Annotated in this window: 60 protein-coding genes and 2 pseudogenes (1 of these 62 running past the window's edge); 23 read left to right on the forward strand and 39 right to left on the reverse strand. The window is 39.4% G+C overall.

The annotated features are described in order from the left end of the window. Positions 1 to 117 precede the first annotated feature (117 nt). Positions 118 to 345, forward strand: coding sequence for a four helix bundle protein (locus RI561_RS07590; RefSeq protein WP_395079690.1), 228 nt, complete (start codon positions 118 to 120; stop codon positions 343 to 345). A gap of 63 nt (positions 346 to 408) precedes the next feature. On the opposite strand, the gene RI561_RS07595 is transcribed toward RI561_RS07590, so the two are convergent. The 8 genes and pseudogenes from RI561_RS07595 to lysC form a co-directional block, all read right to left on the reverse strand. After that, positions 409 to 1,155: a 2,3,4,5-tetrahydropyridine-2,6-dicarboxylate N-succinyltransferase gene (locus RI561_RS07595; RefSeq protein ID WP_395079634.1), complete on the reverse strand. Its 747-nt coding sequence runs from the start codon at positions 1,153 to 1,155 to the stop codon at positions 409 to 411. Between the two features lie 34 nt (positions 1,156 to 1,189). Beyond that, the gene (dapA, locus tag RI561_RS07600) at positions 1,190 to 2,074 is read right to left on the reverse strand and encodes a 4-hydroxy-tetrahydrodipicolinate synthase (RefSeq protein WP_395079635.1); all 885 of its coding nucleotides are present in this window, start codon (positions 2,072 to 2,074) and stop codon (positions 1,190 to 1,192) included. Positions 2,075 to 2,076: 2 nt separating this feature from the next. Next, entirely contained in the window at positions 2,077 to 2,751 is a 675-nt protein-coding gene (locus tag RI561_RS07605; RefSeq protein ID WP_395079636.1) for a dihydrodipicolinate reductase C-terminal domain-containing protein, read from the reverse strand. A gap of 127 nt (positions 2,752 to 2,878) precedes the next feature. Then, complete coding sequence (locus RI561_RS07610) at positions 2,879 to 3,364, reverse strand: HlyD family efflux transporter periplasmic adaptor subunit (RefSeq protein ID WP_395079637.1); 486 nt, start codon at positions 3,362 to 3,364, stop codon at positions 2,879 to 2,881. Positions 3,365 to 3,379: 15 nt separating this feature from the next. Beyond that, positions 3,380 to 3,961 carry a hypothetical protein gene (locus RI561_RS07615; protein WP_395079638.1) on the reverse strand — a complete coding sequence of 194 codons (582 nt, stop codon included), beginning with the start codon at positions 3,959 to 3,961 and terminating at the stop codon, positions 3,380 to 3,382. Between the two features lies 1 nt (position 3,962). Next, positions 3,963 to 4,649, reverse strand: coding sequence for a DUF4956 domain-containing protein (locus tag RI561_RS07620; RefSeq protein ID WP_395079639.1), 687 nt, complete (start codon positions 4,647 to 4,649; stop codon positions 3,963 to 3,965). 1 nt (position 4,650) lies between these two features. Beyond that, a pseudogene (locus tag RI561_RS07625) lies at positions 4,651 to 5,397 on the reverse strand (VTC domain-containing protein). A gap of 135 nt (positions 5,398 to 5,532) precedes the next feature. Next, positions 5,533 to 6,867 (reverse strand): lysine-sensitive aspartokinase 3, encoded by a 1,335-nt coding sequence (lysC, locus tag RI561_RS07630; RefSeq protein ID WP_395079640.1) that lies wholly within the window; start codon positions 6,865 to 6,867, stop codon positions 5,533 to 5,535. Between the two features lie 182 nt (positions 6,868 to 7,049). Here lysC and RI561_RS07635 point away from each other — a divergent pair, with 182 nt between their 5' ends. The 5 genes from RI561_RS07635 to RI561_RS07655 all read left to right on the forward strand — a co-directional run bounded on the left by RI561_RS07635 (position 7,050) and on the right by RI561_RS07655 (position 14,345). Continuing rightward, entirely contained in the window at positions 7,050 to 8,297 is a 1,248-nt protein-coding gene (locus tag RI561_RS07635) for a DUF819 domain-containing protein (RefSeq protein WP_395079641.1), read from the forward strand. Between the two features lie 134 nt (positions 8,298 to 8,431). Then, positions 8,432 to 9,601 carry a serine hydrolase gene (locus tag RI561_RS07640; RefSeq protein ID WP_395079642.1) on the forward strand — a complete coding sequence of 390 codons (1,170 nt, stop codon included), beginning with the start codon at positions 8,432 to 8,434 and terminating at the stop codon, positions 9,599 to 9,601. After that, complete coding sequence (locus tag RI561_RS07645) at positions 9,594 to 10,079, forward strand: hypothetical protein (protein WP_395079643.1); 486 nt, start codon at positions 9,594 to 9,596, stop codon at positions 10,077 to 10,079. Before RI561_RS07640 ends, RI561_RS07645 begins: the two co-directional genes overlap by 8 nt. After that, positions 10,076 to 10,789 carry an SAM-dependent methyltransferase gene (locus RI561_RS07650; protein WP_395079644.1) on the forward strand — a complete coding sequence of 238 codons (714 nt, stop codon included), beginning with the start codon at positions 10,076 to 10,078 and terminating at the stop codon, positions 10,787 to 10,789. The genes RI561_RS07645 and RI561_RS07650 overlap by 4 nt, the downstream gene beginning before the upstream one ends. A gap of 355 nt (positions 10,790 to 11,144) precedes the next feature. Further along, entirely contained in the window at positions 11,145 to 14,345 is a 3,201-nt protein-coding gene (locus RI561_RS07655) for a glycosyl hydrolase (RefSeq protein ID WP_395079645.1), read from the forward strand. Positions 14,346 to 14,419: 74 nt separating this feature from the next. Here RI561_RS07655 and RI561_RS07660 read toward each other — a convergent pair whose 3' ends face one another. The 3 genes from RI561_RS07660 to RI561_RS07670 form a co-directional block, all read right to left on the reverse strand. Continuing rightward, positions 14,420 to 14,800 carry an ankyrin repeat domain-containing protein gene (locus RI561_RS07660; protein WP_395079646.1) on the reverse strand — a complete coding sequence of 127 codons (381 nt, stop codon included), beginning with the start codon at positions 14,798 to 14,800 and terminating at the stop codon, positions 14,420 to 14,422. Positions 14,801 to 15,071: 271 nt separating this feature from the next. Beyond that, positions 15,072 to 16,130 (reverse strand): PA0069 family radical SAM protein, encoded by a 1,059-nt coding sequence (locus RI561_RS07665; RefSeq protein WP_395079647.1) that lies wholly within the window; start codon positions 16,128 to 16,130, stop codon positions 15,072 to 15,074. Between the two features lie 118 nt (positions 16,131 to 16,248). Continuing rightward, a complete protein-coding gene (locus tag RI561_RS07670) occupies positions 16,249 to 17,904 on the reverse strand; it encodes an amidohydrolase (protein WP_395079648.1) in 1,656 nt (551 codons plus the stop codon). Between the two features lie 188 nt (positions 17,905 to 18,092). Here RI561_RS07670 and RI561_RS07675 point away from each other — a divergent pair, with 188 nt between their 5' ends. From RI561_RS07675 to RI561_RS07685, 3 genes are read left to right on the forward strand one after another with little or no spacing between them, the layout of a single operon-like run. Then, the gene (locus tag RI561_RS07675) at positions 18,093 to 18,959 is read left to right on the forward strand and encodes a tetratricopeptide repeat protein (RefSeq protein ID WP_395079649.1); all 867 of its coding nucleotides are present in this window, start codon (positions 18,093 to 18,095) and stop codon (positions 18,957 to 18,959) included. Positions 18,960 to 19,000: 41 nt separating this feature from the next. Then, complete coding sequence (locus tag RI561_RS07680) at positions 19,001 to 19,510, forward strand: hypothetical protein (RefSeq protein WP_395079650.1); 510 nt, start codon at positions 19,001 to 19,003, stop codon at positions 19,508 to 19,510. Beyond that, positions 19,507 to 20,133 carry a sensor histidine kinase gene (locus RI561_RS07685; protein WP_395079651.1) on the forward strand — a complete coding sequence of 209 codons (627 nt, stop codon included), beginning with the start codon at positions 19,507 to 19,509 and terminating at the stop codon, positions 20,131 to 20,133. Before RI561_RS07680 ends, RI561_RS07685 begins: the two co-directional genes overlap by 4 nt. 67 nt (positions 20,134 to 20,200) lie before the next feature. Here RI561_RS07685 and RI561_RS07690 read toward each other — a convergent pair whose 3' ends face one another. The 4 genes from RI561_RS07690 to RI561_RS07705 all read right to left on the reverse strand — a co-directional run bounded on the left by RI561_RS07690 (position 20,201) and on the right by RI561_RS07705 (position 23,589). Next, entirely contained in the window at positions 20,201 to 20,629 is a 429-nt protein-coding gene (locus RI561_RS07690; protein ID WP_395079652.1) for an NUDIX domain-containing protein, read from the reverse strand. Next, positions 20,629 to 22,284, reverse strand: coding sequence for a CTP synthase (locus RI561_RS07695; RefSeq protein ID WP_395079653.1), 1,656 nt, complete (start codon positions 22,282 to 22,284; stop codon positions 20,629 to 20,631). Before RI561_RS07695 ends, RI561_RS07690 begins: the two co-directional genes overlap by 1 nt. 75 nt (positions 22,285 to 22,359) lie before the next feature. Continuing rightward, positions 22,360 to 23,226, reverse strand: a complete 867-nt coding sequence (locus RI561_RS07700; protein WP_395079654.1) for a glycerophosphodiester phosphodiesterase — start codon at positions 23,224 to 23,226, stop codon at positions 22,360 to 22,362. A 12-nt stretch (positions 23,227 to 23,238) separates the two neighbouring features. Next, on the reverse strand, positions 23,239 to 23,589 hold the full coding sequence (locus RI561_RS07705) for a hypothetical protein (RefSeq protein WP_395079655.1): 351 nt from the start codon (positions 23,587 to 23,589) through the stop codon (positions 23,239 to 23,241). A 72-nt stretch (positions 23,590 to 23,661) separates the two neighbouring features. On the opposite strand from RI561_RS07705, the gene rlmB reads away from it, so the two are divergent. Further along, complete coding sequence (gene rlmB / locus RI561_RS07710; RefSeq protein WP_395079656.1) at positions 23,662 to 24,408, forward strand: 23S rRNA (guanosine(2251)-2'-O)-methyltransferase RlmB; 747 nt, start codon at positions 23,662 to 23,664, stop codon at positions 24,406 to 24,408. A gap of 52 nt (positions 24,409 to 24,460) precedes the next feature. On the opposite strand, the gene RI561_RS07715 is transcribed toward rlmB, so the two are convergent. Continuing rightward, positions 24,461 to 25,693, reverse strand: a complete 1,233-nt coding sequence (locus RI561_RS07715) for an exo-beta-N-acetylmuramidase NamZ domain-containing protein (RefSeq protein ID WP_395079657.1) — start codon at positions 25,691 to 25,693, stop codon at positions 24,461 to 24,463. Between the two features lie 79 nt (positions 25,694 to 25,772). Beyond that, positions 25,773 to 26,204: a nucleoside-diphosphate kinase gene (gene ndk / locus RI561_RS07720; protein WP_395079658.1), complete on the reverse strand. Its 432-nt coding sequence runs from the start codon at positions 26,202 to 26,204 to the stop codon at positions 25,773 to 25,775. Between the two features lie 141 nt (positions 26,205 to 26,345). On the opposite strand from ndk, the gene RI561_RS07725 reads away from it, so the two are divergent. The 6 genes from RI561_RS07725 (at position 26,346) to RI561_RS07750 (ending at position 32,356) form a co-directional block, all read left to right on the forward strand. Beyond that, entirely contained in the window at positions 26,346 to 27,902 is a 1,557-nt protein-coding gene (locus tag RI561_RS07725) for a DUF5939 domain-containing protein (protein WP_395079659.1), read from the forward strand. Next, complete coding sequence (locus tag RI561_RS07730) at positions 27,803 to 28,192, forward strand: adenylate/guanylate cyclase domain-containing protein (protein WP_395079660.1); 390 nt, start codon at positions 27,803 to 27,805, stop codon at positions 28,190 to 28,192. The genes RI561_RS07725 and RI561_RS07730 overlap by 100 nt, the downstream gene beginning before the upstream one ends. 156 nt (positions 28,193 to 28,348) lie before the next feature. Then, positions 28,349 to 28,792 (forward strand): methylglyoxal synthase, encoded by a 444-nt coding sequence (locus RI561_RS07735; protein ID WP_395079691.1) that lies wholly within the window; start codon positions 28,349 to 28,351, stop codon positions 28,790 to 28,792. After that, positions 28,782 to 30,818: a thioredoxin domain-containing protein gene (locus RI561_RS07740; RefSeq protein ID WP_395079661.1), complete on the forward strand. Its 2,037-nt coding sequence runs from the start codon at positions 28,782 to 28,784 to the stop codon at positions 30,816 to 30,818. The genes RI561_RS07735 and RI561_RS07740 overlap by 11 nt, the downstream gene beginning before the upstream one ends. Positions 30,819 to 30,944: 126 nt before the next feature. After that, complete coding sequence (locus tag RI561_RS07745) at positions 30,945 to 31,562, forward strand: sigma-70 family RNA polymerase sigma factor (RefSeq protein ID WP_395079662.1); 618 nt, start codon at positions 30,945 to 30,947, stop codon at positions 31,560 to 31,562. Beyond that, positions 31,559 to 32,356 (forward strand): anti-sigma factor domain-containing protein, encoded by a 798-nt coding sequence (locus RI561_RS07750; protein ID WP_395079663.1) that lies wholly within the window; start codon positions 31,559 to 31,561, stop codon positions 32,354 to 32,356. Before RI561_RS07745 ends, RI561_RS07750 begins: the two co-directional genes overlap by 4 nt. A 102-nt stretch (positions 32,357 to 32,458) precedes the next feature. On the opposite strand, the gene RI561_RS07755 is transcribed toward RI561_RS07750, so the two are convergent. After that, the gene (locus RI561_RS07755) at positions 32,459 to 33,220 is read right to left on the reverse strand and encodes a hypothetical protein (protein ID WP_395079664.1); all 762 of its coding nucleotides are present in this window, start codon (positions 33,218 to 33,220) and stop codon (positions 32,459 to 32,461) included. 77 nt (positions 33,221 to 33,297) lie between these two features. Next, on the reverse strand, positions 33,298 to 34,428 hold the full coding sequence (gene mnmA, locus RI561_RS07760) for a tRNA 2-thiouridine(34) synthase MnmA (RefSeq protein WP_395079665.1): 1,131 nt from the start codon (positions 34,426 to 34,428) through the stop codon (positions 33,298 to 33,300). A gap of 150 nt (positions 34,429 to 34,578) precedes the next feature. Here mnmA and RI561_RS07765 point away from each other — a divergent pair, with 150 nt between their 5' ends. Continuing rightward, entirely contained in the window at positions 34,579 to 35,121 is a 543-nt protein-coding gene (locus tag RI561_RS07765; protein WP_395079666.1) for a DsrE family protein, read from the forward strand. A gap of 3 nt (positions 35,122 to 35,124) precedes the next feature. Here the strand turns inward: RI561_RS07765 and RI561_RS07770 are convergent, their stop codons facing one another. Continuing rightward, on the reverse strand, positions 35,125 to 35,625 hold the full coding sequence (locus tag RI561_RS07770; RefSeq protein ID WP_395079667.1) for an HNH endonuclease: 501 nt from the start codon (positions 35,623 to 35,625) through the stop codon (positions 35,125 to 35,127). A gap of 132 nt (positions 35,626 to 35,757) precedes the next feature. Continuing rightward, positions 35,758 to 36,885 carry a hypothetical protein gene (locus tag RI561_RS07775; protein WP_395079668.1) on the reverse strand — a complete coding sequence of 376 codons (1,128 nt, stop codon included), beginning with the start codon at positions 36,883 to 36,885 and terminating at the stop codon, positions 35,758 to 35,760. 209 nt (positions 36,886 to 37,094) lie between these two features. Here RI561_RS07775 and RI561_RS07780 point away from each other — a divergent pair, with 209 nt between their 5' ends. The 3 genes from RI561_RS07780 to RI561_RS07790 all read left to right on the forward strand — a co-directional run bounded on the left by RI561_RS07780 (position 37,095) and on the right by RI561_RS07790 (position 39,930). Then, positions 37,095 to 38,093, forward strand: coding sequence for a hypothetical protein (locus RI561_RS07780; RefSeq protein WP_395079669.1), 999 nt, complete (start codon positions 37,095 to 37,097; stop codon positions 38,091 to 38,093). 121 nt (positions 38,094 to 38,214) lie between these two features. Then, positions 38,215 to 39,519 (forward strand): Glu/Leu/Phe/Val dehydrogenase, encoded by a 1,305-nt coding sequence (locus RI561_RS07785; protein ID WP_395079670.1) that lies wholly within the window; start codon positions 38,215 to 38,217, stop codon positions 39,517 to 39,519. Positions 39,520 to 39,522: 3 nt separating this feature from the next. Further along, a complete protein-coding gene (locus RI561_RS07790; protein ID WP_395079671.1) occupies positions 39,523 to 39,930 on the forward strand; it encodes an ATP-binding protein in 408 nt (135 codons plus the stop codon). 397 nt (positions 39,931 to 40,327) lie between these two features. Here the strand turns inward: RI561_RS07790 and RI561_RS07795 are convergent, their stop codons facing one another. Genes RI561_RS07795 through RI561_RS07805 form a run of 3 tightly spaced genes read right to left on the reverse strand, consistent with a single transcriptional unit; the run spans position 40,328 to position 45,857 of the window. After that, positions 40,328 to 41,665, reverse strand: coding sequence for a TolC family protein (locus tag RI561_RS07795; protein WP_395079672.1), 1,338 nt, complete (start codon positions 41,663 to 41,665; stop codon positions 40,328 to 40,330). An 11-nt stretch (positions 41,666 to 41,676) separates the two neighbouring features. Next, positions 41,677 to 44,781 (reverse strand): efflux RND transporter permease subunit, encoded by a 3,105-nt coding sequence (locus RI561_RS07800; protein WP_395079673.1) that lies wholly within the window; start codon positions 44,779 to 44,781, stop codon positions 41,677 to 41,679. Further along, positions 44,778 to 45,857: an efflux RND transporter periplasmic adaptor subunit gene (locus RI561_RS07805; protein ID WP_395079674.1), complete on the reverse strand. Its 1,080-nt coding sequence runs from the start codon at positions 45,855 to 45,857 to the stop codon at positions 44,778 to 44,780. The genes RI561_RS07800 and RI561_RS07805 overlap by 4 nt, the downstream gene beginning before the upstream one ends. A gap of 272 nt (positions 45,858 to 46,129) precedes the next feature. Here RI561_RS07805 and RI561_RS07810 point away from each other — a divergent pair, with 272 nt between their 5' ends. After that, entirely contained in the window at positions 46,130 to 46,702 is a 573-nt protein-coding gene (locus RI561_RS07810) for a YqiA/YcfP family alpha/beta fold hydrolase (protein WP_395079692.1), read from the forward strand. A gap of 90 nt (positions 46,703 to 46,792) precedes the next feature. Further along, positions 46,793 to 47,473, forward strand: coding sequence for a hypothetical protein (locus RI561_RS07815; RefSeq protein WP_395079675.1), 681 nt, complete (start codon positions 46,793 to 46,795; stop codon positions 47,471 to 47,473). A gap of 343 nt (positions 47,474 to 47,816) precedes the next feature. On the opposite strand, the gene RI561_RS07820 is transcribed toward RI561_RS07815, so the two are convergent. After that, positions 47,817 to 48,020: a hypothetical protein gene (locus RI561_RS07820; protein WP_395079676.1), complete on the reverse strand. Its 204-nt coding sequence runs from the start codon at positions 48,018 to 48,020 to the stop codon at positions 47,817 to 47,819. Positions 48,021 to 48,413: 393 nt separating this feature from the next. On the opposite strand from RI561_RS07820, the gene RI561_RS07825 reads away from it, so the two are divergent. Next, entirely contained in the window at positions 48,414 to 48,911 is a 498-nt protein-coding gene (locus tag RI561_RS07825; protein WP_395079677.1) for a hypothetical protein, read from the forward strand. Between the two features lie 277 nt (positions 48,912 to 49,188). On the opposite strand, the gene RI561_RS07830 is transcribed toward RI561_RS07825, so the two are convergent. From RI561_RS07830 to RI561_RS07895, 14 genes and pseudogenes are all read right to left on the reverse strand, one after another. Beyond that, positions 49,189 to 49,398 carry a hypothetical protein gene (locus RI561_RS07830; RefSeq protein WP_395079678.1) on the reverse strand — a complete coding sequence of 70 codons (210 nt, stop codon included), beginning with the start codon at positions 49,396 to 49,398 and terminating at the stop codon, positions 49,189 to 49,191. An 81-nt stretch (positions 49,399 to 49,479) separates the two neighbouring features. Further along, positions 49,480 to 50,985 carry a tetratricopeptide repeat protein gene (locus RI561_RS07835; RefSeq protein WP_395079679.1) on the reverse strand — a complete coding sequence of 502 codons (1,506 nt, stop codon included), beginning with the start codon at positions 50,983 to 50,985 and terminating at the stop codon, positions 49,480 to 49,482. Between the two features lie 33 nt (positions 50,986 to 51,018). Beyond that, positions 51,019 to 51,507, reverse strand: coding sequence for a hypothetical protein (locus RI561_RS07840; protein WP_395079680.1), 489 nt, complete (start codon positions 51,505 to 51,507; stop codon positions 51,019 to 51,021). A gap of 161 nt (positions 51,508 to 51,668) precedes the next feature. Next, positions 51,669 to 51,824: pseudogene (locus RI561_RS07845) on the reverse strand (ion channel); the annotation flags it as partial. 10 nt (positions 51,825 to 51,834) lie between these two features. Next, positions 51,835 to 52,008, reverse strand: a complete 174-nt coding sequence (locus tag RI561_RS07850) for a hypothetical protein (RefSeq protein WP_395079681.1) — start codon at positions 52,006 to 52,008, stop codon at positions 51,835 to 51,837. A gap of 258 nt (positions 52,009 to 52,266) precedes the next feature. After that, on the reverse strand, positions 52,267 to 53,064 hold the full coding sequence (locus RI561_RS07855; protein WP_395079682.1) for an ion transporter: 798 nt from the start codon (positions 53,062 to 53,064) through the stop codon (positions 52,267 to 52,269). Between the two features lie 65 nt (positions 53,065 to 53,129). Next, positions 53,130 to 53,282 (reverse strand): hypothetical protein, encoded by a 153-nt coding sequence (locus RI561_RS07860; protein WP_395079683.1) that lies wholly within the window; start codon positions 53,280 to 53,282, stop codon positions 53,130 to 53,132. A 222-nt stretch (positions 53,283 to 53,504) separates the two neighbouring features. After that, on the reverse strand, positions 53,505 to 53,666 hold the full coding sequence (locus RI561_RS07865) for a hypothetical protein (protein ID WP_390301177.1): 162 nt from the start codon (positions 53,664 to 53,666) through the stop codon (positions 53,505 to 53,507). 247 nt (positions 53,667 to 53,913) lie between these two features. Beyond that, positions 53,914 to 54,306 (reverse strand): hypothetical protein, encoded by a 393-nt coding sequence (locus RI561_RS07870; protein ID WP_395079684.1) that lies wholly within the window; start codon positions 54,304 to 54,306, stop codon positions 53,914 to 53,916. Between the two features lie 189 nt (positions 54,307 to 54,495). Next, positions 54,496 to 54,798, reverse strand: a complete 303-nt coding sequence (locus tag RI561_RS07875; RefSeq protein ID WP_395079685.1) for a hypothetical protein — start codon at positions 54,796 to 54,798, stop codon at positions 54,496 to 54,498. Between the two features lie 277 nt (positions 54,799 to 55,075). Beyond that, positions 55,076 to 55,270, reverse strand: coding sequence for a hypothetical protein (locus tag RI561_RS07880; protein ID WP_395079686.1), 195 nt, complete (start codon positions 55,268 to 55,270; stop codon positions 55,076 to 55,078). Positions 55,271 to 55,515: 245 nt separating this feature from the next. Beyond that, positions 55,516 to 55,719 carry a hypothetical protein gene (locus RI561_RS07885; protein WP_395079687.1) on the reverse strand — a complete coding sequence of 68 codons (204 nt, stop codon included), beginning with the start codon at positions 55,717 to 55,719 and terminating at the stop codon, positions 55,516 to 55,518. Positions 55,720 to 55,958: 239 nt separating this feature from the next. Beyond that, complete coding sequence (locus tag RI561_RS07890; RefSeq protein WP_395079688.1) at positions 55,959 to 56,810, reverse strand: hypothetical protein; 852 nt, start codon at positions 56,808 to 56,810, stop codon at positions 55,959 to 55,961. 51 nt (positions 56,811 to 56,861) lie between these two features. Then, positions 56,862 to 57,671 carry part of the coding region annotated (locus RI561_RS07895; protein ID WP_395079689.1) for a DUF2779 domain-containing protein on the reverse strand (this coding region is incomplete at its 5' end). The annotated region continues 258 nt past the right edge of the window, so 810 of the 1,068 annotated nt are shown.

Here is a 57,671-nt window from a genome sequence, read left to right on the forward strand (position 1 = left end):
AGGCCCTCAAAAATTTGATTAATCTTCTAAGTCAATTCTTAGTTCATTCGATGGGTTAAGTCCGACAGGCTCCTAGACATTCAAATTCGTAAAGCTTCTGTAAGCACAACTGCTAACATCGCAGAAGGTTATGGCAGATATCATTTTCAGGAAGGAATTCAATATTACAGAATATCCCGTGGGTCTCTATATGAATTAAAAGATCATTTAATATCATGCTATGATTTAAAGTATGTGAATAGGCAAATTTTAGACAAGGGATTACCTCTTATTGAGGAAGCTAAAAAACTTGTGAATGGCTTCATCAATTACCAAAAAAGACAAAAGAAAAATTTTAAAAAATAGGTTTTACCTTTTTATCTAATCTAAAATTCACCTATTCACATATTCCCTTATCCCTTATTTACCTCATCGAAGAGCATTTTCTAACTCAAGAGACGCATTACTCCCCTCATCTCTGTACTTCACGATAATAGGACAGGCCATACTTAAGCCTTTTTCTTTGGCCCAGTCGTTATTTACGGGACGAGTTCCGGGGATAACTACCGCATTTTCAGGAATATCTGAACCCCTTTCGAGCATTTTCTCATTTACAATATCATAAACAGGTACGGCCTTGGATAAGGTCACTCCGGGTGCAATTACAGCTCCCTTCTTGACCAGAATTCCTTCAACGATCACAGATCCGGCTCCAATAAAACAGTCATCTTCAATGATCACAGGATTCATGCCTACAGGCTCTAACACTCCACCAATTTGCACTCCTGCCGAAAGGTGTACATTCTTCCCCACTTGAGCACAAGATCCAACTAAAGCATGACTGTCTACCATTGACCCTTCATCCACAAAAGCGCCTACGTTGATATAAGCCGGTGGCATGATGATCACACTTGATGCTACATACGCGCCACGTCGTACAGAAGAACCACCGGGAACCAGTCTTACTCCATCTTCCGGTGCAAAATAACGGGGAGGCAAATTGTGTTTATCCACGAAGCCTTCATAAATACCTTCGTAAGAGGTGTTCTCACCATCTTTGAATGATTCAAGAATTGCTTCTTTAACTTCAACATTAGCCTCCCACCCATCAGCAGTTTTATTGGCCGCACGTAAAGTTCCTTCTTCTAATTGATTTAAAACGTCTTCGTAATTCATAGGTATAAGTTATTCAGTCTTCTATTAATATTCGTTATCGGTTACTAAACCATTCACTAATTTTTTTATCAGCATCAGTCAGCTCTTTCTCCGTTTCTTCGGAAATATCTCCCAATGAAAGTGGCAATCGTACCGTATCATTTTCAATCCACTTTTTGCGGTTTAATAGTACTTTAGCCGGAACAGGATTGGGTGCCTTAAAAAGAGCATCTGTTGCATTTTTCCAAAGTGGAAAAAGACTGTCTGTCTCTCCTTTCAGACACATTTCGGTATATTTATGGGTTGCCTTTGGCCAAACATTGGAGGCCACAGAAACCAACCCTACCCCTCCTTCATTTGAGAATGCCGGAGTCAACCCGTCATCGCCACTGTAGAAATTCACATTTGGTGCTTGCCTTCTAAATTCTTTGAATTCTTCTACACTTCCACTCGCCTCTTTTACTCCCAGTAAATGATCAAACTCTTCATCAAGACGAGCAGGTACACTTGGATGCATTTTCACTCCTGTACGTGATGGTACATTATATAGCATGCATGGAATTTCAGTCTCTCCCATCAATTCGCTAAACCATTCAAATTGTCCCTCAGCGCCGGGTTTTGCATATAGCGGAGTAACTAATAAAAGTGCATCCGGCTCAATTTCATTACAGAAATGAATGAAATCGGCTTGAGCGGGCAGATCAAAACCACCAATTCCTACCATCATTGGGACATCCAGATTGAGTTTTTTTATAAAACCTATAACTTCTCGTTTTTCTTCTTCATTCAGATTTAGTCCTTCACCGGTGCTTCCGAGTACCAATACCCCATTTCCGGCCTTTTCCTGCTTTCGGAGCAGAAACTCAAAACTTTCATAATCTACGCTTCCATCCGTATTCATTGGGGTGACGATTGCTGTCCATAGTGGGAATTTTAACATAATTATTGTTCCTCCATTACTTGGTCAAAAAGTTGACCAAAAGTACTTATTCCAGTTTCTATATTTGAATTATTCAACAGCTGTTTTGCAGCCCAGATAGCTCCCTCGGCAAATAATGCACGATCTAAAGCTTTGTGGCGAAGGGTAATTTCTTCGGTTGCTGTTCTTAATGTAAGTTCATGAATTCCTTTCACGTCCCCTTCTCTTGCTGATGTTACTTCAGCTTCTCTGTCTAGCCATTCTTTCCATGAAATAGCCGTTCCGCTGGGTGCATCTTTCTTGTGTATATGATGCACTTCGTGGATATGAAATTCCGGATCTTTTAATATCTCCGATCCTGCTGAAATAGCTTCAATACTTTTCCGGATGATATTCATCCCTAAGCTAAAATTTGAAGCTATTGCCCACTTTGTATTGTTGGCTTTAACTTTGTCTTCTAAATTTTCAGGCCAGTCATGACCTGTACTTCCCCAAGCAGCAGGAATACCGGACGCTATTACTTCATCGATAATATCAGCCACAGCATCGCCCGGAACAAAAATGATAACTGCATCAGATTTTTTTAATTTCTCAGCGGTTGGCGGATTACTTTGATCAAAGGTCTCGGAGAGGGTATCTCCAAGCAACTCCACAACTTTACCACCGGTTTTACCGGTTCCTATAACAGCAATTTTCATACATTAAAATTCAATTTTAATTAGCATTATAAGATATGAGTTTATCTGTTATTTTTTTAACAGCATTAAAATAGTTCTGCCTATTAGAGCTATAGGTTTAGCTGATCTAAAATAATTTAACCAAAATTTACTGATCTAAAACGATATCCACATACTCTCCGGGATAGAGCTTTAGTTCTTCGGAATGGACAACCTTAATTTGGACGGGTAATCCACTTTCTGAATTCAACCCGGGTCTGACTAACCCTCTTTCAATGAATTTTATTTGTCCGCCAACCTTGGTAATCTCAGAGGCGAAGTAACTACGATCAGGCCTTCTTGTCCTAACCTGAACTTTTACCCCGGGTTCAGGTTTCACAGTAAAAGGAGGGCGTACATATCCAAGTATATATTTGGGTTCTGTAGATTCGATACCAAAGATTGATTCACCTGCTCTCACAAACTCCCCGTCTCCTTTGTATATATTGCTTATTTTTCCGGTTATGGGTGCATAAATTATTCTTGGCTTTAACTCTTCTTCTACCACAGTTAATTCTTTTTCAAGTACATCTATCGCAGCGTTTACAGTGGCTGATGCATCACCAAAATTTATGTTTTCATTAATAGTCTCCAATTTGCTGCTTAGCTCCTAAGTTAATTCAATTTTTTCATCCAGTTCAGTTTGGGCAACTTGATATTCGCTTTCAATTAAGTCGAATTCTGATCTTGAAATGCCATCTTTATCGACTAGTATTTTCGCACGCTCATATTCTGCTTTCAACTGCTGAACCTCCACTTTAAGCGTTGCAACCTGAACTCTATAGTCAATATTATCAAGCCGTATACTTTCATAATCGAGTAAATTCCTTTGCTGGTTCAAATATGGTTCAAGACCTACTTCAACTTGGTTTATCATTGCCCTGATATGATCCAATCTCGCTTGTAAGTAGCTGCTGTCCACACGGGTTATCCTGGCCACTGGATCTCCCTTTTCAACATCATCAAATGGAGCTATGGAGTAATATTTTAGTGTTCCGTCATACGGACTTGCCACAAGTGAACTATCTGCCATTACTTTGGCTGTGAAACCAGCTTCTGTGACTCTTTTATTCCATAAGTAGAAAACAAAAAGGGCAATAAGTATAAATATAATTACAGGCAAAATTCGATGACGAAATTCCCTGATTTTCTGCTCTCTGGGGATGGGTATGGGTTCAAATGATTTTGACATACTATATCTCCGACTCGTCTTCTGCGGCCATGCTGGTCACTTTTTCGACGCCACTTATTTTATTGATTTCGTCAATCAGTTCCTGTTTCCTATTTGGGTCTCTGAGTAGAAGACGATAACTGAGTTGGGTAACTGAGCCTTCCTGTGTGGTATGCTGGGAAGCCAGCTTCGATTTTAATGCATGACGCTTCAGAAAATTATCGAGAGTTTGGAGGGCTGAAACGGGACGAGTCCAATTTAAATTCAAGATCAGGTCGTAGCGTTGACGAGCTCCAAAATTTGTGTACCAGATATACATCATAACAAAAGATGCTACAAACGTACCAATCAGAGCTGTTGTAAACTTCTGTGTACCACAAGCCATACCTATTACAATAAGAGACAAAATATATACGGTATCCAAGGTATCCCTCAAAACATTTCGAAAACGTACAATTGCAAAAACAGCAAGTAAGCTAAATGCGGTGACGAGATTATTATCCAGTATCATCATCACCAATGCTACGGTGATAGGGAGAATAATGAGTGAACTAACAAAAGTCCGAGAATAGGACAAACCTGTGTGTGTATACATGTATATCCAGGCTATTAGCTGTCCACATAAGAACGCGAGTAGCAGTGCAATTAGCAGCGTGGGAATATCTGTAGGAATTGGAGCTGTATCTCCAAAATTGAGTAGTTGTTCCATTTCAGGCGATCATCTTTCTTTTAATTCTGTTTATACCATCCACATACTTGGCAGCAGATAGTCTTCTGAGGTGAAAGTGCTGAGTTAACTCATTTAACCAATTGGGATAACGGTTGGTGAATTTTATTTCAAGTATTACGATGTTTCCAAACACTGAAACCGGGTTATCTTGTTTCAGTTTTAAGTTTAAGTTGTTTTACCTTTCTATGGTTACATCACGGTCGAAGGTGACCCGTACATCATTTGAGTCTTCTAACTCATAGGCTTCTCTGTAATATTGAACATGCATTTTGGGCTCGGCTTGAATTTCCCTGATTATCTGACAGATATGAAAAAGCACTTTAAATTGATCTGTCGTTAACTCTGGAAATTGCTCTTTAGCCGGAAGTGGTCCATAAACTAATTCCTCTAATGCAGCTATTGGTACTTTTGCCCTTTTCTTTACAATAACTTGATCATGACGCCTTTTCATTTCTAAAAAAGCAGTTTTCTAAGCCCCTGCATTTTCATAATACCGGATCCTCAATTTGTACCGGTTTCTATTCCCGTTGATAGTATAGTGATAGGTTTTATAATGTGGAGAATCCAAATACAAGCTATGTATGGGATAAGAAAGATTAGGCTGAGTTGCCCCATATTCATCCAGAATAAGGTGATTTCGAATAAAGTGCCTGATACTCTGAGCCTTTTGCTCATGTATCAAATACTTCAATTCGAACCGCTGCTTTTGCAACTTATCCGTATACATTACTATCTAATTCCACCCATTTTAGACGTGATATCACCCGATTACTGTTAAGTAATCTTAAACACATTATTAACTAATCGTAAATATAAAATTAGTGCACACCGCCTACAAATGAATTTTATCTAATAAATAATACTAACTCCCTTTCCCTATAAACTTATGATGCAACATTTTAACAATCCCTTCCGCTTCTTTATGATCTACTAAAAAGCACAAATTATTTGAACTGGCTCCATGACAAATCAAACGAATATTATATTGTTCAAGCGCCGAAAACAACGGTCCCCCAAGTCCTGATGTTTTCTGCATATCATTGCCTATTAACGCTATAAGCGCAAGGTTTTCTTCTACCGAAACTTCAGCAAATTCCCGTAATTCATCTAATACATCATCCGTCAATTCTACTTTATTGGCTGCGTTAACAGCGGTATCAAGGGTTAAAGCCACACTAACCTCACTGGTGCTTACCAAATCCACTGAAATTTTATGTTCAGCTAATACACGGAACAGTTGAGCCAAAAATCCATGCTGATGAAGCATCTGCAAACTGTTTACGGTGAGCAAGGTTTGGTCTTTACGGAGTGAAATTGCCCGAATAGCCGGTTTTTCCTCCGACTCCTTAACAATGAAAGTGCCCGGATTTTCAGGATCACTGCTGGAGGCCACCCGTACATTTACCCCACCCCGAATAGCCGGCTTTAAAGTTGCTGGATGAAGAACTTTCCCCCCAAAAACAGAAAGCTCGGCAGCCTCATCAAATGAAATCTCGTGTATTGGAAATGCTTCGGGTACAATACGCGGATCGGTGGTATAGACCCCGGCTACATCCGTCCAAATTTCGAGCGTATCGGCTCCAACGGCTTCAGCAAATAGTGCGGCTGAAAAATCACTTCCCCCGCGGCCTAATGTAGTGGTATTTCCAAAAATATCGGAACCAACGAAGCCTTGCGTTAGGTAGGTGGTTCCTTTATGAATATGTTCCTTTGCCTTGGCTTTAATGGATTTTAGCATCGGTTCAGCATTACCGAAAGTGGAATCCATTTTCATGATCTCTCGGGCATCCAGCCACTCTGCATCGATCCCATTTTGTTTCAATACTTCAACAAATATCTTGGTCGACATCATCTCACCAAAAGCATAGAGCCGATCTTTCCATCTCTTATCTCTGCCAACAAAATCCAAGTGCTCACGCAATTTCGAGAACTCCGTATAGAAACTATCTTTCAGTTTTTCCTCTTCTTCACATCGTTCAATGATGGCCAAATGGCGCTGCTCTATATTTCCAAGAAGTTCTTCTCTTGTGGTAGAATCTATATTGGAAGCTGAAAGAGCTACGAGATCGTTGGTAGTTCCTGATGTTGCACTTATAACTATAAGTTGACGGTTTTTATCTGCTGCTACAATTTGGGCACTTCGCTGCATGGCTTCAAAAGTACCTACGCTGGTGCCCCCAAATTTTGATACAATCATTAAAATATTGAATTGGTTATCAGTAAATGAGAACCTTAAAAATACGGAGTGTTTAAACCAATCCCTTATAAAAAAGCGCTATTTATTCATTTCTTACTGTATTCAACTACATTCCTTTCATGGCATATTCCCAAGAATTTTGTATTCTCCGACGAACTTAAATTTGACCTAACAAATTTTTCATGGATACGCCCTTAATAACCAGTGATGCGGTAACATTTGGACTATTAATGGCCATTTTGGCTGCTATTTTTATTACTTCACACAGTGATGACCCCAGGTGGAAAAAGTTCTACAAATTCGTACCCTCTCTGCTGTTATGCTATTTCATCCCATCTTTACTTACCACTTTTGGGATTGTATCAGAGGCAGATTCTAACCTCTATTATGTAGCCTCGAGGTATTTACTCCCCGCAAGTTTAGTGTTACTTACGTTAAGCATTGATTTGAAAGGGATCATAAACCTTGGACCCAAAGCGGTAATCATGTTCCTGGCCGGGACACTAAGTATTATGTTTGGCGGTCCTATTGCCATCCTTATTATAGGTACCATTAGTCCTGAAATTATTGGAGGAACTGGTCCTGAAGAAGTATGGCGTGGTCTTGCAACCATCGCCGGAAGCTGGATTGGTGGAGGTGCAAACCAAACAGCTATGCTCGAAATCTACGAACCAAGTACCGATCTTTTTGGAGCCATGGTTACTGTTGATATCATTGTGGCTAATATCTGGATGGCTTTTCTGCTTTACGGTGCCGGTATTTCTTCAAAAGTTGATTCTTGGTTTAAAGCTGATGCCTCGGCCATCGATGAGCTTAAACAGAACATTGCAGATTACCAGTCAAGTATTGCCCGTGTCCCTACCCTGGTTGATTTTACAAAAATAATGGCCATTGCTTTTTCACTGGTGGCACTTGGTCACCTCGCCGGTGATTTCATAGCTCCATGGATTACTGATAATGCGCCGAATTTATCTCGGTTGAGCTTAAATTCACCTTTTTTCTGGATCATTGTAGTAGCAACTACCGGTGGTCTTATCCTCTCATTCACTAAAGCCCGAAAACTTGAAGGAGCAGGAGCTTCAAAATTGGGAAGCTTGTTTCTTTATATCCTGGTAATGACTATCGGAATGAAAATGAATATTGCCTCCATGCTGGATGCACCCGGCTATTTTATTATTGGAGCCGTCTGGATTCTCATCCATGTGATCATACTTCTTGTAGTTGGAAAATTTATTAAAGCACCGTTTTTCTTTGTAGCTGTTGGAAGTCAGGCTAATGTGGGGGGCGCCGCTTCTGCTCCTATTGTTGCTTCTGCCTTCCATCCCGCTTTAGCGCCGGTTGGTGTTTTATTGGCTGTTCTCGGTTATGCGCTGGGAACCTACGGGGCCTGGTTAAGTGCCGAGATGATGCGTATTGTATCCGGGTTTTAAATTATAACCGGAACTACTGAATACTTTTTCATCAGGTATTGTTAAAGGTATTCATCAACTTTGGCAGGATATGCACGGTTGTTATTCGTATCTTTAAACGCATCATTTACAATTTCATCAAATGCACAAAATTCTTGAAGAGAGCACTTAAGTTTTTACTCGTTTTTTTGATAGTGGCAGCGGCAGTTTTTGCCATGGTTATCGGCCTTAATTATTCCGGCTTCGAAACCCTTTTTGAAAATAAAGAAGGCATGGCCGAAGGAAGCGAGTATATCGAAAACACCTATTCCCTTGCCGGACTTGCCGAGTTTGTGGGCGAGCACCCTGAGTGGATTTCTATAACTTCATATAACATCAATGATCCGGATTCAGGTATTTTTTATCAGGAGGATGTACCTCGAGCACTGGGAGCTACTTCCAACTTATTCCTTCTTATGGAGTATGAGCGGCAGGTGGCTGAGGGAATGCTTGATCCAAGCGAAACTGTAACTATAGATCAAATACAAAAATTTGCTTTACCGGAGATCAGCGAAAACAATCATCAAAAGTTTGTGGATGAGTTTGAAGGCCAATCTGCTACACTCGATGATATTGTAGAGGCTATGCTCCAAAACAGCGATCTTGTTGCTGCTGATTATCTTTGGTTCAAAGTGGGCGAAGAAAATATCCGAACTTTAGTGGATACTTTGAATCTTTCGCAAACAACCCTGCCGCTACCTTTCAGTGGGATGTACATGCGAATAAATCCAAGCCTTAATGACACTGCTGAACTCAAAAATATGGAGTTTGATCGTTTTGCCGCTGAGTCTATCAGTGCTGCTGAAAGATTGAAGGATGATCCCCATTTCAACAACCAAGTAAAAGCACAGTTCAAAGACGACCGAATTTCCTTGACGTTCATGCAGGAACGCGACGCCCTGGCCTATTTTCCAAGGGCTACCACCCGACAACTGGCTGACCTTATAGCACAGATATGGAATAATGAAGTGCTTTCAGAAGAAATTTCTACACAAATTAATGAAAAGTTACGCTGGCCAATGGGCTCGGAGCCAATAACCCGAAGTTTTGAAGATTATGGAGCCATCTATGATAACCGAATGGGTCTTTTAGGCGGTATTGATTTCGGTACTTCTATTTATGATGGTCATACGTCCGTTCAAGCCGTCTTTTTTGATCAGCTGCCGGTTGGTTTCTGGGTTCATATGAGCGCCAATCACATGCAAGAAGATTATCAACAGCGGTTGATATGGGATCCTGCACTTTACGAGAAAACCCTCAACCAAATCAATTCTAATAATGAATAACTATCGGTGGCTGAATTTATATTGGCTGATTCCTGCATACCTGATTTTCCTGGTCATACAGCAGGGCTTAGTACACAAAGGATCGATTGATACATATGAAAATGGCGAAACCTACCTTGCTGAAGTCACTGATTTTGAGATTAAGCAAATTGCCGCACAAGCCAACGGTTATATTGATATCCGCTTTGAAATAGATGGAGAAGTGATTGAACGAAGAATGACACTTTCCATACAAATGGCACAGGAACTCATGGAGAGCTCAAACATCCCCATTCGTTATAAACCGGATTCATTTCAGGAAATCGTGTTGTATCCAACCTATCAGATTCAAAGAAGTACCTCTTTTTTTAATATGAGTGTAGCAGGAATCGGTGTAGTTGTTACCGTAATTGCCGGTTTTTTTGTAAATCGCTACATACGGCGTAAAGTACAAAACAGTGATGATGAAAAGTTTGATATAGAACGGGTTGACTCATGAATACCGGAACGCTTTATCTTATTCCTACAACGCTTGGTAAAACACCGGAAAATAACACCCTCCCAGAGTACACCCTTGATATCTTGAGAAAACTGGATGTACTTATGGTTGAGAACCTTCGCTCGGCAACTTCCTTTTTACAATGGGTAGGAGATACGATTCCCGAATACGAAATTGATTTCTATCAGCTCAACAAAAAAACTGCCGATCAGGATATTCACGAACTTCTTAAACCTCTTTTGGATGGTAAAGATGCGGGAGTATTATCTGAAGCAGGAGCACCTGCGGTGGCAGATCCGGGTGCAAGACTGGTTAAACTGGCACATCAGTATAGAATTAAGGTTGTTCCTTTAGTGGGTCCCTCTTCCATCTTACTGGCACTTATGGCTTCAGGCTTTAATGGCCAAAGTTTTGCTTTTCACGGCTACCTGCCGATGGATCAAAAAAAGCGGAAGTCTATGATCTCTCAACTTGAGGGGGAATCAAGGCGTCATGATCGTACACAAATTTTCATGGAAACTCCATATCGAAATAATGAATTGTTAAAGGATATACTGTCCACGTGTAATCCTACTACCGGGTTGTGCGTCGCCACAGACATTACCCTTCCAACCGAAGAAATACAGTCTAAATATATTTCAGAATGGAAATCAGGGAAACTTCCTAACCTGAACAAACGTCCCACCATTTTTCTTATCTACGGTAAATAAAAAATTCCATTTAGCTTTCAAGCTCATCCATTTTGACGAGTTTACAAGTTTACAACATTATTTAGAGAACTTGCGAACACCCAAAGCCCCTCACTTTCCAGCTAATCCCCGTAACGCTCGCAGGACCTAAGGACGCTACGAGGTTACTCCTCTAAAAGTATGTTTTAAATATCATGAGGTTCCAAATATCCCAATTTCAGTGAGGGCCTCTTCCTGCCAATACTTTTTACTTCGTAAATCACTTTATTTTAATACATTCAAGGACGGACATATCAATTCTTATTGTTGGGTAAAAACTCACAGAATTGACGATAAACTAAGCTCTTATAATTTAATACTAACTAACTACGGTTTTATGATGTATAGATACTTTAAACCACTACTCTTCTTCTCTTTTATACTACTATTTACTTTTGGAATTTCTTCTACTGCTGAAGCTCAAGTTTTTGGGCACGGCGAAGAAATTGACAATCCTGATTACGAACAAACCTTGTTTCAGGAACTAGAATATCGCAACATTGGCCCATTCAGAGGTGGACGTTCGGTTGCTGTTGCAGGCCATGCCGACCAGCCCCACACCTATTATACCGGCTTTACCGGCGGAGGTGTTTATAAGACAACCGATGGCGGTATTAACTGGTACAACGTTTCCGATGGATATTTCAAAACCGGATCGGTTGGTGCCCTTTCAGTTGCCCCTTCTAATGAAAACGTAATTTATGCGGGCATGGGCGAAACCTGTATACGCGGAAATATGTCGGCCGGAGATGGCATGTATCGGTCTGTTGACGGAGGTAAAAGCTGGGAGCACATTGGCCTTGGCGACTCTCATTTTATTGGGAAGATTGTAGTCCATCCTGATAACGAAGATGTAGTTTGGGTTGCTGTTCTTGGACATGCTTTCGGAACGATAGGAAATACAGAACGCGGTGTATTTAAAACTACAAATGGTGGCGAAACCTGGGAGCGTGTGTTGTATCACGATGAAAAAACAGGTGCTGTTGATATTGAGATTGATCCCAATAACCCGCGTATTTTATATGCATCGTTATGGGAGGCCTACCGTAATCCCTGGGAAATGTCGAGTGGCGGTGAAGGCAGTGGTCTTTACAAAAGTACCGATGGTGGAAATAATTGGGAATATATCTCTCAGCGTCCTGGCCTGCCCAAAGGAATATCAGGTAAAATTGGCGTAGCTATTTCACCATTAGATTCAGACCGTGTATGGACAATCATCGAGAATGAAAATGGTGGTGTTTTCAGGTCTGACGACGCAGGTGAAACCTGGCAACGAACCAGCAGTGACCGAAATCTTAGACAACGTGCCTGGTACTACACACACATCGTTGCAGGAACTAAAGATGTAGATGAAGTCTATGTATTGAATGTAAGTTTTCACAAATCTACTGACGGTGGACAAAGTTTTGACCGAATAGGAACTCCTCACGGAGATCATCACGACTTATGGATTGCTCCTAATGATCCAAACAGAATGATTGTTGCTGATGACGGTGGCGGACAAGTTACTTATAACGGTGGCGAAAGCTGGTCTTCTTATCACAAGTATGCAACGGCTCAATTCTATCAAGTGATCACAGATAATCAATTTCCATACAGAATATATGGTGCACAGCAAGATAACAGTACCGTCGGGATTTTAAGCCGAACTGCCGGCGGTGGTATTGACGAAAGAGACTGGGCCCCCGTAGCCGGTGGAGAAAGTGGATATATTGCTCCTGATCCTGATGATCCTAATGTAACCTATGGTGGTAGTTATGGTGGATACTTCAACAAATTCAACGATTTCACGAACCAAAGTAACCGAATTGATGTATGGCCGGATAACCCAATGGGTGCCGGTGCCGAAGATCTGAAATACCGGTTCCAGTGGACGTTCCCTATCTACATTTCACCCCATGATTCTGATATTCTTTATGCCACTTCTCAATATGTTCATCGATCAGATGATGAGGGAATGAGCTGGGAAACTATCAGTGGCGACTTGACGAGAAATGATAAATCTAAACAAGGTGAGTCTGGTGGTCCCATCACTAAAGATGACACCAGTGTGGAGTATTACAATACCGTGTTCACCTTTGCAGAATCGCCTGTAGAGCCGGGTGTTTTATGGACAGGAGCAGATGATGGCCTTATTCATGTTAGTAGAGACAATGGTGAAACCTGGACTGAAGTAACCCCCGACGGAATGCCCGAAGCCATGGCAAGTATCATTGATCCTTCTCCTCATGATCCTGCTACTGCATACTTAGCTGCTACCCGGTATAAGTTTGATGACTTTTCAGCAATGCTATACAAGACTTCGAATTACGGCAGAAGTTGGACAAAGATTACCAACGGTATTCCTGAGGGTGATTTCACTCGGGTAATTCGTGAAGATCCCAACAGACAGGGACTGCTTTATGCCGGAACCGAAACCGGACTTTATGTTTCATTTAATGACGGTAATAAATGGCAGCCGCTACAACTCAACCTGCCGAGCGTACCTATCACAGATTTGGCCGTTCACAAAAGAGATAAAGACTTAGTAGTTGCAACCCAAGGACGTTCATTCTGGATTTTAGATGACCTGCCTGTTTTGCATCAATTAAATAATGAACTTAAAAGTGCTGATTACCACCTCTTTAAACCGGAAAAAACGTACTTATTCGGATATCACTCAAATATTGGTCCCGGAGAAACGGTGGGTGAAAATCCTAAAGACGGTGTTGTTGTTTATTACAATCTCAATGAAGTGCCTGAAGGAGAAGTCCAACTGCAATTTCTTGAAGCGGATGGCTCTTTAATTCGAACATATTCAAGTGAAGAAACCCTTGAGGGTCAACCTGTAGAGGAATCGGATGAGTTCTATGAAGAAGAGCATGATGTCCCCTCGGATGTACTTACTACAAAAGAAGGTAACAACCTATTTGAGTGGAACATGAGATATCCCGGTGCAACGGATATTGACGGACGGCAAATACTTTGGGCCGGTTCCACGGCAGGACCAAGTGCTATTCCGGGTATGTATGAAGTCCGTTTGATTGTGGAAGATGAGGTAGTAGGAAGCCAGACTTTTGAAATCACAAAAGATCCTCGTATTGAAACTACTCAAGAAGATTTCCAGGCTCAGTTCGACCTACATCAAACCATAATAGCTAAGCTTGATACTACGCATAAGACCATTAATAGAATTCGTACGGTTCGTGATCAAATCAATGAAGTGAAATCTGATTATGCCGGTAATACTGAAATTCAGGAAAGAGCCGACGCCATGCTTCAAGTTCTCAGTGAAGTTGAAAGTGCGCTGATGCAAACCAAGGCTGAATCTTATCAGGATGTATTAAATTATCCAATTAAGCTGAATAATAAACTCGCCTCCCTGGCAAGTACCGTAGCTACCGGAGACAGTCGGCCTACGCAGCAGCAAATGGAAGTATATCTTGACCTTGCTGAACAAGTGGATGAGCAGTTAGAAAAAGTAGCGCCTATTTTTGAAGGTGAGTTACCGGATCTCATTCAGGAAATCGAGCAACGAGATATACCTATCGAAAACTAAATGGTTTATATTCAAAAAAGAAAAGCAGTGATGAATAATCACTGCTTTTTTTATGCTTTGGAAATTTTATAGAATCAATGTGCGCCTGCTGCTTCTAACAACTCGACCACATTATCGTGGTGATGCGTTATGGCCTGATCTTTTGCTGACCATCCCCTGTTATCATGAACATCGACATCACTGCTGTGTTCAATTAAATTTTGTACAATTACGTAATGACCATTTGCCGATGCCCAATACAACGCCGAAGTTCCCCTATTATCGCGATGATCAACTTCAGCACCATGTGAAATTAAAAACTCTACGATATCTTTGTGGCCATACTTTGCTGCTTTTAGCAATGCTGTTCTATCGTGGCTGTCTTTAGTGTTAACGTCTACTCCATCGTTAACTAGTCCTATTATTGTTTCAAGGTCACCGTTCTCTGCGGCTTCAAGAAATGTTTCCTCATTCATAATTATTCCTCCTCAATTGAGTATTTAGATTGGCTTCTGAATTGTAATTTGAGAGAACCCAAATGTCAAATTAGAAATACTGACTTTTATTGAAGATTAGATGAAGCAGAAATAAAATCGCATAAAAAAAGCCCGATATCTATAACATTGAGGACTAAATAAAGCTACTTATTTTAAAATCTCGTTTTTCGATATCGGGCAACTAACTACACCTATTAAGACGAATCTCAACTCAAAAAGTTCCATACCTTTGTAAAAAAGTATTTTAAACTTAAAATAATTTGAGCTGTGAACCAGAAGGGCGGATAAAATGATCCGTTGTCAATTTCTGAGTTCTCTCATTCAAACCAAGTTTCTTAGTCTGCACTTTAAATAAATCTGATATTTGTTGAGCAAAATTTCCTTCGCCTTTCATTCTTGTTCCCCATTCAGAATTATTGAGTTTCCCATCTCTAATATCTAAAATCTTGTTCAATACTTTCTTCTTTCTCTCTGGGTAATGCTGTCCTAACCATTCCGAAAACATATCTTTTACCTTATATGGTAAGCGAAGCATGGTATATCCGGCATGAGTTGCGCCAGCGGCCGCAGCTTTTTCCAATATTTTTGCACATTCATGGTCAGTGAGACCTGGTATAATTGGTGCCACATTTACGCCAACCGGAATACCGGCAGATGATAATTGCTTAATCGCTTCCAGTCGCCGTTTGGGTCTAGATGTTCTGGGTTCCATTACACCAGCAAGGTCCTTATCAAGAGTTGTAATTGAAATGGTTACGCTTACACAGTTATAGTCGTTAAGTTCGCATAGTACATCAATATCTCTTGTAATCAGGTAATTCTTAGTAATTAAACCAACCGGATTTCTATATTCAGCCATCACTTCTAAACAACGTCTTGTCAGCTCAAGTTTACGCTCTATGGGTTGATAAATGTCGGTAACACCACTCATCGCTATAATTTGTGGCTTCCACTTCGTTTCTCCCAACTCCTTTTTCAGTAATTCAGGTGCATCGTATTTCACAATAATTTTTGATTCAAAGTCCAAACCGGATGAATACCCCAAATATTCATGATAGGGACGAGCGTAGCAGTATATACATCCGTGCTCACATCCACGATAGGGATTTATACTGGCATTGAAGCCTATATCTTCACTTTTGTTATAGGTGATTACAGAATTTGTATGATCGGCTATTAACTTAGTCTTGGGAGCAGGTTTTTCGCCGGTCTCTTCGTCTACATCATAATCGATATAATTTCCTTCAAAACGATTTACCGGGTTATCGGATGCCCCTCTTCCTCTTAATGGATTTTTTGAATTACTCATGACTGATTTATATACATATTTTGCACATATAATATATGTAATCAACCAGAGTAATAAAACAAAAAAGGCCTGACAAATTTGCCAGGCCTTTCATGTATAAATACGTAGATTTTAACGCTTAATTACCAAACACCTTTTCGCCTGCAACCCATGTCTGCAAAACTTCTGTTTGCCAGATTTCAATAGCCGGAACTTCAAAAAAGTCTCGGTCTATCACAATAAAATCGGCCCATTTTCCGGGTTCTAAGCTACCTAAAACGTCTTCTTGGTGAGCTGCATAAGCTGCATCGATCGTAAAAGATCTAAAGGTTTCTTCGCGACTTAAGGCTTCCTCAGCATACCATCCTTCCGGAGGATTTCCTTCATGGTCTTGACGAGTTACGGATGAGTATAACCCGTAAAAAGGATTTACGTGCTCAACCGGAAAATCTGAGCCATTGGCTATAATTGTTCCCTGATCCAAAAACTTTTGCCACGCATATCCACCCTCTATTCTGTCCGGTCCTACTCTGTCTTCAGCCATATTCATATCGCTTGTAGCGTGAGTAGCCTGCATTGATGCAATGATACCCAACTCCTTAAACCGGGGAATATCAGACAAAGATACAATTTGGGCATGCTCAATACGATGGCGAAGTCCCTGATCTCCAAATTCTTCAATAGCTTGTTCAAAAGCATCAAGAACAACATCATTAGCCCGATCTCCAATAGCGTGAATATTGGTTTGATATCCGTTAGAGATTGATTTGTCGACCATTTGATTTAATTCCTCTTGCTCATAGAACAATAAACCACGATTCCCGGGATCATCTGAATAAGGTTCTTTCATGGCAGCACCACGACTACCCAATGCGCCATCTGCTGAAATTTTCACGCTTCGAAGTGCCAGCCGGTCATTTGCATAAGAATCAATAGGGCCATTTTGTGAAAGCTCATCAAAGTCGTTCCCGGTTCCTCCAATCATTGCATAAATTCGGGTATTCATTTTCCCTTGATCAGCAAAATCTTTGTATAATTCCCAGGTTTGCGATGAAATTCCTGCGTCATGAACGGAGGTCAATCCTTCACTTGCCATTTTTTCAAGAGCCTTCTCAAGAGCTAACTTTCGTTCTTGATCTGTTGGCTCCGGAATGATTTGTGCAATATAGTTTTCAGCAGCATCAATAAATACCCCGGTTGCTTGGCCACTTGCATCACGAATAATTTTTCCGCCTTGGGGGTCGGGCGTCTCTTTGCTGATGTTTGCCATTTCCATAGCCATGGTGTTAGCCCAGGCCGCGTGTCCATCAACCCGAGTCAACCAAACAGGACGATCATCAACCACTTCATCTAAATCGGCAGCTGTGGGAAATTCATTTTCCGGCCACAGGGTTTGATTCCATCCTCTTCCCTGTATCCATTCCAGGTCAGGGTTTGCTTCTGCATAAGCTTTAAGGGTATCAAGCGTGGCTTCCAGTGTTTCAATACCCGCAAGATTTACGTTCAGCTCCTGAAATCCAAGTCCCATAACGTGTCCGTGTGCATCAATAAGTCCGGGTAAGACTGTTTTTCCTTCAAGGTTGAATACTTCTCCGCCGTTAACTTCACCGGCCAATTCATCTCCTCCAACTTCTTTCACTTTGCCATCTTCAATAACCATGGTTCTAAAAGTGACCAGTGAATCGCCCATAAAGGTATATCCATTAGCATTTATAAACGTTTTTACATCAGTATTTGTAGTGCAGGCAAATGCGAATAAAGCTATAATAAATAGAGTGCCCAATAATTTTTTCATCTCAATGATTTAGTTAGAATTTCCAGAATATAAGGAATGTAGTTGGTTTTGATAAGCATATCGGAAAGGGAATTCAAACTTTAGCATTCATTTTCATTTTTATGCCCAAAAACTTTCTACTATGTATTGAATGTTTAGCCAAAAGAGGCTATTTACATGAGTCAACCTCACTCAACTATCATTTAAAAATGCGTTCGGCTTTTATATTATCGGTAGCAATATTTCTGGTGCTTTTTGTGCCAAAAAATAGCTACAGTCAGCAACAAGAGGCGGACAGCCTTTATCAAAGTTTACAAAGGAATGCACCCGGCAACTTACTGCCCGATACTTCTAATATAAACACTCTAAATGATTTGGCTACCAATTACCGCTACACTGATATGGATAGTCTCCTCAAGTATGTTGAGTTGGCACAACAGCTTGCCGAAGATATTGGATATTCAAAGGGATATTTTGAGTCCTTATACCTAAGAGGGTGGTATCATTTTTATAAAGGTGAATACAGAAAATCACTTGAAGTTTCTAATTCGGGACTTGCCCATCCTGATATTTTTAACTTTCCTGAAAAAGAAGCTCTTCTTAACCAGTTAATTGGCACCTCTTATGCCTCACAGGGGGACTATCATCTGGGATTGAATTATTTTTTAAGAGCCTTAGAACTATATCGTCAAGTAGATAAGGATATTGACGAGTTTCAGATTCTGAATAATATTGGCGTAAGTTACTTTCAGCTTGAGGATTATGAAAGAGCCCTTGAAATTTTTGAAGAATTAGATTCCCTTCGCACTTTAAGTTCCCAATCAATATCGTTGCCGGTGAATCTTGGATTTATTAATTACGAGCTTGGTAACCTTGATGAAGCTGAAAAACAGTTAATGCGAATCATTAATTATGAAGGTGAGGAGTTTGATCAAAGAGCTATCGGCTTATCTACTTATAAACTTGGTCAAATTTATTTACAGCGAAACCAATATCCATTGGCTTTAGAAAACTTTAATCGCTCTATTGAAGTCTATGATCAGTATGAGAAGAACTTGAAAAAGTACAATCATTAAACGGAAAAGCACTCACACATTTAGAACTCGATAACCTTGACTTGGCTTTAGAATTTGCCCTACAAACCAATGAAATATCAAATGAATATGACGGACTTCCTGAAAAAAATGAATCCTCTGAAACACTGTATAAAGTATATAAGGAGAGAGATAATACGGATGAGGCACTAAAATACCTGGAGATACATGAATCCTATGCCGACAGTCTCCATAATGCCGAAATTAGCCGTGAAGTGGGTAGGCTCGAAGCAGAATATGAATATCGGGAAAGGGAATCGGAGCTAAGAGAAATTCAACAACAGCAAGATCTTGAAAATGCCAATAAAGTTGCCAATCGTAACATATTTATACTTATCGCCTTATCACTTTTCATGATTGCCGCAGTATTTGCTTATAACCAATACCGTAATTCTAAAATACGAGAAAAAGCTAATAATCTTCTGCGCGAAAAAAATAAGCAGATCAAGGAACAGGCAGAACGGTTAGAAGAAATGAATGATATTAAAACGCATTTTTTTCTATTATCGCTCACGACCTCAGAGGTCCGTTGAGTTCTTTACATGGGTTTATCACTCTTAATGAGATGAACCGGCTCAAGGAAGAAGATATCAAAGAAATGATTCAACACTTGGCAGATAAGTTTAAATATACCTCAACTCTGCTGAATAACTTATTGAGTTGGGCTCGTAGTCAGCTTGACGGGTACAGTGTTGAACCTACCTCTTTTAATATCTACAATCAGGTTGATGAAAATATAAATGTGCTTTCTCATCAGGCCAATGAAAAAAACATCACAATAATAAATGAAACACCTGAAGATACTTCCGTTTACGCTGATAAAAATATGATTAATCTCGTTATCCTTAATTTGCTGTCCAATGCCATCAAATTCACACGTAATAACGGTGAAATTAAGATTAACGCCACTGCTCGAGATTCTGAAGTCAAACTTTGCTTTGAAGATAATGGTATAGGGATTCCGCCAGATAAACTTGAAGTCCTATTTGAGCAAAGCAACTTCTATACTACAGATGGAACCAATGATGAAAAAGGAACGGGTTTAGGACTAATGCTTTGTAGCGATTTTGTTGCTAAAAACAACGGAAAAATTTGGGCTGAAAGTGAAGAAGGAAAAGGCAGTACCTTTTGTATAACACTCCCAATTGATAAGTAAAATAAAGCTTTACAAGCAGCTCTTAATTTAAGTATCACTGTTTTATGTGGTGATAACGTAGAGTCGACTACAAAAATGCTTTCATTTCTTTTATCAGGAAATCCGGAGCTGTTCGTATTTTTTCTAACTCTTTATGTGTAAAAAATCCAATGTCCCTGATAATTTGTTTTTCTTTAGAGAGTTCCGGATCAGATCCCAACGTTAGTTCTCCTCCAACCCTTTTAACAAGATGATAAAACTCAATGGCATGTATCGGAGTTTTTATTACCTCGTTCACCTTTAAACGCTTTAGGACTGAAATGTCCAGTCCTGTTTCTTCCCTGAATTCCCGAATAAGCGCCTCTTCAATAGTTTCCCCAAATTTGACAGCACCACCCGGAGGCAACCAAGTCCATTTTTTAGTCACCGGAGATTTTAATTCTACCAGTAAAATTTTTCCTTCTTCGATTAGAACTCCGCATGAACGCACACGAAGTCTGCCGGAATAATTATCCATTATTCTTCGACTACAGGGGCTGCTCTATTAGTGCTTTGATAAGTATCAGTAGCTTTGGCTTGCTTTAAACTCGTTTTCACAAAATCCACAAAAAGCTGATGGGGATTATTGACGGTACTTTTCAATTCTGGATGAAATTGGACTCCTACAAACCAAGGGTGATCAGGGATTTCGATAATTTCCACTAAATCTCTTTCGGGGTTCATCCCTGCCAGTATCATACCATTTTCAGTAAGTTTGTAGCGTAAATTATTATTCACTTCGTATCTGTGTCGGTGGCGCTCTTCTATTAACTCTTCCCCATAAGCTTCTAAAGATCTGGATCCCTTTCTCAACTTACAGTCGTATGTACCCAGCCGCATAGTTCCTCCCATTTCCTCAATATCTTTCTGATCATGCATGATATCAATTATGGGATATTCGGTATTTTCATCAAACTCAGTACTATTTGCCTCGGTCCACCCACAAACATTTTGAGCATATTCTATGACTGCACACTGCATGCCTAAACAAATACCAAAAAATGGAATTCCCTTTGTTCTTGCGTATTCAACAGCAGCCAACTTCCCGGATATTCCACGTCCACCAAAACCGGGAGCTACCAAAATACCGGAAACATCCTTTAACTGATTTGCCACATTACCTTTGGAAAGTTCATCGGATTGAATCCATTTTATGTTAACCTTACAGTCATTCACTGCACCGGCATGAATAAATGCTTCTACTATAGATTTATAGGAGTCATGGTGTTCAACATACTTACCTACAAGTGCGATATTAATTTCTCCGGATGGATTACAAACAGCTTCTACAAAACCAATCCAGTTGTCAAGCTTGGGCTCAGTGGTTTCAAGCTTTAGCTTTTCAATAACACGCTTATCCAAGCCCTCTTTTTGCATCAAAAGTGGCACTTCATAAATACTGTTGGCATCAAGAGATTCAATTACATCCTCTAAATCCACATTGCAGAACTGAGCTACTTTTCTTCGGATGGTTTCATCCAAAGGATACTCAGAGCGACATACCAAAATATCCGGCTGCAATCCACTTTCAGATAAAGTTTTTACGGAATGCTGAGTAGGTTTGGTCTTAAGTTCTCCGGCTGCTGCCAAATACGGCACTAAAGTCAAATGAATGTTGAGCGTATTTTGGCGACCTACATTGTAACGAAGTTGGCGAACAGCTTCTATGTAAGGCAAACTTTCAATATCTCCTACTGTGCCTCCAATCTCTACAATAACAAGGTCATAATCACCGGATTGACCGAGCTTCAAAACATGGGACTGAATTTCATCCGTAATATGCGGGATAACTTGCACCGTTTTACCGAGATAAGCTCCCTGACGTTCCTTTGTTATTACATCATAATAGATACGACCGGTAGTCACATTATTGCTTTGGGACGTTTTTATATCGAGGAATCGTTCATAATGGCCAAGGTCAAGATCGGTTTCAGCACCATCGTCAGTCACATAAACTTCCCCGTGTTCGTATGGATTCATAGTACCCGGATCCACATTGATGTAGGGATCTAGCTTTTGGATAGTTACTTTTAATCCTTGGGCAACGAGTAAACGCCCCAAAGATGCACAGATGATTCCTTTACCGAGTGAAGATGTAACTCCTCCGGTTACAAAAATATATTTGGTAGACATGCGAGATATAGATATAGTTGATGGATGTAAAATATAGGAGGTTAAACAGCCCCGTTCAATTCAAAAGGCTGAATATCACCGCTTACTTTTCCACATGTTATCCACAACGGTTTTTAATAAGTCCGGTTTGTCCGAAAAAATACCGGTCACCCCCCTTTCAAACATCTTTTTCATGCGGCTTTCTCTATTTACAGTGTACACAAAAACCGGAATATCGTTCTCAGAAGCCTCTTCAGCCCATTTTTTTGAAAATTGTCGCCTGCTGCAATTAAACGCATTCACTTGATAGTCAGTTACCAACTCCGTGATACCCCTCCCCTCCGATTGTCCTTTCTCATATAGCAATGCTGCGGGGATGTCCACATCCAGTTTTCTTAAATTTTCTATAGCCCGGTAGTTAAAACTGGAGAATATGACGTATTCTTCCATTTCATATTTTTTAACCTGTTCTAAGGCTTTTGCCTCTATTCCATTTTTCCAATTTTCTGTAACTGCTTCCGGTTTAATTTCAATATTTACTGCAATTTTACCTTTTGCAAATTTAAGGACTTCCTCGAGTGTGGGAACCGGCTCTCCTTCATGTTCACTGCTAAACCAGGAACCGGCATCTAATTCCTTTATTTCTGAAAGGGTATAGTCGGATACATTACCTGTCCCATTGGTGGTACGATCCAGAGTTTCATCATGTATCACTAACGGAACTCCATCTTTACTCAGGGTCAGGTCTAATTCAATCATTTCAGCCCCCATTTCGTAAGCAGCTTTAAATGCGATCATGGTGTTTTCGGGATGATAAGCACTTGCCCCGCGGTGTCCAATGACTATAAAGCCATCCTCATTATCCGAATAAAGTTTAACCGGTAGTTCCATATTTAAAGATTGGGCATTCATGCTACCTATACTTCCCATACATAGTGCGATTACAAAAAAGCAGCTTTTCATATCCCGTGATAATTAGTTTTGTGAGTTAATTACCCGTTTAATTGCCCGGTGCAACAAAGAATCAAAAGCTCCTGTTTTAGTAATGGTACGATATAAGAAAAAAATACCAATCATGGTAGAAATACTGCCCATCACTGTCATAATAGTTGCCAACCAAAGTGGCTGAATACCATTAAGAAGTGATAGGGTAACAACAGCCAGGCCCACTAAAATTTGGGTAACAGATGAAATCAAGTGCAACCCATTTACGGAATGCAGATAATTTATTATGGATGATATTGTAGACTCCCTTGGATTGTATCTGCTTCCGGATTCTAACCGGTCATCGCTGGGAGAGTTTTTATATTCCTCTTCTTTATACATGTCCTTCCAACTATCTTTATCTTAGCTAACTGAATGCAGTATAATGAAAGTGAAACTACTTTAAAATCATTTATGTCAAAATCGGATAATTTTATTATTTATGGGCGCAATCCTGTTGAGGAAGCGCTAAAAAATCGCCCTCAAGAGGTAAATAAGATCTATATCAAGAATAACCTGAAACCAAGCGCATATTTTGATATCAACAAGCTTGCAGAAGATTATGAAGTTCCGTTGGTGAAAGTACCGGGATCTAAGATTTTCAATATGGTTGGTAAGATGAATGACCAAGGTATTTTAGCCCAGATCAGTGCCACCAAATACACCGACTTTTATGAGTGGGTAGAAACGTTGGTGCTTTCTCAAAATCCGGCGGTATTATTACTTAACGGTATTGAGGATCCGCATAATTTCGGGGCTATACTGCGCTCAGCAGCCGCTTCAGGGATGGAAGCAGTCATTATTCCCATGCAAAATCAAGCGCCGGTTAATGCTACAGTGTATAAAACTTCAGCAGGTACAGCCGGCAAAATTCCGATTATCAGAGTACACGATTTAAATCAAGCTTTCAAGGATCTTAAAATGACCGGTTTTTCTATTGCTGCCCTTGATGGGAGTGCCCAAAAAACTGTTTGGGAAGCCGATCTTGAAAAACCCACTGCTTTTTTAATTGGAAGTGAAGGAGAAGGGATTCAGTCTGATGTACTAAAAAGATGTGACTCCATTTTAAAAATTCCTATGCACAATGACGTTGAATCTTTAAATGCCTCGGTAAGTGCGGCTTTAATTAGTTACGAATGGTTGCGCAGAAAACAGGGATAAATAAACTGGAATTAGTTATCAGACCTGCCAGGTTTTATAGTTGAGTATTTTATCAATACAATAAATATTCAGAACGCTTTTCTTTAAATTTTTGCACGTCATCTTCCCAGGAAGGTATGGATTCATTATTTTCAATGATGGATTTCAAATCAATACCAAAAAGGTTATTCGCAAAAGCTTTGATCTCAAAATCCGTGGTATGATCCCTGGAAAACTCCAATAAATCTAAGCCAAGCCTGAATGGATCAACTTCTTTATATCCATTTGGAAATGAAATATGAAATCCGAAGCACTTCTCTCCCTCTAATTTTGGTGAAATAGCTTTACCTGGAATTGACTGAGGTGTGAATTTTATTGAGTCAAGCTGTACCATATGCTTTTTCTCTAATGAATTCAGATCTCCTTCAGTGAATTCCATATTTGGTGAACCGATATACAAAAATGGATTTTCAGTCCCCCGCCCCTCCGATAAATTAGTCCCTTCAAAAATAACGGTTCCGGCATAGGCAAAAGCATGCTCAAAGGTTGGTAAATTTGGGGAAGGTGAAATCCAGTCCAATCCTGTTGTGGGCCATTTTATAGCTCTCTCCCATCCCTCTGATTTAATGACTTTGAAATTTGGTGATGTATCTAAATTTAGCCATCCCTCACCTACCGCCATATGAGCCAATTCTCCCATCGTCATTCCATATACCACAGGCATAGGATATGCCCCAACAAATGATATATACTCTTCCTGTAAAATCCAGCCGGCCACATACTCGCCCCCTAAAGGATTTGGCCGGTCTAAAATCCACAGTTCTTTATCATTTTCTGCAACGGCTTCCATCACCAATCCCATAGTGACGTTATACGTATAAAATCGGACGCCCATATCTGGCAGGTCGAACAGTAAAATATCTACCGTTTCCAGCATTTCGGCAGTTGGTTTTTTTGTGTTGCCATACAGCGAAAAAACCGGCAGTCCTGTTTCTTGGTCAATTCCGTCTTCAATAGTTTCTCCGGCCCCAAGTTCACCCCTGAACCCATGCTCGGCAGCAAAGAGTGCAGTTACATTCACCCCTAAACTCATGAGGGTATCAACCATATGGGTACCATTAACCCGAGAGGTTGGGTTCATCACCAGCCCCACCCTTTTGCCTTCCAGTTCGGGCAGGTAATCATCGAGCAGAACTTCCGCCCCAATTTTAACGGGCAGATTTTTTTTTGATATTTCTTCAGATTCTGAGGCTGTACAGCCTACGAAAATAAAGGCTACAAATAGAGCTTTATGGAAAAACTTCATTTCCTGTTATTGTGTGAAATAAAAAACCCTGCTCGTTATGAACAGGGTTTTTAATATAACACGATATTCTTATAAAATATCAGGCTTGATTAGCTACCACCTCTGATTCTGCAAAAAAGTAAGCTGCTTCAATTTTACCATTTTCAACAGAGTCGGAGCCATGAATGATGTTTTCTCCGACACTGTCGGCAAAATCTGCACGAATGGTTCCTTCTTCTGCTTCCTCTGGATTTGTTGCTCCAATAAAAGTACGGAAGTCTTCGATAGCATTTTCTTTTTCAAGAATCATGGGTACACAAGCACCGCTGCTCATGAATTCGCATAGCTCGTCATAAAAAGGACGTTCTTTGTGAACTGCATAGAATCCTCCGGCTGTGTCTTTGGTAAGACGGGTCATTTTCATAGCCAAAATTTTAAATCCAGCTTCCTGTATTCTTTTTGTAACTTCTCCGATGAGCCCTTTTCGGACACAATCAGGTTTTAAGATCGTAAGTGTTCTTTCTGTTGCCATTATTAATGTAGATTAAAAATTTGTAACATTTAGTGTTTCAGTTACTCTTATATCTGTATTTGATCTACAAAGATACGGGTTCGTCCATCAATATTCGAACTGTTTAGTGGATAACCCTTTAGTTGGCTCAAAAAAATATATATGGAAGAAGGACAACATCAGTTACATAAATGGGAGTTTACCCTGGCAGCTTCACCTGCACAGCTGTGGGAGTATATTTCAGACACAAATCGTTTATTCCGAATACATGGAGCTACCCCGATAAAAGAAATTTCTCTCTCCCGAAATACACCAAAAGGATTCCTTGAACTGAGCCACAATTCGCTGAAATCATATGTTAATTGGATAGAGGAACCTTTTACCTGGGAAGCACCTTATCGCTTTGGGGTTAAAAGAAGATACAAGTCGGGAATCCTTAAAGACCTAAAAATATCTACCGAATCAATACCGACAGAACATGGTACAAGACTGGTCGTGAAAATCTGGATATTTGTCTCCAAGGCTTTCTTTTCTCTACCGGTAAAGCTTTATGTAGATTACTTAATAAAACGGCGATTAAATGCCTATTTGCACCATATAGAAAAAGCAATTACAGGGAATCAGAGACCTTACGAACTTTCATCATCTAAAAAACTGGTTCGAGGTGCAGAGAAGAAATTAAAAGAAATTGAAAAGGAACTTAAGGAAGTTACCAATCGAAAGCGTATAGTAGACCGACTCATATCCCTGATCAAATACGCCGAAGATGAAGATCTTGAATGTATTCATCCATATGCCATTGCAGAATATTGGGGAGAGAAGAAATACTCAGTGCTCAATGTTTTTTTGCATGCTACAAAACTAAACTTATTGGACTTTAGCTGGAATATTTGTTGTCCAACCTGTAAATCACCCAAAAATAATTTCCGAAAAATGCAGGAAGCAAGGGTACACTTGTATTGCGAAGAGTGTGAATCGGATTATACCATGGATTTTAACCGCAATACGCACCTTGTATTTAAAGCTCACCCGCTAATAAGAAAAATCTCAGACAGAGTGTACTGTATGGGAGGTCCGGGAAATAAGCCACACCGAATCATACAACAACATTTAAACATTGGCGATGAAAGATACCCACAGTTAAGCCTTGATGTAGGCACTTATCTTTTTCGAACCTACAACCATGAGGGACACCTGGTATTTCATGTGAGAGAAGACGGAACGGATAACATAAACTTGTACCTCACTGATGATGAATTAGATGGTTCTGAGCTGGTAATTTCACGAAGACCTAACCTTGCCATTTTTAATCACTCCTCAAAATCATCGGTTTGCTTTATCGATAAATTGAATTGGAAAGAAGAGGCCATTTATGCCACCGAGGTTAGCTCTTCTGTAGATTTCACGAAGTTATTTTCACAGGAAATTTTGAAGGAAACCAGTAAGGTCAAAGCATCTGATGTGACTTTCCTGTTCACGGATTTAATGAATTCTACCGAACTTTATATAAAAGAGGGAGATGAATCTGCCATTGGGCGGGTAATGGGACATTTTAAACTTATCCAACAAATTGTAGCTGAAGAACGTGGTGGAATTGTCAAAACATTGGTGATTCAGTTATGGCTGTTTTTGGAGAGCCGGTCTCTGCACTTAAAGCCGTGCAGCGAATCCAACAAATATTTGGTTCCACCTCCGGAGTGGGTGATGCATTTAAACTAAAAGCCGGTGTTCACTACGGAGACTGCACTGCTGTAAACCTAAATGGTCGTATCGATTATTTTGGAACGACTGTAAATATTGCCTCCCGGCTGGTTGATGCTGCTTCCGAAAAAGAGATTATGATTTCTGAAACTGTTTTCGACCACCCGGATGTACAGCTATATCTTGACGAGAATTCCGAAACTTTCTTTGTTAAAGAAAGCCAAAAAGAATTAAAAGGCTTCGATGATGAAGAGTTTAAAGTCAAGCAAATCAGACTTGAACGCCCTCCTATGCGTTTAGTTATCTAAGTGCCTTAATGCTTTTCTATTCTCTTAACGAGATAATTTCTTTCATTATCCGCCAACCCTTTGCATCTTTGCTGTACTCACTCTTACTCATAATGAACCGTTATTATAATGTCTGCAAAAAAAATGCACCCTTCTATCGCTGATTCAGTTCAGCCCATGAAACCCAAGAAAAATATAGCCTTGATCGCTCATGATCATCGAAAAATGGACCTTCTGGACTGGGCAGAATACAACAGTGAACACCTTTCGAACCATAATTTATTTGGAACAGGAACAACCGGAAAACTGGTTTCTGAAAAAATTGGGTTACCGGTATACCGTTTTAAAAGCGGACCACTTGGCGGAGACCTCCAAATAGGAACCGCTATTGTGCAAAATGAAATCAATGTAATGATATTTTTCTGGGACCCGCTGCAAGCACAACCCCATGATGTGGATGTTAAAGCCCTGCAACGCATAAGTATTGTCTACAATATCCCCATGGCTTGCAACAGATCATCAGCTGATTTCCTGATTACCTCTCCTCTAATGGAGACTAAATACGATAGGTTTATTGTAGATTACAGCCAACGTTTTAAAAAAGATTTCGATGCCGAATAAACTTGCCTCCGAAAAAAGCCCTTATCTTCAACAACACGCAGATAATCCTGTGGATTGGTATCCCTGGGGAGATGAAGCCTTTGATAAAGCCAAGGCTGAAAATAAACCGGTCTTTCTTTCTATAGGATATGCTACCTGCCACTGGTGCCATGTGATGGCCCATGAAAGTTTCGAAGATCCTGAAATTGCCGAATTAATGAACGAGGCTTTTATCAACGTAAAAGTGGACCGGGAGGAACGCCCTGATATTGACAGCATGTACATGACCGTGTGCCAGATGCTAACGGGACACGGAGGTTGGCCGCTCACTATTATTATGACGCCTGACAAAGAACCTTTCTTTGCAGGCACTTATATTCCAAAAGAAGCCCACCCCAATAGGATTGGCCTTCGTCAGCTTATCCCCGGAGTGAGTGGCATGTGGAAAAATGAGCCCCAAAAAGTACAAAAGGCCACCGAAAAAATACGTGAAGGCTTTTCACGATCACAGGAATTTGAAAGCGGACAATTTCCAGGAACTGAGGCTATTGACTACGCCGCAGAACAACTCGCAAAAAGATACGATACTGAATATGGAGGGTTCGGCGAAGCTCCAAAATTTCCCAGTCCCCATAATTTGATGTTTCTCCTTCGGAAGTGGAAAACTTCCGGAGAAGATCGGTTTTTGGAAATGGTTACTGAAACTCTTGAATCTATGCGATTGGGAGGAATGTGGGATCATATTGGGTACGGATTTCATCGTTATTCAACAGATCAAAAATGGCTACTTCCCCACTTTGAAAAGATGTTGTACGATCAAGCCCTGCTAATGATGGCTTATACTGAAGCTTGGCAAGCTACTCAAAATCCTCTTTTCAAGTCGACTGTATATGAAATTGCCTCATATGTACAACGAAATTTGAGGCATGAAGAAGGTGGTTTCTATTCAGCTGAAGATGCGGACAGTGAAGGTGAAGAAGGTAAATTCTACGTATGGTCTAATGATGAAATTGAAAAACTGCTTTCAGAAGAAAATGCTACAAAGTTTATTAGACTATTTAACTTTCAGAAAGAAGGAAATTTCAAAGAAGAAGCAACCGGTAAGCGAGTCGGAACAAATATCCCCCATTTGTCTGACGAGCTGGGCAAAGAAGAGGCACAATGGTTTAAGCAAATCAGAGAAGAAATTTTCAGGGAGAGTGAGACTCGTCCCAGACCTCTTCTTGATGATAAAGTCTTAACCGACTGGAATGCCTTGATGATCACTGCCTTTGCAAAAGCCGGTTTTACCTTTTCTGACAACAAATTTATTGGTCTGGCTGAAGGAGCCTTATCATTTGTAGAAGATAATCTTATTGAAGATGACAAACTCCTTCACCGGTACAAAGATGGTGAAGCAGCTATTCCAGCCATGGCCGATGATTATGCTTTTTGGATTTGGTCGCTAATAGAGTTGTATCAAGCTACCTTCAACCCTGAATATCTTGAAAAAGCAACACACTGGAATGAAGTTTTTACAGAACATTATTGGGATACCGAGAAAGGCGGGTTTTATCTTAGTATAGCCGATGCAGACCAGGTTTATGGCAGGCAAAAACAGATTTTTGATGGAGCCATTCCTTCATCCAATTCGGTAGCTTTATCAAATTTCATCCGCCTCAGCCGACTCACAGGAAATACAGAGCTGGAAGAGTATGCCAACAAAATCGGGAAAGTTTTTTCAGCTGACTTAATTCGTTCCGGTTCCAGTATATGTCACGGTTTGCAGGGTATTCAATTTCTATATGCAGAAGGGAAAGAAATCGCCTTGGCAATCACCGATGATAATGACACTGATGCGATGATCAGACCGGCTCGTAAAAACCTACATCCATTCCGGGTGCTCCATGTTATCAAACCTAAAAATCGAGATAAGATTGTTAAGACCGCTCCATATACCGGCAATCAGGTATGCCTCAATAATCAACCAACATTATATATTTGTTCAAATTTCACTTGCGACAAACCCATTGTTGGAGTAAATGAAATAAAGATGAGCTTGGGATAATGGTTCTTTTTTCTTTTTATTAGCTTTCTGAAACTTTTATATACTACCTATCATTTATTGACTAAATATTATTCCATGTAATCAATCCACTTGTGATTTGCTTGCGTATAATTATTGAGAACATTTATGCTTTTTTTCATTTTATCAACCATTGGCAAAGTTCTGACGAAAGATGAGAAACGAGACCGGGCTATCATGGCACGTATTAAAGCCAGAGATCCGGACGCTCTTTCTGAACTTTATGATCAATATAATCGGCTTTTGTTTGGTCTCATTTTATCTATTCTAAAGAAAAGATCAGAAGCCGAAGATATACTACAAGAAGTTTTTACCACCATCTGGGAAAAAGCTGACATGTACGATTTAGAAAGGGGATCAGTGTACACATGGATTGTATCACTGACTCGCAATAAATCTATTGACCGGTTACGTTCCAAAGTTTACAAGGAACAAAAAAAGCAATCTACGAGCTTAGATGATGAGGATGTTTTTCATCCTTTGTATCCTGATAAAAATGATCCATTGGAGGATACCATTTTAACTGACCGGGCTAAGCGACTACACGCAGCTCTTGACAAAATTTCGAATAAACAGCGTAAAGTTTTACAGGTCGCGTACTTTAATGGGATGACTCAAAGTGAGATTGCGGATGAATATGATATACCGCTCGGTACCGTTAAAACAAGGATGCGCGATGGCATGATGAAATTAAGAGAGATTTTAGCGAAGGAATTAGAATTATGAAAAAGGAAGATAAATTTACCGAACTTTGCTCAGGCTATGTTCTGAATGCTCTTGATGAGCAGGAAGAAAAAGAATTCCAGAAGCTTCTGGCAAAAGCAGATGATGATCAACTTAAAATTCTGGATGATATGAAAGCCGTTGCAGCCGAGATGGCCACGTTAACATCCGGTGGCAGCCCCTCTCCTGCCGTTAAAGATCAGATTATGGCTGTTACTGAAGAGTACCAAGAAAGAGAACCTAAACAGGCTCCGGTTCGAAAACTGACCTGGTATAAAATGGCTGCGGCTGCATCCATCTTCTTCGTACTTACCAGCCTTGGATTGGCCTTATACAACCTTTCACTGCAAGAAGATATTCAATCTCAACAGGGGCTTATCTCAGAGCAGCAAACCACTATCGAGCGACTGGAAACTGAAGTTCAGCGTAAGGAAGAATTACTTACCATCCTTGAGGCAAGAGAAGTTGATTTAGTGGTTATGGATGGAACTGAAGACATGAATCCAAATGGATATGGAAAAGTAGTTTGGGACAAACAAAGCGGACAGGCTCTCCTACAAGTTGCTAACCTCCCATCGGTGCCTGTTGATAAAGATTACCAACTTTGGTTTATAGCCAACGGCCAACCAATAAGCGCCGGTGTTTTTGCCGTTCAAGATCCTCAGCGTGATAATTTCTTTAAGATCGAACAGCTCCAAAGTTCAGCTAATGAGGGGGCCTTTGCTATAACCATGGAACCTAAAGGTGGAGTGCCTCAACCAACAGGGGATATGTATTTATTGGGTAATATGCAGTAGAACATTACCTGCTAAAAATTTAGTGGGAAATCTATCCCAACAAAAAAGCCACTGAATTTGAACTCAGTGGCTTCTAAATCTTTTTGATCTATATTCGTTAAACTACTGCTCCATCATCATTTTAAAAACATAATCCTTAAAGCTCATTAATGTAACACCGGATGGAATTTCAACCATTGCTTTGGCTACATTGGAACGGTTAACATTTTGAGTTTCCATTATTTTCACTCTCTTATTCCCATCTACTGCCTCTATCAAAAGTGGGAAGTTTTTTCTTTTAAAAATTATTTCCTGTGACATCCCATTTAGCTCTTTGTCAATGTCAGCCGGCATATTGTTCCACTTTTCAGCTAACATACCCCAGTTAATATCAATTTCCGGAGTAAGCCAAACAGATAGATATTTATTTGGGTCTTCATCATTTTCGATAATCATCTCAGCAGCTTGGTGGCCCAAAATCTCTCTTGTTTCATCAGAAAATCTGTATCTGTTATCAGGAGTTCCATTAGTTCCACTACTTGAAGAAGAACCGCCCCAGCTTGAAAACATCTCAACAAGACCTTCAATTTCTTTTTTGGTAACCTGCAGTGCCTGATCATTGCCCGTCATTATAATAAAATCTTTGATATCATTTCGAATCAACAGGCCATCTGTACTAACCTGATCCATAAAATTGTAGTTATCCTCTCCCTTTAACATGATTCGGTCGGCAGTAGCAAATAAATTCAAAGTACTGACCTCTTGTTTGCCATTATCATTGCTGTAGAGGTTCATCATAATTTGTCCCTCAAATTGAGCATAGGCATTTGAGCTACAAAAAAGGGTCACAAAGAACAAGAGTGTTAAAACGGAAACGCGTTTCATATGTAATCTAATTAGTTTTTGGTTGAAGTCGTTGATTGTAACGCTTAATGGCGGAAGTTGTTTCATTTCAGGTCACATTAGGCAGATACTAAATCTTGCATTCCCACATTTACTTTTTTGATCCAGCCACCTGCTATAACATCATTTCCCTCGTAGCAAACAATTGCTTGTCCGGGAGTGATAGCTTCACGACCTGTGGGAAAGTGAACCTTCATTTCGTTTTCATTCAACTGCGTCAAATACCCTACAGCACCATCATCATTATAACGGATGGCTCCTGTTATTTCCATTTCAGAGGTTGGAATTTTGTCATATTTGACCAGGTTCATTTCTCCGGCAACCAAGGTTGAGCTGATCAAGTCTTTTTTCTCACCAATGGTAATTGTATTGGTATCAGGATCAATATGAGTAACATAAACAGGTTTACCCATTGCAAGGTCGAGCCCCCTGCGCTGACCAATGGTATAAAAAGGATATCCTTCGTGCTCTCCGACAATATTGCCGTTTTGATCTACAAATTTACCACCGGAAACCTCTTCCTCAAGTCCATCAACTCGATCTCTCAGGAAACGACGATAATCGTCATCAGGCACAAAGCAAATTTCATAAGAATCAGGTTTATTAGCCACGTTTGTTAGTCCATGATCTTCTGCAATTTGGCGAATTTCTGTTTTTGGATATTCCCCAAGAGGAAAAATTGTTCTCGCTAAATGTTTTTGATTCACCCCCCAAAGTGCATACGATTGATCTTTCTTGGGATCATGACCCCGTGAAATTACATACCGTCCGTTTTCTTCACGAACTTTGGCATAGTGACCGGTTGCAATATAATCACAACCAAGGTTATCAGCTCTTTTAAGTAAAGCAGCCCATTTGATATGGGTGTTACATAGCACACAAGGGTTTGGTGTTCTTCCACCAAGATAATCGTCCACAAAACGATCAATAACCCAATCACCGAACTCTTCCCTTATATCTACGATAAAGTGCTTGAAACCATGATTTACGGCAATATGACGGGCATCATTCATCGACTCTACCGTACAGCAGCCGGTCTCCTTTCCTGAATTACCCCCGCTTCGGTGATAATCCCACGTTTTCATTGTGATGCCAATAACTTCATAGCCCTGCTCTTGTAACATCACAGCAGCTACGGACGAATCAACACCACCACTCATGGCAACTAATACTCTGCCTTTTTTACTCATTGTACTATAATAATTTCTTCTTTGAATAAGCGAACATCAAAGATAAGGTTTTTTTAGGTGAAGGACGATCTCAGAATATTGTTAGTTGCTATGGATATCATAGACTGAATTCAGTATCCTGCTTCGAATTCTTACTCAATCAAATCAACTATGCGAACCATCCTTTTATTGTTCTTTTCGATCTTTTCTATGATATTCTTCACGGATGCTTTTGCCCAGGAAACCCAGTTTCCCATCATCAAAAACTTTGGTGGGATTTACGAAATTCCCAATTCCGTAGATCCTGACCCGGATATGGAATATAAGATTGTCATAGATCTTAAAACCCTTCAACGGGACAAAGCGAGCCTGAATCCCGGTTTAAATAATGTAGCAAGAATGATGAATCTACACGGACTGGGCGGCGTGAAACCGGCTAACTTAAAAGTTGCTGTTGTAATACACGGAGGAGCTACTGATTTAGTCATTGACAATGAAGCCTACCAGAAACGCTATGAGCTCGACAATCCCAACCTGGAGCTTATTGATACCTTAAAGGAAGCCGGAGTTGAACTGTACGTGTGTGGCCAATCGCTTTTGGCACGAGGATATGGTTTTGATGAAATTAACCCACAGATACTTCAAGGGCTTTCCATGCTTACCGTTTTCACTACCTATATGAACAACGGGTATAAACCCTTGGTTTTTGACTAATAACTATGTCATATACAGGTAAGGCTTCCAGGGCTCCTGAACGCCCCCATTGGAATCTCTGAAAAAGGTAATGGGGATGGGACGGTAGGGTTTACTCTGAAGCGGCATTTGAGCTTCCTTGGGAGTTCGATTGCCTTTCTTAACGTTGCACTTATCGCAGGCAGTAGTCAGGTTTTCCCAAGTATCTTGTCCGCCCCTGCTTTTGGGTAAGATGTGGTCTATAGTCAGATCCGATTTTTTGCCACAATATTGGCACGTGAAATCATCCCTTCGCATAACATTTCTACGGGAGAGTACAATTTTTGAATATGGCACGTTGATGTAACTCCTTAGCCTTATGACCGAAGGAAACTGAAATGATTTTCGGGTAGTACGCAGTTTTTTGTCAGGGTCGTCGTGAAGCAGCTCAGCCTTTTCTAAAAAAATCAGCTTAATAGAACGCTGTACCGAGCATATGCTCAGGGGCTGATAATCTTGATTAAGAACTAATACATTCGCATTCATCGCGCATTCATTTTAATTCCTGTTGATGATATTTCAATTATTCATTTCATGGAGAATGCAAAATATGAAACATAAAAAAGGCGTACTCGCTGATGCAAGCACGCCTTAGTATGAGATATTTACTTTTAAATATCAATAGCCAATCATTTCAAGCAATTGGTCTCTAACTTCAGCATTTATAGAAATCGCCAGAATGATTGAAACAGCTAATCCAATTAAGGCATAACTGAGGTCTTTGAAGACCATAGAGAATACTTTGCCCATTGGCCTGCCTTTCTCTTTGCCGTCCATTATGCTCATCCCAATTTCTCGACCGGCCAATAATCCAAGGAATACCCAAGTTGTACTCATTGGAACGGTACTAACGGTTAGTTTATAGATCAACAAAATGGCATATACAAAATCAATAATGGTAGCTGAGCGGACATCTGTCACACGGGATTTCTCTGTTACAATTTCCTGAATTTTATCTCCGCGAAGGTAGAATAACAGTCCAAGACCAAAGAAAATAAAGAGGGCAAATCCTAAAAACTGAGAGAAGTCAAGAGAGCGTGGTAAATACACGGCGATATTAGCTGCATCCTGCATCACCCATACCGCCCATAAACTACCGGATATAATCCATTGTAAGGGTAGCCAGATTTTATGTGGCTCGCCTTTAAATTTCTTTTCAAGGGTGTTAGTAACTAGTAACCATACCGCAAGACCCGCAACAAGAGCGATTCCATAACCTTGCAAACTTTTTCCTAATACAGATGTAATCCCTTCTGCTGAAGTGGCAAAACAGCTAAGCAACAGGAAAGTGGTGGAAACGGGCATCCGCATTCGCGTTAATATCAACAGGAATACAGGGGCGGCTACCTGTAGAAATGAAAACTCAGTCGGTGCTTCTGAAAAGCCTTTGGATGACAGTCGCTGATAAGTCACGTCCCCATCGTAGATATACCAACTTGAGGCAACGGTTACCAGGAAAATACCGCCGATCCATAACCAAAGAACCCACCATTTTTTGTCCATATTGGAAGCCAGAAAGGTTCCGATGGTTTGGATACTATCATTGGCAATGGCTGAATAACCGGCAAAAACAAAGCCCACCCACATGGCTAACTCTGCATAGGGAAAGGCCACACCGGCAATAAAAAAGAATAGACCAATTAGGCCTATAAAAACTCGTTCTTGTTTTATAACATCATAAAATCCCGTTGGGATAAACTTTTCGATCGGACTCTGATTGTTTTGATTAGATTGTGAATCTGACATTAATTTTTATTCTGTGTGCTGATTTACAGCCAAGGGTAAAGATCATATGTTAAGATAGTGTTACGAGATGCTGCAGAGTCCAATACTTAACAATTAGATAATAATGGAAAGGATTCAGTATCCCCTTTTTCTATAACATTATTATGTAGTTTCAATAGTAAATTATATTTGTATTTTCATAAACCAACTTATAAAATAATCAGGGTTTTATGTATCGTATTTTATTTCCTCTTTTCATTGGTTTGGTTTTAATGTCCGCTTCCATTGTACACAACTCAGCTCCTGCTAACTCTGTCAATGCCGTGCTGGGAGATGTAAGTTATACCGAAACTTTTGGAACGGTTCCTGATGAACACACTCCCGAAAATATCAGGATTAAAACGCATCTAAACTACGTTATCAAGCAGCTAAAAAATACCGATACGGATTATTTGAGTGCTGATCAACAAAAAAAGCGAGCACACCTTATTCATTTACTTGAGGATTATACTGAGGCTGAGAATTTCCCCGTAAATCACCATTTTGAAAACCGACTTCCTGTTTTTATTGATAAAGACGGAAATCTCTGTGCGGTTGGATATCTCTTAGCAAAAACGAAAGGCTTGGAAACTGCTCAAAAAATTAATAAAGAACACAAGTTCGATTATATCAAAGATATTAACCCACATTTAATTGATGGCTGGCTGGCAGAAAATGGTTTAACCAAAACAGAAGCAGCTATGATTCAGCCGGCATACGATTTTACAGATCCGCAAAAACAAACGGTAACTAAAAATAATATTGAAACCGAGTATGCCATAGCCTCCTCCATACTTGCGGGCGCCCAGTTAGGGGTCACAACATATATGATGTTAGACAATAGCACTGAAAGTGGAAATTACGGTAACCTATTTAATGCCTCAGTAGGTGCAGCCAGTATAACCCTTGGACTGATCAATTTGGATAATAGCAGCTCATCAACATCTACGATATGTCCTACAATTGGAGAGTGTTTGGAACATACAACCATCACTAAAAATCAAGCCAGAACAAATTTATCCATTGCGAACATTATTATAGGAAGTTTATCAGCTGCATTTAACGGATACCAATTTTTCAGATCCGGAGCCCCGGAAGATCAATCACGGTATAATCTTCAACCTACTCAACTCTACGACCCAAACTCTCAAACTACTTCACCGGGTCTTTCATTTTCAATGAAGTTCTAAATAATATTGGTGAAAAAAAATTGTCGTCTTAGCAAGAAAACACCAATAGTTTTCCATATTCTTTTTTAAATTTGGAACCGCTTTTTTAGCGGTAAATTGCAATTGTATTCAATCACAGACGATGTCAAAGAAAGACCCTGCTTCTTCCAGCTATTACAAAGAACCGGTACCTCACATTGCCCACGACTCTCCTTTTGCTTCCATGATGGAGCGATTCCGTTTTGCAGCAGAAATACTTGATCTGGATGAAGGAGTCTTTAAATATCTTTCAAGTCCCGAAAAAGTGGTGATGGTGTCAATCCCCGTTAATATGGATGACGGCAGAATTGAAGTTTTTGACGGCTATCGTGTTATTCATAATAGTATTCTGGGTCCATCAAAAGGGGGTATTCGGTATTCTGATGATGTTACCATCGATGAAGTAAAAGCACTGGCAGCGTGGATGACCTGGAAATGTGCCGTGGTGAATGTTCCATTTGGCGGAGCCAAAGGTGGTGTAAGAGTGAATCCCAAAGAATTATCTCAGGCTGAACTTGAACGACTGACTCGCCGATACACTGCCAACATGCTGGATGTATTTGGGCCTGACCGCGACATTCCCGCCCCTGATATGAATACCAATGAGCAAACCATGGCTTGGATCATGGATACCTACAGCATGAAGCAAAAGAAAACAGAAACCGCTGTGGTAACTGGGAAGCCGATTATTTTAGGGGGATCAAAAGGACGTAAAGAAGCAACCGGTCGCGGTGTGGTAACTTCCACATTGGCGGCGCTTGGTAAGCTCCGCATATCACCAAGTAACACGTCTGTAGTGGTACAAGGATTTGGGAATGTAGGTTCCGTGTCAGCCAGCCTGATGTATGAACAAGGTGCCAAAGTATTAGCTATCAGCGATATCAGCGGTGGATATTATAATGCCGATGGAATCGACATCCCTGAAGCTATTCACTATGTGCAAACACATGATAATTCTTTAGAAGGATTCTCAGGTGCCGAAAAGATTTCAAACCAAGATCTGTTAGAACTGGAATGCGATGTACTGATTCCTGCCGCAAAAGAAGATCAGATCAACAAAGAAAATGCGCCAAATATTAAGGCTAAAATTATTGCTGAAGGAGCCAATGGCCCCGTCACCGCTAATGCAGATAAGATTTTGGAAGACAACGGAATCATGGTGGTCCCGGATATCCTGGCCAATGCGGGTGGAGTTACCGTTTCTTACTTCGAATGGGTGCAGGACCGACACGGATATTTCTGGACCGAAGAGAGAGTTAATCGGCGACTAAATCGAATGATGAGAGAGTCTTTTGATAATTTGTTTATGGTGAGTGAAAAGTATAGTATAACGCTTCGTCAAGCGGCTTATGTGTATGCTATTGACCGAGTGGCCACGACGCTGAAATTGCGCGGTATTTATGCTTAACATATGAAATTATTACAGACCCTAACGCTACAATCTAACTTCGATGAAGTCGAACGACTTGAAGGTTTTTTAAATGCCCTTCAGGAAGAACTCGGTTTCAGCGATGAAATATATGCCAAGATGATGCTTGCCGTTTCTGAAGCAGCTACCAATAGCATTGTTCATGGCAATAAACTAGATGAGTCAAAGATGGTAGAAGTTTCGGCTCACCTTGAAGACGAAACCCTTTATATTCATTCCCAGGATCAGGGCGAAGGATTTGATCCCGCAACTTTACCGGACCCACTCGCCGAAGAAAACCTTATGAAAACCAGTGGCCGCGGAGTGTTCTTAATGAAGGAATATGCCGATGATGTATCCTTTTCAGAAAACGGGACAAAATTGACCCTGGTTTTTAACTTGCCGGGGTGATTTTTTCTGCCGGACTTTTCTTTAGCCTCCCTTTAAAGTTTCTATAAAGAGCCGTACCAAAAGTTTCCAATGAAGAAATTCAGCACTATTGCCAGGTGGTTACCGCCCTCTGCCATACCATTGAGCTTCAAAAAGAAATTGATGAGGTATATGCCGGAGTTGAGGAGGATGTGGTGGAGTGGAATTCCAACTCTTAATTATTCGCTCCGACGCAGAGCGTGCGGAGCGAGGGTAATTAATTAGCTTCTGGATGAGGCCAAAATTTCCATCACCCGGCTCTTACAATCTTCAACTTGGTCACCCTGTTCCAGCTGAGCCGAAAGATGGAGTTCATGTCAAGAATCGCACTATTCAATTCTTCAAATCCGCTCTATCCGTGTCATCCGCGTTCCATTCCTTACTCCACTCTCGAAAGCAACCGACCACTCAATCTCAACAATTCTGTTTCGGCAGTTTTGGCGGCTACCTGGGCTTCTATTAATCTGTTTTCGGCATTGAGCAGGCTTTGCTGGGCTTCCCGTAATTCTATGGAGCTGATTGTTCCCAGTTCAAATCGATCGAGGGCAATATCTACGGTTTCTTTATTGATTTCGAGATTTTCTTCTTCCAGGGCTATCAGCTCCAATGCATCTTCATATTGGGCATAGGTTTGACTGACTTGTGCGGTGATTTGCAGCTGCAAATCTTCCAGCCTGAGCTGCTCGTTCTTAAGTTCAATTTGAGCATTTTGCTTTCTCCGGTTTTTATTGAAACCATCAAATAGGTTCACTCTCGCCGTCACCCCATATTGAAACCCATCACTTTCCGAAAATTCAGAAAAACCCACACTCGCTTCCGTTCTTGAATACCCATATCCACCGGATACATCAACCTGCGGCAGCCACTCTCCCCTAATCTCCCGAATTTCTGATTGTGCTACACGCTCATTTAAACGGGCAATACTTAATTCCTTGTTTTGGATTAAAGCATCTTCAATGAGTGCTTCTAACTCCAATTTTTCACCTAATATAATTTCCGGCTGAACCCGAAATTCTTCAATTTCCTGTTTCCCTAAAACTGCACTCAGTAACACCCTGAGCTGATTGAGTGAGGTTCTTGCACGAATGAGAGCGGCACGATCGGTATTTCGGTCGGCACGGGCTAATAGCAATTCGTATTCCGAACCGGAACCTAAATCTCGTTTAGTCTCAGCGATTCGAATTCGCTCTTCTGAAATTTCTACGGTATTCTCTAATACTGCTGCCGCTTTTTGCTGTCCGGCAATCTCGTAGTAGCCGGCAATTATATCAGCTAAAACCAATTCGACCTGATTTCGGGCTTGTTCTTCACTTATATCCAAGTTTGTTGATAGACGATCGAGCGTTGCAAACATGGTCAGACCGTCAAAAATAGTCCAGGTGGCATTAATGCCATAATCATACACAGTAGTTTTGGCGTTTTCATCATCCCGGTCTTCTATATTGGGATTACTATACACCGTTACGTTATCCTGAACTTGTTTATTAATGTCACCATCTGCTGAAATAACAGGCAAGAAACCGGCATTCCCCAATGAAGCATTATTTTCTGAAATGCGGACTTCATTTTCAGCGATTCGAATAGAGAAGTTCTTTTCCAGACCTATTCGAATAGCATCCTCAAGCTCTAATGTTGATTGGGCTTGAATATTGCCGCTGATCATTCCAACAAATAGAACAATACCTAATGTTGATAATATGGTGTTCAAACTTTTCATATCAGATATTATTAAACCTCAGCAGTTTCAAGATTCTCGTATTTACGGAACGTCTCTTCGTCGATAGTACCTTTCTCAGAACGTTCAACAGAGATGTAGGAGTAAAGTGCCGGAATTACGTAGAGAGTAAGAATACTGGCAAAAATCAAACCGCCAATAATGGCAATACCCATCGACTTTCGACTTTCAGCTCCGGCTCCCAGTGCAAGAGCTATGGGCAGAATTCCCAACACGGTTGATAAACTGGTCATCAAAATTGGACGGAATCGAGCCACCGCTGCATCTTTAATAGCTTCAAGATTTGACAGCCCCTGTATCTGTCTTTGATTTGCGAACTCCACGATCAGTATGGCGTTCTTAGTTACCAAACCGATAAGCATTACCATCCCAATTTGACTGAAAATGTTTAAGGTCTGATTGAAATACCACAGCGTGAGCAGTGCACCCGTCAAGGCAAGTGGAACCGTAAACATAATTACCAAAGGATCTTTGAAACTCTCAAATTGAGCAGAAAGTACCAGGTACACCAGTAATAAAGCCAACAGAAATACATATAAAAGACTGGATGAACTTTCAACGAAATCGCGTGAAGGTCCTGATAATGAGGTAGTAAAAGAATCATCTAAAACATTCGATGCAATAGCATCCATGGCATCAATTCCATCACCAATAGTTTTACCCGGAGCCAAACTTGCCGAGACCGTTGCTGATGCATACCGGTTAAATCGAAACAGTTGCGGCGGACTGCTTTGTTCAGTAAGTGTCACCAAGTTGTCTAACTGAATGATCTCACCTTCATTATTTCGAACGTAGAGGCTTTTCAAATCAATAGGTGCATTTCGGTCTTCTCGAGACATTTGTCCAATTACCTGGTATTGCTTGCCGTCTCGCAGGAAGTAGCCAAATCGCTGCCCACTATATGCGAGCTGCAGAGTTTGGGCAATATCCCGGGTTGAAACCCCCAGGTCTTGCGCCCGGTCCCGATCAATACTGACCTCCACTTCAGGCTTGTTGAACTTCAGGTTTACATCTACAAAAGCAAAAGTGGGGTCCTGACGAGCTTCTTGGAGGAATGTTGGTATGACTTCTTTAAGCTGATCTATATTCCCGGCTTGCAGTACATATTGCACGGGCTGACCTCCCCTGCCGCCACCGATACTTTGTTCCTGGGCAATAAAAGTCCTCGCACCGCTTAAATCCTGAACCTTAGTTGAGAGGTCATTATAAATCTCCTGTTGAGATCGTTCCCGTTCTTCAGCCGGTGATAATATAATGCGTCCAAACCCTGAATTCACCGAACTGGCTGCTCCAAAACCCGGGGAGGTTACCGATATCAGCCCTTCAATTTCAGGGACTTCATTCAGCAAAAACTCGTTCAGCTGATCCATGTATCGATCCATGTAATCGAAGGTAGCACCTTCGGGCGCTGTGGAACTTACAATGAGTCGCCCGCGATCTTCGAGAGGAGCAAGTTCTTGCTGAAGATTGGTATAGAACAGCCAGATTCCGGCCAAACAAACGGCTGTGATTGCAAATGCCACCCATCGGTTAGCCATAAAAGACTCTAAGCTGCTCTTATACTTTTCGTTTAGCCACAGGAAAAAGGGTTCGGTCTTTTTATAAAAAGTACTGTGCTTGGAATCTGATTTTAAGATTTTAGTGGACAACATGGGCGTCAAAGTCAGTGCTACGAATGATGAGATGATAATTGCACCGGCCATCACTATACCAAACTCTAAGAACAGTCTTCCCGTTAATCCCCCTAAAAACAAAATAGGAGTAAATACTGAAACCAAAGCCAATGAGGTAGCTACTACGGCAAAGAAAATTTCTCGTGATCCCAGAATCCCCGCTTCAATTACATTCATACCGGATTCAATTTTGGCATAGATATTCTCCAGCACCACAATGGCATCATCAACTACCAGCCCGATAGCTAAAACTATCGCCAAAAGTGTTAACACATTAATAGAGAAACCGGCGATATACATCACAAAAAAGGCACCAATCAACGCGATGGGGATGACAAGAATGGGAATAATGGTGGTACGGATATCCCTCAAAAACAAGAAAATGATCAATACCACCAGGGATAGTGCCAGGAATATCGTTTGCTGAACTTCATCAATGGAAGCCCGAACATATTCGGTGGTATCGAAGCCGACCGCTGTTTGAATGTCTTCCGGAAGATCTTGTTTGATCTGCTCTACCCTTTCGTAAAATTCGTCGGCTATTTCAATTTGATTAGCGCCGGGTTGTGGAACTATAACCACTCCCACCATTGGCACCCCATTTCTTTTCAGGATGGTTCGTTCATTTGCAGCACCCAATTCGGCCCGACCAATATCACGGAATCGAATCACATTTCCATCTTGGGACGAAATAATCAGGTTGTTGAATTCCTCCGGTTCGTAAAGGCGACCCTGTGTTCTCACCGTTAGTTCCGTCAAATCTCCCTCAATTCTGCCGGAAGGAAGCTCCACATTTTCACTCTGCAAAGCTTGCTGCACATCCAGCGGAGTGAGACTGTAGGCGGCTAAACGAAGTGGGTCTAACCAAAGACGCATGGCATACTGTTTTTCACCCCAAATTTGAACACTGCTGACTCCCGGTATGGTTTGAACCCGTTCTTTAAAATCATTAAAAGCTACATCAGAGAGGTCGAGCAGGTTCCGTTTATCACTTCTGACATTTAAGAAAACAATGGGACTCGCATCTGCATCTGCTTTGGAAACTACCGGCGGATCGGCATCAGGTGGCAAGCTTCGAACGGCCCGGGATACTCTTGACTGCACATCATTGGCAGCATCATTGAGGTCAATTTCCAACTCAAACTCTACGGTGATGGTACTTCGCCCTTCACGACTCGTGGAAGTCATGGTTCGAATACCCGCTATTCCGTTGATTTCTTCCTCAAGCGGCTCGGTTATCTGGGATTCAATCACATCTGCATTCGCTCCGGTATAGGAAGTACTAACCGTAACAATAGGAGGCTCGGTTGCAGGGTATTCCCGTATCCCCAAAAAGGTAAATGCCACGATCCCCAAGATTAGAATAACCAAGGACATGACCGTTGCTAAAACCGGACGACGTATACTCAGCGAGGAAATACTCATGACCCTTCTCCTTCAAATTTATCTACCTGATCTACCCGAACCTGCTGTCCGGCTCGTACTTGCAGAAGTCCGGTGGTAAGTACCGTGTCGCCGGGAGCAAGTCCTTCTATGATCTGAATATCGCTTTCCGTTCTAATGCCTGTTTCAACCTGTTGCTCTTGTACTACACCATTTCTGAGCATAAATACTTTTTGTCCCTGAAGTTCAGGAATTACGGATATGGTAGGAATCATTAATGCATCATCAATTTCCTCTAAAATCAGTTCCAGGTTAGCAAAGGCGCCGGGTAACAATTTACCCTCTGTGTTATCTCCAAGGGCACGAATTCTCAATGTACGTGTTTGTGATTCAATTCTGGGTTCAATGGCGTAAATAGAAGCTTCGAAGTCTTCATCAAATCCCTGCACATTAAAAATGACGCGATCATTATTCTCAACGACCCCTGCGTATCGCTCTGGAATAGAAAACTCAATTTTTATGGGATTAATGGACTGCAGATTAGCAATTTCGGTATTTGGGGAAATGTAACTGCCATTGCTAACATATCTTAAACCTACAATTCCGTCGAAGGGAGCTATAATTTCTGTCTTTTCAATTTGGGCTTTAATTAAATCTGCTTCTGATTTCAGAACGTTTAGTTCATTGAGGGTGGCATCGTATTCTTCCTGGCTAATTCCACCTCTTTCCAATAATTGCCGTTGGCGTCGCTCTCTCTCTTCAGCAAGACCAATACGGTATTCTGCTTGTTCCAGCCGTGCTTGCAGCTCACTGTCGTTGATCTTTAAAAGTGTTTCTCCTGCCGTAACTTCGCGCCCTTCTTCAAGATAAAGTTCCACAATCTTCCCGGATATCTCGCTGCGAATATCTATGGCTTCGTTCGCAAGAAGAGTACCTGTCGTGAAAATTTTATTTTCAAAAACTTGTGGCTGCACTACATGCACATCCACAGACAATGGAGCAGAGCCGGAGTTACTTTGGTTGCTGTTTTCAGAGTTACCTGAAAGTCCTTGCAGTTTAGGTATAGCAAGTAAACCTATAACCACCAAGACTCCAATAATGAGTAGAATCTTCTTCATTTAATTCGTGTAAATTTTAAAATATGTCTCAAAGGTAATCACTAACAATGATTAACCTTACTGCGTTCTTGAAAAGCATTGTAAAAGTTGCATAAAAAAAGCGATACAGAATAAACTGCATCGCCTAAAATTTTCGGTATAAATAGTTTCATCCTGGTTACGGATTCTAAGACTAAGTCAACTCATAAACCATTTCATGTCTTGGCAAAAGGGGCCGATATTTATGGAGTGATTAAAGTCATGGGACATTCAACACCGAATGTTACATCACAATTTTACGACCATACTACGGCTTTAATTACAAGGGCGACCCGAACAGCCGGAAAATAAAAGAGCTGGAAAAGCTGGGCGAAACCATTACGATTGATTATGATTCGTTTAGCACCTTCGATTCCATCGATACACACCTTTCTGATGAAATTGAACGGATTTATCTATCCCGAAAGGACCATTTTGTCGTGTTGGTTGGAACCTCTTTAGGTGGATACTGGGCCTCTGTAATTGGGAAAAAATATGGAATCCCGGCTGTTCTCATTAACCCAACTATTCAACCTCAGCAATCATTGAAAAAGCATATCGGGATTGAATTCGAAAATTTTAAAGATGGACAGCTAAATAAGATGCCCGAAGATGCACCTGCTTCTTATCCTGATGCTCCCGATGTTGGAATGTTTCTGATCTTACTCGATCTGGGTGATGATGTCCTTGATCCGAAGCAAACTGAATCTTGGTTCACTGTAAATCCGGTTGTAATCTTTGAAGGAGGAAGTCATCGTTTTGAGCATATGACAGAAGCGTTGCCGGAAATAAATAAATTCATAAACCATGTACTGACGACAATATAATTTGGGTTGCTCTAAGTGATAAGGTAGGTTAGTATCGGTTTTTTGTACTAAACCAGATTTTAATTTTAACTATTAGACAAGTAAGATAATATGGATTCTTATTCCGATATGTTATTCTCTCTAACACAAGAAGCGATAAAAAACTATGAAACTAAAGAGGCGAACAATGAAGGTAAGCTGGCATATTTAAGTCTCACTAGTAAACCTGAAGGACCAATTCGAGACAGAGTTGCCTGGCTGCTTCAAAAGAAGTTTGATGAAGAAGGAGGTAACCTATTTTCATCACGTGAATACAAACGATATGATCTAGCGATTTTAAAACCCAATGACCACCCAAATAGAAAAGAGCCGGAAGTAAAGCATATTTATGAATTTAAAGTTGGCTCAGCTGCAAGTTTTAGAGGAAAACTTAAACAAGCAGATAAATTTGATAATAGAGTAGTCAGTGACTTCCAGATAGGTTTTGAAAATAACGACCTTGAAAAGATGACCTGCATATTCATTGGAGTTGAACCTAAACAAAAAATTAAAAAGAATGAATATGCATTCGTAAAGTATGCTGGAAGAACCAATTCCCTTCGGAAAAAAATTAATCAGGAAGGCCTTGATGAAACATTTATTAATAAAAAATTAGTTGAAAAATTTGATGAGCGTGACGGGTTAGAACTCATAGAAAGCGATTCAATTGAACTAAAGGCTTACAATGATAAAAGTGTATGTTTACATCTGCTAATTCTAAAGCCAATTCAAAACCACTTTTCTGTAAATTAATCAAAAAAAAGTAGCTAATTTTCACAGTGATTTCTACTTAAACTTATATTCTTACTCAAGCAAATCATCTAAACTAGATGAATGGAATATTTTTTTTCGAAGTAGGAATACATTTTCACTATAAATACTGAATTAACACAAAGAACATTGAGAAAAGGTGGACCCGACACGACCGCTCCAAAATAGGAGTTTGACCGTTCAGCAGATGGCTATTAAATTTGGAATCGGCTGCCACTGGATCTAACCCGAGACCCCGACAACATCTAACAAATAATCAGACAGAGTTTAGAGTACACTCCTTTACAATTCCCCAGTGAGTCTGAGATATTCTCTACAATTTTAGTTATAACTCATCTAAAAAGTCTTCTAATTCTTTAACTTCCTTTTCTACTTTTTCCATTTTATCTGTAACTTCCTTTGGTACTCCTTTCTTCTTAGCTCGTTGAATGAACCTATCCTGACTTTTCATTTGTATGTTTCTCACAAAATCTGTGATAAAGTCTGTGACAGATGCTTCACTTAATTTTTTCTTTGACTTTTTTGACATGCTCTAAATATTTAATTGTGGTATAGATGTTATTGTAAATAAATTACTTTATAGTTGGTCTCCATCGAAGACCAACTTAATTAAATAGTCGAAGTCGAGCAATATTTTATCGTAAATAGCAACTTCTTTCTCTGTGATTGCCTTACCAGTTATTTCGTAAATATCATCAACTTTGAACTCAACTATTCCTATTTATTAGGTTCTCAATTGATTTCTCTTTCTGCCACTTTAGACCGCACGAATTTTAGGGAAGCTGACACTTCAATGCTCCATGTAATATCTATGTAAAAAAACTAAGTGGGGTGTAAGTTCTGCTTTCTCTTTTAGTTTAAAATCTCTATAGTATTATTTATCTTCATCTTAACAATAATAATTAATTATTTAATACATATTATGAGCTCTAAAAATACCCCTGCCAACAAAGTCATGCAGAGTCGATATCTTGAATGGAAACTAGGTGTAGCACAAGGATATGATTGGCTTGATATTATAAATTTTATACTGATTTTTTCTGCTGAAATTACAGACTATGAATTAGCCGACTCAGAATTAGAAAAAATTAAAGAGTTAAATAAAGAACTGTTTGTTGAGTGGAGTGGAAATAAAGACTTCGAACCAAATGAACCAGGAAAGAAATTGAAAATTGCGTTTAATTGGTATAACGGGCTGATTAAAGACCTCCCTGAAGAAGAGTGGGACCAAAAGCGTACCGATGTATGTTTAAATTCAGCTAAATGGTTAATGAATCAGGAGTGGTTTGACAAAGACTTTGCAAAAAGGCTCATTAAATATGTTTGCGAAGTTGCTGAAGCAGATGGCCAAGTAATTGAAAATGAGAAAGGTAATACCAATGCAATGGCTCAAATTTTTGGAGTAGCACAACCTTATTAAAGTATCGTTTATTCTAACAATACTATTTCAAAGCCTGAGACCTTTCTCAGGCTTTTTTTTTAACGCTACCCTAAATTGATAAAGTTAAAGTAAAAGAACTGCTACTCACTGTCCCATTCTTCAAATTTTATCGGTCATCACTGGAAATAATTTTCTCAGATACTTGAACCAGATGTTGACCACCAGGCATCCTTCGAAATCAACGGCATGGATGAATACCAGAAACGCTTACTTATGGTAAATGTAAACATGTTAAGCCATGTTACTTCAGCCATTTTTAGTAATCAAACCCTAAATATTTTCTAACTTCGGGAGAAATAGCCTTTTTAACATTTTCTTTATCTCCCGCTGCCTTTTCAATTTCATCCCTTGCCTTTTCAATTTCTTTATCAGTCTTATCAATAGCACGTTGTAGGTCAGTATTTTTCTTTAATTTTGACGATACACCTTTTGCAAATAGTTTTGCAAGAAATTGTTTTTTTGACATTTTATTAATCATTAAATATTAACGTACATTTTTAATATTAACGTACATTTTTAATATCTGAATATAAAAAAATTTCTTAAATCATTGAATTTTTTCAATTTCTAATTTGGCAGCTGTAAAATCTGGATCTATTTCCACAGCTTGATTTAGAGCTTCCAAAGCTGATTCAGTCTCACCTTTGTGCTTATATGCAACACCAAGCTTATAAAACGAAAACTTATTAGACTTATTAAGTTTAATGCTTAATTTTAGATCTTCGATTGCAAAGCTACTAGATCCCTTTTCTAAATAACTATTTCCTCTCCAGTAATGATACGCAGCTTTTTTATTTAATTTTAAAGCTTCGCTGTAACTCTTCACGGCTTCATCATACTGCTTTGACTTAAACTCACACCATCCTTTCGCAGCCCAAATGCCATCATCTTTCTGCATTTTTCCATTGTGGTGTAGTGCCTTACCGAGATTTCTAGCAGATTTTTCGAATTCTTTTAGTTCTTTATTAACCAGCCCCAATCGATAAAAACTATAAGCTTTGGTATCATCAATAGAGTTACATTTTTGAAAGTCAGATTTGGCGTTTTCTAACTTGCCCTTTTCAATATATAAATCTCCCCTCCGCAAAAATGCATCTGCATTTTCCGGATTTAATTCTACTGTCTTTGAATAAGCTTCAAGTGCCTCATCTGATTGTCCTTTATGGGCTTTAAGTACTCCAAGCATATAAAAAGCCGATTCAGATTCAGGATCTATCTGAGTTGCCTTTTCATAAGATTTTATAGATTCATCAATTTGGTTTGTTTTACGATATGACCACCCTAATGACTGGTATGCTTCTACTTTTGAATAGCCGTTGTTGATAGCTTTCAGATACAAATTAATGGCATCTTCCCATTTCTCAAGCTCATATTTCAATTCTGCCTGATGAAAATATACCTCTGCTTTCTTTTCTTTGTTGATTTCCCATTCTAGAAATTTATCGTACAATGATTCAATTAAAGAATAATCAGGGTCACCCTTTCTATGCTCGTTCTTGGCTTGATATAGATAGGTATCCCAAAAATTATCACTAATGAAAACACCGTCAATTTTTATAGCTTGTAATGATCTGAATCGATACTCACTATCACTTATATCACCTTCTCTGTATAAACGGTAACAATGTTCTTCTACTATATTTAATAGATCTTCTTTTGCGGTTTCATCAGGTACAGCATATTTAGTTCCCTTGAGTTCTTCAGCGATTCCCACAGGGTCTTCCTTACCATTGACAGAGTGAATATTAAGTACACCGTCTCTCGTTTCTAGTACTTCAAATATATATTTGTCCAACTCATATGTGTCAATCTCATATAGAGGAATCTGACTTAATACATTTCTTAATTCATTAAATGGAATTTGGCATTCAAAATCACCCTCATTCCACTCCATGGTACAGTTCATTTCTAGTTGTGAGTCATTTCTATCATAAACCAGTATATCTTCATAGACACCGTTTTTGATATATAAACTAACTTTTACCAACTCATCTTTTTCTAAGTTCAGTTCTGATAGAAAATGTTTCTGAAATTTAATTTCCTGAGATTTCATCTAGTAAATATTTTAAATGATTATATATTTAAATTAATGTCCTAATTCAAAGTAATTATGGTTATCAGCGATAGATAATGAGAAATCTATCCTGAAATTTTTTTCTACCTCATTTTTCAGGTCAGTAGCGCTCATATCATAAAAAATTATTTGAACATTAACGGTATCTACTGTTCCGCTATATGGGGACAACAGTGCTAGTGATTTTTCAACATCTAACTGATTCAACTCAATATCATTCTGCTCTGAAGTTTTAATTATGTAAGGAGAATCTGATGGGAATACTACTTGAGGAAATTGACCATCTTCTCCAGAACCTGACCCAATCTCTAAAATCTTTTTTTCAAAATCTATAACCTCATCTTTAGCTTCTGACAATAAAAATTCCCTATTGTCAATAACAAGTCTTCCGTCATTCTCATTAGCCAACCTTCTAATAATTGTCATAAAATTCATGAATCTACTTTTAAAAACCTCTAAATGTACTTCAGTAGTAAGGTGGAAACTCGCTATAGTTTTCATAATAATTCGTGTAACCGTTTAGTTTTCCCAAGAAAAATTATTAATGCACAAATGTAGGGAACATAAGAATGCATCATTAAAACGTGAAGGAGCAGATAAACCACTAGATGGTCTTTTCCACTTTTTTGACATGCTCAAAAGATTTATTTGTAGATGTTGAATATCACTATCATCAAAACAAAAAAAGTAAAAACTTTCCCTCCACCTGTAACTGGATAAACATCTCCATAACCTACCGTTGTTAGTGTGGCTACTGCCCACCATAGACTATGAAAAATGGAACTAAAAATTTCAGGTTGTACTGAGTTTTCGAAATATTATAACCGATCACTTAGAGTATTTTTTAATTATATCATCAATTTCTTCCCTCTCTTTTTCCAAACTTTTCAGCTCTTTGAGTATCTTTGGTGTTTCTTTTTTATACTTTTTTGTTAACCTTTTCATTGTATTAAGAGAAATACCATTTGAAACATTATTCAGATATTCAGATAATTTGCTCATATCATGTGTTTTTAGTGTTATTTAGTATTCAATATTATCATTAATAATAATCAAACTCTAAGAAATTTCAAATTTTGATAATACATTATGTCTCTTTTAAATATTGCCAGTGCTGATGAATCATCACCATCGCTAGAGTGTCTAACTCGCAATATTCATCTACGTACTTTTATAGCCCTTTAAATTTTGGTAGTAAAGCTTGGCCGGACAATAAAAACAATGCCAATGAATATGAAACAAAAAGAGCTCTGAAATACATTAATTACTCTTCTTATCCTTTCTTTTCATTAACTCTTTTTGAGTATTGGTGCTTTGAATATTGATATCCTTGTCAGGTACTGCTTTGTGAGCTTCTTCCATAGCAGTGGCAATGATACCTGCTGGAGCGGCCACCAACCCAAGACCTATCATTAACACAAAAAAAGTAAAAATTTTTCCTCCCGTAGTAATTGGATAAACGTCCCCATATCCTACAGTTGTTAATGTAGCAACAGCCCACCATAGACTATGAAATATTGATGTGAAATTCTCAGGTTGAACTGCATTTTCAAAATAGTATATACCAACAGCGCTAATATATAATAAAAATAGAGTAGCCGTAAGGAAAATCACTAACTCTTCTTTAACGTCCTTGAAAGCATACTTAAAGCGTTTTATTGCTTTACTATACTTAGTGATTTTGATCAGTCTGAATACACGAAGTACTCGAATAATTCTAAAACTTCTTAGGTCAATAGTCATCGACAAATAGAATGGGAGGATTGCAACAAGATCTACTAGCCCATAAAAGCTGAATATATATTTCCATCTATTCTCTGCTACCCAGATTCTTACCATATACTCTAAAGAAAAGATCGCAACAGTTGCATATCTGGAAATTTCAAGAAAGAGTAAAGTACCCTTGCTCAAATTGGGTAAGGTTGAAAAAGAAAATGTAACCAACGAATAAATAATTAGAGCCTGAATTGTATAAGCGAATCTCGCTCCCCATTTAGTATGAGAATCGTTCACTAAAGCATTTAATTTACTTTTTATCTTGCGCACTTTTTCAGACACATATTTTTGAATTGTGTTTTTTTAACTAATGATTACTCAAACAGACCGTGAAAAAACCTGTTTGTCTAATGATTGGTAGTCGTTTTACCCACAGCTTTAGTCACATATACCTTATTGCCATTATCGGAAATATAATACTTTCCGCCTCTCGGCCCTACCCTGATGGATTTCCTGTTTTTACTCAATCTTTTGTTAATCTTTTTCCTGTCGTTACTCATAAATATGATATTATGTTTATATATCACTATTTGGTTTAATAATCATGTGATATAATTGGTCTTGTTTATAAAATAGTGATTAATATATTAATCTTGAAAGGAAATGAGTTGAATCAAAATCATATCACAATGTTAAATTTGTAATTACGATTTGCTTTACAGTGTTTTACTCATCGTGAAAATATGCTCAATTTGAAATTAAACAATTTTCATTTTTAAGACTTACTTCATACCAGCAGGTTTTTTAAATCTGTCATCAACTTTGATACCAAGCTTTTCAAGATTTTCTAAAGAATCTTTAAGCTTGTCAGATACATGTTCTAAGGACAGCTTATACATTTTTACTGCTTCTAAAGCCTGCTCTTTATTTGCAATTTCCTTCATTCTAAGTCTGTTTTTTAGTTATTGTTATTGTTAGTTTAATTCTTTTTTAAAAAATTCCAATGCTGATGGATCATCACCATTGCCAGAGTGTCTAACTCGCAATATTCATCTACGTACTTTTATAGCCCTTTAAATTTTGGTAGTAAAGCTTGGCCGGACAATCAAGGAAATGAATATAGAAAACCACAAAAATTTAATTCAAGTTTAGTCAGTGAATTGCTGGCGATTAGTTATTATTGGAGCATAGTTAAAAGCTGCCCATTTTGTGCAGGAAGAAAGTCGTGAAATTCATCTTATTGACAAGCTTTAGCAGTTTTTCACTTTGCTCGAATTCTGGAAAGGAAAATCTTGCAGACATTTTTACCCGCATGTCATGTCTTTGTCGTAAATAACAGTGCTCAAAATCAATAAGGTAGCAGATACTATCTTTGGTCACTACATTTCTTTGGTGGCTATCGCCATGAATGAGTCCATCAGCATGCATCCTGTCAATATCTTTGGCCAGACTTAAGTAGCTATCAAAGATTGCGGTATCATCCTTTTCAATGAAATATTGACGTATCACCAAGTCACTACGATTTTCAAAAGTAAATTGAATTTCCGGAATAGAGGTCAATTTTAAAGACCATTCTCGCATCAAAGAGCAACGATCCAATAGTTGCTCATGATCACAATATAAATCCGAGAACTTATATTCTTTGTAAACCACTCAGCCTCTTTGTATCCCCTCATGATTGCTATAAACTTACACTGATAGGTTATTTAAAACATAACTGTGACTGTGCTTTTTTGGATATAATGTAGGGTCCGATTTGATATTAGAGACAATTTATTCTTCATAGATCAAAGAAAGGTCTCCCCATTTATTGGCAAAATCTTGATTACTTTTAATCTGCTCAACAAATTCGTCTTTACTCATTGATTTCAAATAATGTAAATCCCAGAGTAATTTTTCACCTAAACGTGTGGAACTTTCATCGCGCTCAATTTCCCACACTTTATTGTAATGCTTATAGACTACGTTAACCCAATAGTAATCACCCTGCTTAACCAAATCTTGAATATTAGTAGATCCCCTTTGCTTCAGTGCCATATATTCATCTACACTAGGTCTTACATCATTTTTGGCCATTGTAATCTGTTTTAATTATCCCTTTTCGTTAAGTAGTACCAATCTTTATCGACAATCTGATATCCCCATTCACCTTTTAAACTAGTTATAAGAGTAGGGATTGCCGATGAATAAAATCTTTTCTTCCTATCCGTTGGTGCATTAAAATAAAAAAATTTAGTTTTACTCCATTGTATAACAGATAAAATTGCCTGAAATAACTTCCGCAGTACTTTCAAAAGATGGATTTCTTTAAATAAAATGTGATCATCATATATAAATTGAGTTCTGGCATGACCTAAAAGATTACAAGTTCTAAATTTGAATCATCTTCTTTGATTAAAGATGCTGCAGTTTCATCAACTTCACAACTTTCTGCTAGGGTTTTCGCGATTTTAGAGTATTGTTTCTCAATTTCTGAATAAGATTTATTCACCAATTCTTTGTCATTACCAGCCTCTATATCTACACTTAGATATTCTAGTATTTGCATGACTTGATCAGGGTCAGCTAAGAAATTAAAAGCAACTGCTACTTCGTGACTGAGTTCTGATTTATGAGTTATGAACTAGCTTGCCATCTATATCTTTTATGATGTAGCCAAAACCTGTTAGAAAAATATCTTTTGAAAAATTCAGCATATCTTCTTCACGATAGGATAGGGATTTTTGGTAATTTTTAACAAGTCATTATATTCTTCCTGTTTATTGATATTTTCTTGTGGGGAATCAGCCATTTTTAGTAATCAAACCCAAGTGCCTTTCTAACGTCAGGGTGTATATTCTTTTTAATTTCTTCTTTATCATTACCCGCAAGTTTTTCTACTTTATCACGAGTTTTCTTCATAACCTTCTCTGTATCATCAATAGCAGATTGAAGGTCTTTATTATTTTTAAGTTTAGACGATACACCCTTTGCAAATAATTTAGCTAATAAACTCATATCTGTAAAATTTTTTGTTTTTCGTTTATCGTTTTTATGTGACCTTAATTTTAATACAGTAAGTTTTTTATCGTTAGATCTACTGATATTATCTGTCCAAATCTCCAAGTACATTGATTGTTCTGCACCACAGTATAAGCTTTATCAAAATAAGCCCATTCGTGGGAAAATTCTCTTATAAGCAATTATGTGCTTTTTGAGATCAGTACTGTATAGTCGCATTCACTCAATTTATTCAACTATGATAAAAATTTCTTCAAAAGCCCAGCATAATTCTCATCCTTATCAATTAATCGCTTAAGGTATGCGCGTAATGAAATATCCGCACTTGCTTCTAGGTCATAAAATTCAGAATCCAGATTAAATCCATTCTTAGCTAGCAACTCCATCAAAGAATCCAAAGCTTGTTCTTTATTTTTAATGACCAAATAACTAATATCATTTACATATGACTCCAGCTCATCCGGATATAATGAAGCCTGCTTAACTGTACCTGAAACAATCCCATTTTTATACGGAACATTATATAAACAATCTTCTGGTGTTTCATCAAAATTGAAACCCTCAAGAGCCATTTCGTAAACAACTTCTTTTAAATCAGAGTAATTACTAATCTTTGAAAAGTCTATGCTCATCATGCCCCTATATTTACCAAATTGTGATTTGAGGTGGAGTTCAAAAAATTCTAGCTTTTCAAATTCAGGGCTTCGATCATTATCTATATCATTCATAAGTTCATAAAGTTCATCAGCCACTCCTATTCCTATCTCTTCAAATGGATTAACAACCTTAGAAGAGTAATCAAATTCTATAATTTGCCCAGTCTCTCCAAACTCAACATCATGAAAAGGTGAATCGACTTCTACTTTTATAACTGGAAAAACATCGTTTATTTGAGGATCATTATTCACAATATTTTCTATCAAAGAATCCATATCCAAACCATCTTCTACTATGATTTCCAAATCGTAAAATGAAAACACCCGAAATTGATCTTCAAAATCGGGACTTAAATCTATGGTTCCTTCATAATTCGTAAGCTCTTTATCCGTGAATGAACAATATATTTTCTTATTCTCTTCTCGCATCATATCTTTGTTTTATATAGTTATTGTGATTCGTATTACTTGTAAATAATTTTTCTATCGCTTTCTCAACCACTCCCAGTGCTGATGAATCATCACCATCGCTAGAGTATCTAACTCGCAGTATTCATAGAGAGATTGCAGAATGGCATCGCGTTGGGTTTTATCCAGATCATGAAATTGCAGACGGCTCCATGCCATCATCGCTGCGCCACCTTCGGAGATCGAGTCCTCACCAATTGCTTTATCGCTTTGGTCATAATCCGGAATACCATACCCAACTTCATTGAGTAGTTTGTAGGGGTTCATCGCTTGTCCTGTATCAGGATCCGGTTTATAAAAGACTTTATCCTTCAGATATAAGCCGCTGTACGGTTGGCTGTAGATTTCTTGCAACCTCGGACTTTCGCTTAACACTGCTGGGAGTACTTTTTTGATACTAATGGAATTTTTCATGACTGGGGAATAATAGTATTTCTTGATCATTTGATATTGATCGACCATCTCCCGCTCACCCCCTTTCACCAGGCTGTCAATAAAGGTGATCAGCTCTTCCGCATCCTCTGGCTCTCCCTCCCGTATCAAATCCTTCATCTTATTGAGGACCGTATTCTCGAAGTTGTGATACCGGAAGATGGTGCCTTCATCACCCTCCAGGCACTCTTTCAGCTTTCGAACAAACGTAATAGATGGGAGCTTCCCCGGTGTCTTCTCGATCCAGTCGGCCCGGTGTTCTACCCGGCCATCTTCATACATGGTATGGCAGCTAAACTGAAAGGGCACATAGTCATAGGGGTACAATCCCTTATGAAAAGGAATGGCTGCCAGTACCGCCTCAAAGTCGATGAAATGCAAGCGGTATGTCCA

Source organism: Gracilimonas sp. (assembly GCF_031581265.1).
In the GTDB taxonomy this organism is placed as follows: domain Bacteria; phylum Bacteroidota; class Rhodothermia; order Balneolales; family Balneolaceae; genus Gracilimonas.

Coding starts and splice junctions, on each gene's coding strand:
- RI561_RS07690 (WP_395079652.1), bottom strand. CDS start 20,629: ATGGATAATTATTCCGGCAGACTTCGTGTGCGTTCATGCGGAGTTCTA.
- RI561_RS07890 (WP_395079688.1), bottom strand. CDS start 56,810: ATGATGCGAGAAGAGAATAAGAAAATATATTGTTCATTCACGGATAAA.
- RI561_RS07655 (WP_395079645.1), top strand. CDS start 11,145: ATGATGTATAGATACTTTAAACCACTACTCTTCTTCTCTTTTATACTA.
- RI561_RS07665 (WP_395079647.1), bottom strand. CDS start 16,130: ATGAGTAATTCAAAAAATCCATTAAGAGGAAGAGGGGCATCCGATAAC.
- RI561_RS07790 (WP_395079671.1), top strand. CDS start 39,523: ATGAAATTATTACAGACCCTAACGCTACAATCTAACTTCGATGAAGTC.
- RI561_RS07865 (WP_390301177.1), bottom strand. CDS start 53,666: ATGAAGGAAATTGCAAATAAAGAGCAGGCTTTAGAAGCAGTAAAAATG.
- RI561_RS07645 (WP_395079643.1), top strand. CDS start 9,594: ATGAATAACTATCGGTGGCTGAATTTATATTGGCTGATTCCTGCATAC.
- RI561_RS07730 (WP_395079660.1), top strand. CDS start 27,803: ATGGCTGTTTTTGGAGAGCCGGTCTCTGCACTTAAAGCCGTGCAGCGA.
- dapA (WP_395079635.1), bottom strand. CDS start 2,074: ATGTTAAAATTCCCACTATGGACAGCAATCGTCACCCCAATGAATACG.
- RI561_RS07770 (WP_395079667.1), bottom strand. CDS start 35,625: ATGAATGCGAATGTATTAGTTCTTAATCAAGATTATCAGCCCCTGAGC.
- RI561_RS07825 (WP_395079677.1), top strand. CDS start 48,414: ATGAGCTCTAAAAATACCCCTGCCAACAAAGTCATGCAGAGTCGATAT.
- RI561_RS07880 (WP_395079686.1), bottom strand. CDS start 55,270: ATGCAAATACTAGAATATCTAAGTGTAGATATAGAGGCTGGTAATGAC.
- RI561_RS07745 (WP_395079662.1), top strand. CDS start 30,945: ATGCTTTTTTTCATTTTATCAACCATTGGCAAAGTTCTGACGAAAGAT.
- mnmA (WP_395079665.1), bottom strand. CDS start 34,428: ATGAGTAAAAAAGGCAGAGTATTAGTTGCCATGAGTGGTGGTGTTGAT.
- rlmB (WP_395079656.1), top strand. CDS start 23,662: ATGTCAAAATCGGATAATTTTATTATTTATGGGCGCAATCCTGTTGAG.
- RI561_RS07705 (WP_395079655.1), bottom strand. CDS start 23,589: ATGTATAAAGAAGAGGAATATAAAAACTCTCCCAGCGATGACCGGTTA.
- RI561_RS07715 (WP_395079657.1), bottom strand. CDS start 25,693: ATGAAGTTTTTCCATAAAGCTCTATTTGTAGCCTTTATTTTCGTAGGC.
- RI561_RS07725 (WP_395079659.1), top strand. CDS start 26,346: ATGGAAGAAGGACAACATCAGTTACATAAATGGGAGTTTACCCTGGCA.
- RI561_RS07835 (WP_395079679.1), bottom strand. CDS start 50,985: ATGAAATCTCAGGAAATTAAATTTCAGAAACATTTTCTATCAGAACTG.
- RI561_RS07785 (WP_395079670.1), top strand. CDS start 38,215: ATGTCAAAGAAAGACCCTGCTTCTTCCAGCTATTACAAAGAACCGGTA.
- RI561_RS07670 (WP_395079648.1), bottom strand. CDS start 17,904: ATGAAAAAATTATTGGGCACTCTATTTATTATAGCTTTATTCGCATTT.
- RI561_RS07740 (WP_395079661.1), top strand. CDS start 28,782: ATGCCGAATAAACTTGCCTCCGAAAAAAGCCCTTATCTTCAACAACAC.
- RI561_RS07635 (WP_395079641.1), top strand. CDS start 7,050: ATGGATACGCCCTTAATAACCAGTGATGCGGTAACATTTGGACTATTA.
- RI561_RS07860 (WP_395079683.1), bottom strand. CDS start 53,282: ATGAGTAACGACAGGAAAAAGATTAACAAAAGATTGAGTAAAAACAGG.
- ndk (WP_395079658.1), bottom strand. CDS start 26,204: ATGGCAACAGAAAGAACACTTACGATCTTAAAACCTGATTGTGTCCGA.
- RI561_RS07660 (WP_395079646.1), bottom strand. CDS start 14,800: ATGAATGAGGAAACATTTCTTGAAGCCGCAGAGAACGGTGACCTTGAA.
- RI561_RS07620 (WP_395079639.1), bottom strand. CDS start 4,649: ATGGAACAACTACTCAATTTTGGAGATACAGCTCCAATTCCTACAGAT.
- RI561_RS07735 (WP_395079691.1), top strand. CDS start 28,349: ATGAAACCCAAGAAAAATATAGCCTTGATCGCTCATGATCATCGAAAA.
- RI561_RS07595 (WP_395079634.1), bottom strand. CDS start 1,155: ATGAATTACGAAGACGTTTTAAATCAATTAGAAGAAGGAACTTTACGT.
- RI561_RS07675 (WP_395079649.1), top strand. CDS start 18,093: ATGCGTTCGGCTTTTATATTATCGGTAGCAATATTTCTGGTGCTTTTT.
- RI561_RS07850 (WP_395079681.1), bottom strand. CDS start 52,008: ATGAGCAAATTATCTGAATATCTGAATAATGTTTCAAATGGTATTTCT.
- RI561_RS07605 (WP_395079636.1), bottom strand. CDS start 2,751: ATGAAAATTGCTGTTATAGGAACCGGTAAAACCGGTGGTAAAGTTGTG.
- RI561_RS07805 (WP_395079674.1), bottom strand. CDS start 45,857: ATGAAGAAGATTCTACTCATTATTGGAGTCTTGGTGGTTATAGGTTTA.
- RI561_RS07820 (WP_395079676.1), bottom strand. CDS start 48,020: ATGTCAAAAAAGTCAAAGAAAAAATTAAGTGAAGCATCTGTCACAGAC.
- RI561_RS07875 (WP_395079685.1), bottom strand. CDS start 54,798: ATGGCCAAAAATGATGTAAGACCTAGTGTAGATGAATATATGGCACTG.
- RI561_RS07780 (WP_395079669.1), top strand. CDS start 37,095: ATGTATCGTATTTTATTTCCTCTTTTCATTGGTTTGGTTTTAATGTCC.
- RI561_RS07775 (WP_395079668.1), bottom strand. CDS start 36,885: ATGTCAGATTCACAATCTAATCAAAACAATCAGAGTCCGATCGAAAAG.
- RI561_RS07695 (WP_395079653.1), bottom strand. CDS start 22,284: ATGTCTACCAAATATATTTTTGTAACCGGAGGAGTTACATCTTCACTC.
- RI561_RS07615 (WP_395079638.1), bottom strand. CDS start 3,961: ATGTCAAAATCATTTGAACCCATACCCATCCCCAGAGAGCAGAAAATC.
- RI561_RS07750 (WP_395079663.1), top strand. CDS start 31,559: ATGAAAAAGGAAGATAAATTTACCGAACTTTGCTCAGGCTATGTTCTG.
- RI561_RS07650 (WP_395079644.1), top strand. CDS start 10,076: ATGAATACCGGAACGCTTTATCTTATTCCTACAACGCTTGGTAAAACA.
- RI561_RS07795 (WP_395079672.1), bottom strand. CDS start 41,665: ATGAAAAGTTTGAACACCATATTATCAACATTAGGTATTGTTCTATTT.
- RI561_RS07830 (WP_395079678.1), bottom strand. CDS start 49,398: ATGTCAAAAAAACAATTTCTTGCAAAACTATTTGCAAAAGGTGTATCG.
- lysC (WP_395079640.1), bottom strand. CDS start 6,867: ATGATTGTATCAAAATTTGGGGGCACCAGCGTAGGTACTTTTGAAGCC.
- RI561_RS07755 (WP_395079664.1), bottom strand. CDS start 33,220: ATGAAACGCGTTTCCGTTTTAACACTCTTGTTCTTTGTGACCCTTTTT.
- RI561_RS07700 (WP_395079654.1), bottom strand. CDS start 23,226: ATGAAAAGCTGCTTTTTTGTAATCGCACTATGTATGGGAAGTATAGGT.
- RI561_RS07815 (WP_395079675.1), top strand. CDS start 46,793: ATGGATTCTTATTCCGATATGTTATTCTCTCTAACACAAGAAGCGATA.
- RI561_RS07765 (WP_395079666.1), top strand. CDS start 34,579: ATGCGAACCATCCTTTTATTGTTCTTTTCGATCTTTTCTATGATATTC.
- RI561_RS07885 (WP_395079687.1), bottom strand. CDS start 55,719: ATGAGTTTATTAGCTAAATTATTTGCAAAGGGTGTATCGTCTAAACTT.
- RI561_RS07800 (WP_395079673.1), bottom strand. CDS start 44,781: ATGAGTATTTCCTCGCTGAGTATACGTCGTCCGGTTTTAGCAACGGTC.
- RI561_RS07840 (WP_395079680.1), bottom strand. CDS start 51,507: ATGAAAACTATAGCGAGTTTCCACCTTACTACTGAAGTACATTTAGAG.